Raw genomic sequence first — 44124 nt, forward strand, 5'->3', positions numbered from 1 at the left:
TGTTTATTCGTAGTGGCCAGCGCGATGAAGATTAGCATTGCGGTGCCCTCCTTCAACTACGGGCGTTATCTCAGGGATTGCCTGTCGAGCATAAGGTCGCAAAGCTATCCGGATTTTGAAGTTTTGATTGCGGATGGCGGATCGAGCGATGAGTCCATGGCTATCATCCGGGAATATTGTGACTTGGACCAACGATTTCGGCTTGTCAGCAGCGAAGACGCAGGGCAAGCAGATGCTGTCGACAAGGCTTTCTGTGAAGCCCAAGGCGACATTCTCTGTTTTTTGAATGCGGATGATGTGTTTTTGTGCGATGACGTGTTTGAGACCATGGTGAAGACATTCACGTCTTACGCCAATGTCTCCATCGTCAGCGCCGAAGGCTACTATCTAGATGCCAAAGGCAAATACATCAAACCGGTGAATTTGCGCTATCACCCGATGGATAACATGGGCTGGATGAAATACCGCACAGCCGTTTTACAGCCGGCCACTTTCTGGCGACGTGAGGTGTATAAACAGATCCCTTTTAACAAAGAATTCCATTACGTTTTTGATGCCCACTTCTTTTACGAGGCCTATCTGAATTTCTCTTGGCTTTCGATTCCAAAGGCTGTGGCGGGTTACCGGTTGCATGAAGAAAACAAATCCGTCACGGTCAGACCGAAAAGGATTTTTGAATTGGCAAAACTGGAGCAGCATAAATTTGGCCGCTTCTCCTTGCGGGCGGGATACCTGTTTTTCATTTACGTCTTGGTCTGGTTAATGTCCAAGATACCCTTGGTCGGCCGGCCTTTTACTCGGGTGATTTATCTGCTGGTCAATTCGCTATCCTTTGTTTGCGCCTACAGATTGCCCGGCATTTAGTCCGATTGATGGCTTATGTCGATCATTGAAACTCCAATCCCTGCTGATCTTGTCGAGAAGAGGAACGCTGCTATCGAGGGCGGCTTGCGCACTAAAAATCAGCTGAGACAACGCACCAAGGGTAAGCCCCTAATCGCGGTGATTACCGTGGCATTCAACGGCGCGGCAACGCTGGAATGCGCCATCCTCAGTGTGCTGCAACAGACCTATGACAATGTCGAGCACATCATCATCGATGGTGGCTCTACCGACGGAACAACGGACATCCTGCGCAAATATGATGACCGCCTGGATTACTGGGTAAGCGAGAAGGATGCCGGCATCTACGATGCGATGAACAAAGGATTGGCGCTGGCCTCAGGGGATGTTGTTGGATTTCTGAATGCGGATGATTTTTATGCCGATGCCTCGGTGCTGGAGCAGGTCGCATCGGCGTTCGGCGACGGCGCAACGGAAGCTTGTTATGCCGACCTGGTTTACGTGCATCCGGTCTCGCTCGGGACGGTCAGATACTGGCGCTCCGAGCCTTTCCGCAGCGGGATGTTTGCTGCCGGCTGGTGTCCGCCTCATCCGACTTTTTATGTGCGCAAAGCGGTCGTGGATCGCTGCGGCGGTTTTGATTTGTCTTTCCGGCTGGCTGCCGATGCGGAATTCATGCTGCGCTATCTTGAGGGTAACCACGTCCGGACGCGGTATGTCCCCGGAGTCTGGGTAAAGATGCGTTTGGGAGGACAAACCAACCAAAGCTGGGCCAATATCGTGCGACAAAACCGGGAAATCATCCGGGCACTGAGAATGCACGGTATCCCAGTCTCATATGTTCGCTTTATCGCGAGCAAACTGCTGAACCGGATCATCCAGTTCGTGAGGGCTAAAACAGGCCCATGAGTATTCCCGCCAAAAGGATTCTGGTCACCGGGGCAAGCGGATTCATTGGCCGGGTCGTGTGTGCGGAGCTGTCCCGCCGTGGATTCGCGGTAACGGGTGCTTCCCGTGATATCGGCAAGCTGGATAGCCGGATTTGCACTGCCGTCCGGATCGGCGCTATCGATGCGGATACTGACTGGTCAGGTGTCCTCGACGGAATGGACTGTGTCGTCCATTTGGCGGCAAGGGCGCATATCCTGCATGAAGATGACACCGATTTTCTTAATGCCTACCGTCATACCAATGTGTGGGGGACGGAGCGGCTAGCCCGTTCGGCGGCGGCGGCGGGTGTAAAGCGCTTGGTCTATGTCAGCTCCATCGGCGTGAATGGTCTTGTCACCCGCGCCGACTTAAGATTTGCGGAAACAGACCCACCCGCACCGCACAACGATTATTCGCTTTCAAAATGGGAGGCCGAGCAGGCGCTGCACCGCATCGCAGCAGAAACTGGACTTGAGGTTGTTATCGTGCGCTCGCCGCTGGTCTATGGTCCGGATGCTCCTGGCAACTTCGAACAGATGATGCGTGTGCTCGCAAAAGGCATCCCGCTACCGCTGGCCTCAGTGAACAATCAGCGCAGCATGATCTATCTGGAGAATCTGGCCGATGCCTTGATCGCCTGTGTCACCCATCCCGCTGCTGCCGGCAAGACCTATCTGGTGCGCGACGGCGAAGATATCTCGACGCCGGAGCTGATCAGGCGACTGGCGCAGGGCATGGGAAGGCCGGCCAGATTGTTGCCGATGCCGGTCGGGTTATTGCGTGGCCTTGGCGCACTGTTCGGGAAAAGCGATGCAGTGACGCGCCTGACCAGTTCGCTACAGATCAATGATGGATTGATCCGCATGGAATTGGGTTGGCAACCGAAGTTCACCCTGCGGCAGGGGATGCAAGCGACATCGGACTGGTACAGAAAGCACCATTGCACCTCGGGTATTGCCTATCTGGAGCAACATCCGGCAGATGATAGTCATGGTGTTTCCGTTGTGATCGTGAATTACAACGCCGGAGAGCTATTGCTGGAATCGGCGGCGCAGGCTTGCCGGCAGGCCGAGCAGGTCATCGTCGTAGACAATGCCTCCGGCGACGGTAGCATTGCGGCATTGCGCAGTGCCCTGCCCATGGTGCGGATCATCGTCAATGATGCAAATCTCGGGTTTGCCGCCGCCTGCAATATCGGCGCAAGGGCGGCAGTCGGGCATCATTTGCTTTTCCTCAACCCCGATTGCGTCCTGGAGCCGGGTGCGTTGGCTGTTCTTGTCAGGGCAGTACAAAGTGCCGAAGACATCGGCATGGTCGGCGGCATGCTTACCAATCAGGATGGTACCGAGCAGGCTGGCGGGCGTCGTGCCGTGCCGACGCCGTGGCGTTCCTTCGTCAGGGCGTTCGGCTTGCGTTCGCTGGCGCAGCGTTATCCCCGGTTGTTCGACGATTTTACCTTGCACAAGCAGCCGCTGCCGGACAGGCCGGTCGAGGTCGAGGCGATTTCCGGCGCCTGCATGCTGGTGCGCCGCGATGCTCTGGAAGAGATCGGGTTGCTGGACGAAGGTTATTTCATGCACTGCGAGGATCTGGACTGGTGCATGAGGTTTCGCCGCAAAGGCTGGAAGATCCTGTTTGTGCCGGATGCGCGCATGGTTCATCACAAGGGGCATTGCAGCAAAGTCAGCCCGGTGTTCGTCGAGTGGAACAAGCACAAGGGCATGCTGCGCTTCTACAACAAGTTTTTCAGGCACCAGTATCCCGGATTGTTGATGATGCTGGTGATGGCTGGCGTGTGGATGCGTTTCCTGGCTGTCACGACCTATCTCATGCTGGATCGAGGATTGCGCGCATTGGGGTTGCGGCGTGACTGATACGGTGGGGGTGCTGGGCGCGACCAGCATGGTCGGCCAAAGTCTGCTGCCGTCGTTGGCCGCCATGGGTTGGAGGGTGCGCGCCTTTTCACGGCGGGCGTGGGAGTCGGGGCGGTTTCCGGTAATGGTGATGAAATTGTTTTCCATACCCTTGCAACAGGCGTTCCGGATATTGCCGGAGAGCATATTCCTTACTGGATATGTCTTGCGCCCATATGGGTGTTGCCGGAGTATTTCGCCCTGCTGGAGACTTGTCAGGCAAAACGGGTCGTTGCCCTGGGTTCCACCAGTGTTTTTACCAAACAGGATTCTCCGGATATCGCCGAACAAGATGTTGCGGACAGGCTGCGCAATGGCGAACAGCGATTGATTGCATGGGCGGAGGCGCGTCAAATCGAATGGGTGATCCTGCGTCCAACGCTGATCTATGGTCTGGGGCGCGATCACAACCTGTGCGAGATTGCGCGGATCATCTCGCGGTTTGGTTTCTTTCCTTTGCTGGGTAAGGCGCAAGGCTTGCGCCAACAGGTTCACGTCGAGGATGTGGCCCATGCCTGCGCGTCAGCACTATCAAGTCCGCAGGCGATCAATCATGCCTACAATCTTTCCGGTGCCGAACAGGTGACTTACCGGGAAATGGTTTCGCAGTATTCGATGCGCTTTGGCAAGTAAGCGCGGTTTGTCGGTGTCCCGATTGCCGCCTTCCGCATGGCGATCGCTTGTATGCGGATGTTGCCGAGGTTCCGCAAATGGTCTGTGGGTATGGCCGAACGGATGAGTAACGATCTGGCCTTCGATCATGCCGAGGCGGCACGCGATCTTGGATTTTCACCGCGCCCATTTCAGCTTGCCAGAACCGACCTGCCTGATTCGCTAACAGTCGGTCCGCACTAAGTCAATATGTCGTTCGGCATATATGAACGGATGCGCGCAGCGAATATAATCCCGTCCCTCGAATATGGGAGAGACGGTCAAAAGCATGATTCTGGTTACAGGTGGAGCAGGTTTCATCGGCTCGAATTTTAGTTCCGGCATAACGCGCATTCGCGCATTAGCCTGCACTGAAATTCGAGCGAAGGGTTTTGTCATACGGGAAGCGGTCTTATGATCCTGGTTACAGGTGGAGCAGGTTTTATCGGCTCCGAAAATTTTGTGCTGGACTGGTTCTCGCAGAACGACGAAGGGCATCGTCAATCCTGATTACAGGTGGAGCAGGTTTTACGCCTGGGACTTCGCGCAGAACGACGAGGGCAGTCTCTGGATAAGCTGACTTACGCCGGGAATCTGGAGCCCCCCAACCGGACGATGCGCGTCATGTCTTTGTGCAGGGCGATATCGGTGACGCAGGACTGATCGGAGGACTGTTGTCCCAATATCGACCTCGCGCCATTATCAACTTTGCTGCGGAAAGCCATGTGGATCGCTCCATCCTCGGCCCGGAAGATTTCATACAAACCAACGTCGTCGGCACCTTCCATCTGCTCGAGGCAGTTCGCGCCTACTGGCAAGGCCTCCCCTCGCCCGCAGGCGGGAGAGGGGTTGGGGGAGAGGGTGTCACGCAAGAGACCTTCCGATTCCTGCATGTGTCCACCGATGAAGTGTATGGTTCGCTAACCAAGGACGAGCCGGCTTTCAGCGAGACGCGCCGCTACGAACCGAACAGCCCTTATTCCGCCAGCAAGGCGGCCAGCGACCATCTGGTGCGCGCCTACCACCATACCTATGGCCTGCCGGTACTGACCACCAACTGTTCCAACAACTACGGGCCGTACCATTTCCCGGAGAAACTCATTCCGCTGATGATCGTCAATGCACTCGCGGGCAAACCCTTGCCGATATATGGCGACGGTCAGCAGATTCGCGACTGGCTGTATGTAAAGGATCATTGCAGCGCGATCCGCCGCGTGCTGGAAGCGGGCAAGGTCGGGGAGGTTTACAACGTCGGTGGCTGGAACGAGAAAGCCAACCTTGAGATCGTCCATACCATATGCGACATTCTGGACGAGTTGCGACCTTTGAGGCTGGAAAGTGGGGAGTTGGAAGTGGGAAGTGGGAAAGACGCTGCTCCTAGCCCCTCGCTGCGCGCTCCCCACTCCCCACTCCCCACTCCCCACTCCCCATCTGCCACTTACCGTTCTTTAATCGCCTTCGTTGCCGACCGCCCCGGTCATGACCGCCGCTACGCGATCGATGCGCACAAGATCGAGCGCGAACTCGGCTGGAAGCCGGCCGAGACTTTCAGGACCGGCATCCGGAAAACAGTGCAGTGGTATCTGGACAATCAGGCATGGGTAGACAACGTGCAGTCAGGGGCTTATCGGCAGTGGGTCGAAAAAAACTACGCAGAGAGAACTTGATGGAAGTCAGTAGATATTCCTGCAACGTCATTCCCGCGCAGGCGGGAATCCAGCGGTTTTATAAAATAGGCTTTGACGTTTTGTACCCGGGTTGCGTATGCCTTCTTTGTGACTGGATTCCCGCCTGCGCGGGAATGACAAATTCCTTAAAGGCTTGCTGATGAAAATCCTCTTGCTCGGCAAGAACGGCCAGGTTGGATGGGAGCTGCAACGCAGCCTTGCGCCGCTGGGCGAGCTGGTCGCGCTGGATCGCAACAGCAGGGAGCACTGCGGCGATCTGGCAGACCTTGGGGGACTTGCAGATACGGTACGCGCCGTTGCACCGGACGTGATCGTCAATGCCGCTGCCTATACCGCGGTGGATAAGGCCGAGAGCGAAGCGGATCTGGCGCGCACGATCAATGCGCGCGCCCCCGGTGTGCTGGCGGAGGAAGCCGGGCGCAGCGATGCATGGCTGGTTCATTATTCAACCGACTATGTGTTCGATGGCGGCGGGGACAAGCCCTGGACAGAAAGCGATGCCGCCGGCCCGCTCAATGTATATGGTGCGACCAAGCTGGAAGGCGAGCAGATGATCCGGCAATCCGGCTGCAAACATCTCATCTTCCGCACCAGTTGGGTGTATGGCGCGCGCGGTGGCAATTTCGCGAAGACCATGCTGAAACTGGCACAGGAACGCGACAGCCTCAGTGTCATCGACGACCAGTTCGGCGCGCCTACCGGCGCGGACCTGCTGGCGGATGTCACCGCGCACGCGATCCGCATCGCGCAACAGGAAGCCGGGGTGGCGGGCATGTATCATCTGGCCGCTTCAGGCGAGACTTCGTGGCACGGCTACGCAAGCTTCGTTCTAGATTTTGCCCGCCAAGCGGGAATTGCGCTCAAGGTGGCTCCGGAAGCGGTCAAGGCGGTTCCGACCAGCGCGTTCCCGACGCCCGCAACGCGTCCGCATAACTCGCGGCTGGATTGTGATAAGTTGCGCAAGACATTCGATCTGAGCCTGCCGTGCTGGCAGGCCGGAGTCGAGCGCATGCTCACTGAAATTCTGGATAGTGGGAAGTAGGGGGAGTGGGGAGTGGGGAGTGGGGAGTGGGGAGTGGGGAGTGGGGAGTGGGGAGTGGGGGTGGGGGGGGGAGTGGGGGGGGGGGAGGGGGGAGTGGGGAGTGGGGAGTGGGGAGTGGGGAGGGGGGAGTGGGGAGTGGGGAGTAAATGGGAAAACCGCACGAACAATTAGATGCATGGAAGTTTGCGATGCAGTTGGTTAAAGCGGTGTATCAACTCACGGCAGATTTTCCGGTAGAGGAACGTTATGGACTCGCACAACAAATGAGACGCGCAGCAGTATCAATACCCAGCAATATCGCCGAAGGAGCCGGACGAAACGGCGCAAAAGAATATTTGCACTTCATCGGTATTTCACGCGGCTCACTAGCCGAGCTGGAAACGCAACTTCAATTGGCAGTAATGCTTGATTTTGTTGCGTCCGAACACACCGCATTTGACCTGGCCGATCGTACCGGGAAATTATTGACTGGCCTGCACAAAAAATGGAGCACCCAATGACCCACTCCCCACTCCCCACTCCCCACTCCCCACTTCCCACTTCCCACTCCCCACTTACCAGAAAAGGCATCATTCTGGCCGGGGGGTCGGGGACGCGCCTGCACCCGGTCACGCTGGCAGTCTCCAAACAGCTTTTGCCGATCTATGACAAGCCGATGATCTACTATCCGCTGTCCACCCTGATGCTGGCCGGGATACGCGACATCCTGATTATCTCGACGCCGCAGGATACGCCGCGCTTCGAACAACTGCTGGGTGACGGCAGTGCGTGGGGGTTGAACCTGCAATATGCCGTGCAGCCATCCCCGGACGGACTGGCGCAGGCCTTCATCATCGGACGCGATTTCATCGGTGGCGACCCCTCCGCGCTGGTGCTCGGGGACAACATCTTTTACGGCCATTCTTTCTATCGGCAGTTGAACAAGGCAGCACAGCGTGAAGCTGGCGCAACGGTATTCGCCTATCATGTGCGCAATCCGGAGCATTATGGAGTGGTGGAGTTCGATGCGAACGGTCAGGCCGTTTCGCTGGAAGAGAAACCGGCGCAACCCAAATCCAGTTACGCCGTCACCGGGCTGTATTTCTACGATAACTCGGTGCTGGATATCGCCGCGAACCTCAGACCTTCCAAGCGCGGCGAACTGGAGATCACCGATATCAATCGCACCTACCTCGAACATGGCAAGCTGTCGGTCGAGATCATGGGGCGCGGCTACGCCTGGTTGGATACCGGCACACATGAATCCATGCTGGACGCCAGCCAGTTCGTGCAGACCATCGAGCAGCGCCAGGGGCAGAAGATCGCCTGTCCGGAGGAGATCGCCTTTCGCCAGGGATTCATCGATGCCGCACAACTGGAAAAACTGGCAACGCCCCTGCTGAAGAGCGGCTACGGTGATTATCTGATGCAGGTAATCAAGGAAAAGGGACATCCGCATTGAAAGCGATTCCGACCTCTCTTCCCGATGTGCTGGTCATCGAACCGAAAGTATTCGGCGATGATCGCGGGTTTTTCTTCGAGAGTTTCAACAGGCGCAAATTCACCGAGTTGATCGGGCGCGAGGTGGACTTCGTGCAGGACAATCATTCGCGTTCGGTCAGGAACGTTCTGCGCGGGTTGCATTACCAGATACAACACCCGCAGGCGAAACTGGTGCGTGCAGTGCAGGGCGCCGTACTGGATGTGGTGGTGGACATCCGCAAGAGTTCGCCGACCTTCGGGCGGCATGTTGCGGTAGAGCTTTCTGCCGGGAACAAACGCATGCTCTGGGTCCCCGAGGGTTTTGCGCACGGCTTTCTCGTATTGTCGGATGCGGCAGAGTTCTTGTACAAGACCACGGATTACTGGTTTCCGGAACATGAGCGCTGTATCCGCTGGGATGATCCGATGTTGTCGATAAGTTGGGGGTTGCAAACTGTGCCAACACTGTCTGCAAAGGATGCCACTGGGGCACTGTTTATCGAAGCGGAGCTATTTGATTGATGGATATTAGGCAAGTTGCCGATCTGGTTTTCTACAAAGCTTATGCTGACCTGAGGGCCGAGGCTGCACGCTCCTATCTCGGATTGCTGTGGTGGGTCATTGAGCCGATTTTATATTTGAGTGCATTTTATGTGCTCTTTGTTATGGTATTTCAGCGTGGGGGGCCGGATTTCGTACCGGCACTTCTCTGCGGTACCGTCGTGTGGAAGTGGTTCGCAAGTGGATTGAATGGGGGTGGCAACTCGATCAGTTCCCATGGCGGCTTGCTGCAGCAAGTCTATGTGCCGAAATATGTCTTCCCAGTGATCGCGATGCTGGGAAGCACGGCGCGCTTCATCCCGGTATTCTCGCTCTATGCGATCTTCCTGATTTTATATGGCTTTCCGGTGCAATATACATGGCTGGGCGTCTTGCCGGTGATGCTGGTTCAGTTTTGTTTGGTTTTGTCGTTGTCCATGCTGGTTGGGGCGATCACTCCATTCTTGCCGGATATTAGGATCGCAATCGACAATGGCCTGATGTTGTTGTTCTTCATCTCCGGTGTGTTTTTCAACATCAACGAAGTCCATGAGCCGCTGAGAAGTTATCTCCTGCTCAACCCGATGGCCGGGCTGATCGACGAATATCGCAATGTCATGATGCGCGGCATCTGGCCGGACACCGGGCGTCTTGCCGTCATATTGGCCTCTTCCATCGCGCTGGGCACACTGGCGCTGGCGTTGCTCAAGCAAATGGATCACAAGTACGGAAAGGTGCGATTCTGATGTCCGCGCATGAAATACTGATCGGCCTGCAGAACGTCAGTGTCTCCTATCCGGTAAGGGCAGGTTTCCTCAAGTGGTCGAAATATACGCCGCTCAGCGACATTTCGTTTGACCTGCACCGCGGCGAAACCATCGGTATCATCGGCCGCAACGGTGCAGGGAAAAGCACATTGCTGCGCATGATTGCCGGCATCATCGAACCGGACGGCGGGCGTATCGTCAATCATGGTGCGCGCGTGTCCCTGCTTGCCTTGGGTGTGGGGTTCGTCCCGCACTTGAGCGGCAGGGAGAATGCCATGCTGAGCGGCATGCTGCTCGGACTGCACAAAAGGGCAATTGCCGAGAGGATGGATGCCATTATCGAGTTTTCCGGGTTGGAGCGCTTCATTGATCAGCCGCTGCAAACTTATTCATCAGGCATGAAGGCCAGACTTGGTTTCTCGGTCTCTATCCAGATAGATCCGGATGTACTGCTCATCGATGAGGTGCTTGGTGTGGGAGACGAGGAGTTTCGCGCCAAATCGACCGCAGAAATGAAACGGCGAATCAAGTCGGATAAAACTGTGGTACTGGTGTCACACAATTTACCTACCATGAGGGAGATGTGTGATCGTATTGTATGGATAGAGAACGGAATGGTTCAGTTTGTGGGCGATACGACACAAGCGCTATCGATTTATATCTCCGCAGCGCAGAAATGAAGATGTGCTATCTCAAATCTAGATGCAATCTGCAAGAAGCCCTGGAGAGCAATGATGAGCTAAGAGATGAGTTGCGGCGTATCAGGTTGGCGCTGGGTGAGGAGGAGCACGATCGGCATGTGCTTGCTTACTATGCTTCGTGGGGGGGGTGTTTGAAGTTGAAGCGGGATGCGGGCCAGAATGGATGCGAGGATGGCCATCAAAGTAATTACGCGGGAGGATGGTGGCCAATCGGAAGGGGGGGCGGGATACAGCAGGCGAAAAGAATCAAGAAGATACATCCGGAGCCGGGAGCGAGAGATGTAATTTCCAGTTTGAGGAAATCTTGGGCAGGCCAGATGTATATGAATCGCCTGAAAAGATATGCCGTCGTGCGTCGCTTGGCTAGCTTGGGATGGCGTCATTTCTATCCTTCCTATGCAAAGTTTGCTGCAATTCTTTGCAATAAAAAAGCGAGAAGATGGGTCAATGTCATCAAGCTGGCGGATTTTGCAAAGAGGAAAAGTTCGTCTAGCTGGCATCTGCTCGACGCCGAGCAGGTCGAAATATCTGAACCCCCGGTTTATCCTTCAGCCTGTCGCGATATTTTGGGGTCGTTTGTAGACCAATATACATTCCCGCGACTTTTTATTGCGGGCATGGATAATGTGGGAATTTCCGGCGGCACAAACCTGGTTCTGTTGGACGGGGCGGTGTTATGCCACGACCTGTACGATTTTACGCATGACTATACCTCGGAGGAACTTCACGGACGCGCAGCGCATGATCCGGGCAACAGACGCGTCCGCTGGTTATTGCATGATGCGGCTCCGAAGAAGGTGCCTGCATGTGCGACATTCGTAGATGCATGCGCGGTCAACTATGCACATTGGCTGACGGAAGTATTGCCGCGCATAGCGCTGTTTTGCATGGACGAGCGCTTTAAAGATATCCCCATCGTGGTGAATGATGGCTTGCATGAGAACATCATGGAGTCCCTGTTTGTCGTCAAGGCCGACGATCGCGAAGTCATCACGCTTCCAATCGGACGGGTGCTGGAAGTGGATGAGCTTTATGTCACCTCGGCCACCGGGTACGTGCCATTCGAGCCACGGAAGGGAGGGGGGGCTCGAATGCGACGTGGAGAGTTCAGCCCGTATGCTTTGAGTGCGCTTCGCAAGCGTATCCACTCCCTGTTATTGGAAGAAAGCGAGGGGATTTGGCCCGAGAAAATATATCTGCGCCGTAACGCTCAGGCGAGAAGGGTGACCAACGCCGCAGATCTGGAAAACCTGGTGGTTTCGCGCGACTTTGTGATAATTGAGCCGGAAAAGCTGACCTTCCGAATGCAGGCCCAGCTTTTCATGCATGCCAAGGTGGTGGTGGGGGCGACAGGAGCTGCATTTGTGAATACGCTTTTCTGTCAGCCGGGGGCCAAAGTTGCCATTCTCGTGGCCCAGCACAAAGAACTGGCATATGAGTATTGGGTAAACATGCTGATGCCGATAGGCGTCGACGTGAGCTATATCTTGGGCAAGAGCCATGAAAACGAGATTCATAGTGATTTCGAAATCGATTTGGCGCATTTGACCGAGTTCCTCGATGATCTGGACGAGGGAAAAAGGGAAGAAGTGAGTAAGAGGGCTTGAGTGGATTTTTCGAGTTATAAGGCACAAGAAGCGCTCTTTGTGGCGCGTCCGTCGAGGTTGTCGTTACAGCTACTGGGCGAGCTTGGGGGCGAGATGCGCATGATCGCTATCAATGTCTGGCGCAATCATGCGTTCGAGCCCGTTGTTGCATTGGCCCGTGCCTATCAGGCTTATGGTCGCTATTCGGTGGATTATCGTATCGGCGAATACGACGATACCTTGATGTTCGGTAGCCACCAGCCCGCGGACATGGAGTTGTTGTGGATCGATAGCAGTCGTTACCTGGAGAACATCTCGTTTGAAGACTGGCTGGCTTGGTTAAGTCTGCGGGTACGGTCGCTGCGGAATATCAGCAATTCACCGGTCATTGTCGCGACCTGGCTTGGGCATGCTTCGCAGTCCGAACAGTTGCGGGCGATGCTGGAGCAAGTTCCGGCGGTTTTCTTTGCCGATATGCAGGAGGTTTGCAACGAAGCTGGGGTGAATTTGCTCGACCTTCGTACGGCGGCGATGGCGGGCACGCCGATCAGCAATCCCGCGCAGCCACTGCTTGCGCGCAAACTTGCGTGCCACTGGGTGCCGGCAGCAACTTTCCCGCCAATCAAAGTGGTTGCGCTTGATCTTGATAATACCCTGCATGCCGGAATACTCGGCGAGGACGGGATCCCCGGGGTGCAGCTGACCCCGGCACACCAAACCTTGCAGCTGTTCATAAAGAGTTTGCAGCAACGCGGAATCTTCATCGCACTGGTGTCGCGTAATGAGCGAGAGGATGTCGAAGCACTATTCTCGGAACGCGACGATTATCCTTTGCGATGGAACGATTTCTCGGCTGTCGAAGTGTCGTGGGGCGACAAGGCCACGGCGCTGGCCAACATCGCAAAGGCATTGCGCATAGCTCCGGATGCGATCCTGTTCGTCGATGACAATCCCGGGGAATTGGCCAGTGTGGTCGCCCAGCTTCCCGGAATACATACGGTCTATGCGACTCCCGATGCCATGCAGACGCAACGGGTGGTCGAACATTATCCCGGGTTGTGGCGCTGGAAGGTCGAGGCCGACGATGCCAGGCGCGTAAAGGATATGAAGGCGAATGCGGAAAGGGACGAGCTCCTGAAGGAAGCGATGGATCCGACGGACTACTTCCGCAGCCTGCAGACGGAGTTGGTCTTCCGGTATGATCCGATCGATCAACTGGGCCGTTTGGCTGATTTGTGCAACAAGACCAACCAGTTCAACCTGGCGATGCGGCGCTTTAATCAGGCAGAACTCGCCGACCGGATGGCCCGCCACGATGCCTGTGTCGTCAGTGTCCGGATGAGCGACCGTCTTTCTGACAGCGGAGTGATTGCAGTGATCGTCGCCGAGCGTCAGGACGGGCGGTTGATGATCGAGGAGTTATGCATCAGTTGCAGGGCGATGGGCAGGCAACTCGAAGATACGCTGATCCTGGAGGCGCTTCGTGGCATGCCTGTTTTGAGCGGCTGCACTGATATCGTCTTCTGCGCCCGGGTTGGCCCAAGGAACCAACCGGCCTTCGCATGGCTGTCGAGAATGCTTGATAATGACAAGATTATCGAAGACGGGTTTTATCCAGTTCCTGTCGTGCGACTGAGCAATTTCGCCTCGCCGGAGGGGATTTCACTGATCTAAGGAATAAATCAAGATATGGATCGCATGCAAATTGAACAAACCGTACTGTCGGTGCTGAGGGTTGTGCTGAAGCAGCCGTTCGACAATGGCGCCGATATTACCCGTCAGAATACACCCGGCTGGGATTCGCTCAAGCATATTGAGATCATGTTTGCTTTGGAAGACGAGCTGGATGTCGCATTCTCCGAGGAGGAGCTGGCCAAGCTTGATGGCGTGCAGAAGATCATCGAGGCGGTGCGGCTGAAAAATGCGGCATGACATAAGCATAGAAGGCAGCATCTTCCGTTTGCGCCCTATCGCTGACGCAGATGCCTCCTTGGTCGTCGAGCTGAGAAACAATTCCGAACTGAACCGTTTCCTGCATGCCAGCTCCGACAAGGTCGAAGACCAGCTTGCCTGGTTGGCGAAGTATTATCAGCGCGAAGGCGATTATTATTTTGTGATCGAGCGCTGCTCGGATGGCGCCCGGGAAGGCGTCATCGCCTTGTATGACATCGATCCGAACAAAAGCGCCGGGGAGTGGGGGCGGTGGATTCTCAAGCCGGGATCGCTGGCGGCCGTAGAAAGCGCATTCCTGATCTACAGGGTCGCGTTCGATCTGCTGGGCCTGGAAGGCGCCTATTGCCGGACGGTTGCGGATAATTCCAAGGTCGTATCGTTCCATGACTCCTGCGGAATATCCGATCGCAAATTGCTTCCGGGTCATTTTGAACTGGAGAGTGGCAGCCATGATGCGATCGAGCATCGTGTTGACCGTTCAAGCTGGGACGGCCTCAGGCCCAGGCTCGAGAATCTGGTCCGATTGACTGCGAAGAGGATGAGCCGTGCTTGACCAGGTGCAGTTGCCGGAAGGCTACGAGTTCCATCATATCGGGTATGCGACTGCATCCATTGCGCGTGAGCAGAGCATGTTCATGTTCCTTGGATACCGGATCGAGGGAGAGGTGTTTGCGGATGAGCGGCAGGGCGTGGCAGGGTGTTTCATGGTCGGGCCCGGGCCTCGCATCGAGTTGCTGGAGAACCTGCCGGGTGCCAATACGCTCACGCCTTGGCTCAATGGCGGGGCCAGAATGTACCATCTGGCCTATTGGGTCGATCGCCTCGATGAGGCCCTCGAATGGGCCGGAAGCCAGAGGGCGCGGGTCGTGGTTCAGCCGGTGCCGGCCCCCGCTTTCGGCGGGCGGCGCATTGCCTTTGTGATGTTCCGTAACGGACTGATGCTGGAGTTCATCCAGAGAGAATTGGAATAGCGTGGCGACACGATATTCATTGGGCAGTAGCGCTATAAGCGAAGGGGAGTTAAATGAGTCACGATGAGAAGAACCATTTGGAGCGCATATCCAATATGTCGCTGTATGCCGCAGGCGCCAATTCCGCGACAATCAAGTATTCGTTCAAGATTGCGGAACGCTATTTGGTCGGAGACAGCCTGCTGGAGATGGGGCCCGCGGAAGGCGTGATGACAGAGTTGCTGGCTACAACCGGCAAGAAGATGACCGTGGTGGAGGGTTCCGGCTTGTTCTGCGAGGATCTGCGCAAGCGCTTTCCGCAGGCTGACGTGGTGCATGCGTTGTTCGAGGAATTCCAGCCTTCGGAGCATTTCGACAATATCATACTCGGCCACGTGCTCGAGCATGTGCAGGATCCGGTTGACATCTTGGCGCGCGCGAAGCAATGGCTGAAGCCCGGCACGGGCAGGCTGTTTGCGGCGGTTCCCAACGCACGCTCCTTGCATCGTCAGGCTGCCGTCCTCATGGGGATGCTGCCGCAGGAGGATGCGCTCAACGAGATGGACATCCATCATGGGCATCGCCGTGTGTTCAATCCCGAATCCTTCCGCAATGCCTTCTATCAGGCCGGCCTGCAGGTGGAGATCTTCGGCGGCTACTGGATGAAGCCGGTGTCGAACAAACAGATCGAGGACAACTGGTCCGCAGAGATGCTGGAGGCATTCATGCAGCTGGGTGAGAGATATCCGGATATCGCGGGCGAAATATACGTTGTCGCCAGAAACGGCGGTTCCGTCTGAACCTGAGGGAGCCATTCCCGGCGATCCAGGTCGACACCGGGTGGTCCGGAACCATTGGATTGCGCTGCAAGCAGCGACGAACACTGAAGATGGAAAGACTGTATGCCAATTAGTGACTGCAAACTTGTCGACTTGCCGAAGATAACTGACCCGCGCGGCAACCTTTCCTTCATAGAAGGCGGAAAACACGTGCCCTTCGATATCCGGCGTGTATATTATCTCTATGACGTGCCGGGGGGCGCGGATCGGGGGTCGCATGCGCACAAGAAGCTGCACCAGTTCATCGTGGCGATGTCGGGAAGCTTCGATGTGGTGCTGGACGACGGGAAAGAGCAAAGACGCTTCCATCTGAACCGGTCTCACTATGGCCTGTTGGTCTGCCCGATGATGTGGCGTTACCTGGACAACTTCTCGTCCGGTGCGGTCTGCATGGTCCTGGCGTCCGACTACTACGATGAGAACGATTACCACCGCAACTATGACGATTTCATCGCCGATGTTAATGGGGTCAGGTAAATGAGAAGCGTCCCCTTTCTTGACCTGGCACACTTGCATCGATCGATCCGCGAGTCGCTGGATGCCGCATACCGTCGGGTGGCCGATTCCGGCTGGTTCATCATGGGGCCAGAGCTGGAGACGTTCGAGTCCGAATTCGCGCAGTATTGCGGGGTGCAGCACTGTGTCGGCGTCGGCAACGGGCTCGAAGCATTGCATTTGCTGTTGCGCGCCTACGGCATCGGGCCGGGAGACGAGGTCATCGTGCCCTCGAACACCTTCATCGCGACATGGCTGGCAGTCACGGAGTGCGGAGCAACCCCTGTCCCTGTCGAACCGGACGTTGTGACCCACAATATCGATCCAGCGCGGATTGCCGGGGCCATCACCTCAAGGACCCGGGCGATTATGCCTGTCCATCTGTACGGACAGGTCGCCGACATGGATCCGATCAACGCCCTCGCGGCGAAACATGGCCTGGTGGTTATCGAGGATGCCGCCCAGGCCCAGGGTGCGCGTTACAAGGGCCGGAGGGCGGGCTCTCTGGGGCATGCCGCGGCAACCAGCTTCTACCCCGGCAAGAATCTCGGGGCGCTCGGCGACGGCGGGGCGGTGCTTACCAACGACGATGCGATCGCCGCCAAGGTCCGGCAGTTGCGGAACTACGGCTCGACCGTGAAATATCAGCATGACATCCTTGGCAATAACAGCCGCCTCGACGAAATGCAGGCCGCTTTCCTGCGCGCCAAGCTTGCCGTGCTGGATCAATGGAACGAGCGCCGAAGGGAAGTGGCCTCGCAATATACGAACCTGCTGGCACAGGCCGGCGTCGTCTTGCCCCATCTGCCCGATCATGCTGAGCCGGTCTGGCATCTCTATGTCATACGCAGTGAACGAAGGGATGAGTTGAAGGCGCATCTGGAGCGCAATGGGATATCGACCGTCATCCACTATCCCATTCCCCCGCATCGGCAAGAGTGCTATCGGCAATACCGCGACAGCGACCTGCCGATTGCGGAACGGCTGGCAGGCGAGGTGCTGAGCCTGCCCATGTCGCCCGCACTGGAAAATGCGGATGTCGAGCATGTCGCCGCCATGATCGGGCGCTTCTGATGACTGCCGGGCGCGGGGTTGCTTGAGTGCTCGGACTCTTGATGCTCCGAGACAAGGATGCCGGTTCGTATTTCGGCATATTTAGAAGCCATGCCAAAGGTAATGATCAGGGCGAATGACTGGTTCTCGCGAAGACATCGTTATTCAGATGGATAAGTGGTAACAACATTTGCTTGGGTGGATTATGTCTATAAAGGAAATGATCCAGGGCGGATGCATTTGCCCGACTAGAAGGAGAAGGTTTTGGAAAAGTTTTTCGTAATAACCCGCGGCAGAACCGGATCGACAGCGATAATCGATCAACTAATGAAATCCAGAGGGGTTGGGGCGACTCAGGAGGTTTTTGCGAAAATGGAGGTAACCGAAAAGAATGCGCGCCATATCAAGAGGGGAAAAAGTCAATTGTGGGGGGGGTATCTTCCTTTTGATTATTGGCGAGCAGAACCTTGTAATCAGGAGTTGTTCCCTTGTGGTGTACCAGAAAGGGAATGGGTAAGCAGATATCTGCTGGAAGCAGAGCAATTGGCAGAGCAATCCGGCATGCAAGGGTTCGGCTTTAAGCTGTTGAGCCATCATCTTGACGAGAGAGGTTCACTTCTTGAGGTGTTGAGGGAGAGGACATACCGTGCAATCTACCTAACACGGAATGTGCCGAGACAGGTTATTTCCGGCATGATTGCAGGGAAGAGGGGGAAGTACAACTCAACTCAGTTGGAGCCGGAGGATCGTAGTCGTCATCCAATAGATTTGGAAAAATTCAAGACTCTGGTCCGGTGGGAGTTGGCGTGCGTTGACAGTGATATTCAACGCATGAAAGACAATGGATTTGAGACCTGCGTCGTTACCTACGAGGATTTCTGCGCAGACAGACAAGCTTTCTTTCGGCAGTTCTTCGAATTCCTGGGTTTGTCGCCTGAAAATCTGGACGAAAGCGATTTCAAGGTCATGATCAAGGATGTCGCCCATACGGTCGAGAATTACGACGAAGTCGTCGAATGCGTCAGATCAATGGGGTTGGAGCTGAAGGCCTAGGGGCCCGTGAGGCAATTTAGCTCGGGGCTGACGGGGGTGCGGCAAGAGGCTGGATGGCCGGTGCCATCATTTGCCATGTTTTGATACCTTCATGAAAGGTTAGTGTTGAAAAGCCATAATCGATCCGAAGGTCGTCCTGAAGACATCAGCATCGTGATGCCGGTGTATAACCATGAAGCGACCCTTGCCGAGGCGATCGAGAGCGCCTTGATGCAGGAGATGCCGTACGCGAGCGTCATCTATTGCTTCAATGATCTCTCCTCGGATGGAAGTGCCGCAATCCTAGCCGACTATGCCGAGAGGTATCCGGACAAGATCAGGGTCTATACGAATCCCCGGAATCTGGGCTCGGGCAAGGCGTCCTATCTTCATCATCGTCCGCCGATACGGGGCAGATATTGGTGTTTGCTGGCGGGTGATGATTACTGGACTACCCGCGAGAAGCTGGCCAAACAGATCGGATTCCTGGATTCACATCCGGACTATGTTGGGTGCAGTTGCGATTCCATCTTGATGAACGAAATGACTGGAGAGCGGGGGGTCATCAAGCCAAGCAGGGATGAATGGAATCTGCTCGATTTGCTTTTGTTGAAGCACAAATATGCATTTTATGTGCATACGACCAGTCTGGTCTGGAGAAATATTTATCTCGACCAAGGCTTCTTCCTGCCGCCGGCATTCCAGAAGAAGGAGGCGCTGGGCGATGTGGTGCTCATGCATGCAATGCTGAGCCGGGGAGGGAAAGTCCGCAACATACCCGAACTCATGAGTTGCTACCGGATGACCGGACGGGGGATCTGGACACGCCGATCCGCGCAGGAACAGGCGGATATGAATGCCCGACTGCCGGAAATCATCAATCGGTTTATTCCTCTAAAATACAAGCTGCTTTTCTATTTGCAGAAGTGTTGCAACAAATCGCGAATATTGCGCCAGTGTATTCCCGGACCAATCAATGAATAAGCAATCATTTGATGTGGATTTTTCTTCAAGACCAAACGCGACGAAGATAATTCGCAACGCCAAGGATCTTGCGATAAACGGAGTACAGCCCGCATTTGAGCAGGTCTTGCATGTTGGTGGCCCCAATATGGGAAGCCGGGATGCATTTATAAAATATGTAGATGGGATTTTTGATAGTCAGCGGCTAAGCAATAACGGTCCCTTGGTGCATGAATTAGAGCGGCGCGTTGCCGATTATCACAACGTGAAGCATTGCGTGGCCATGTGTAACGGAACGGTCGCGCTGGAAATCGCTATTCGCGCGCTGGGATTGGAGGGGGAGGTGATCGTCCCGTCCTACACATTCGTCGCAACCGCCCATGCATTGAGTTGGCAAGGAATCACCCCAGTGTTCGCGGATATCGACCCTGTTACGCACAACCTTGATCCCGATGCAGTCCGCCGCATGATCACGCCGCGCACATCGGGAATTATCGGCGTTCACCTGTGGGGCAGGGCGGCGCCTGTGGCTGCATTGCAGCAGATAGCCGATGAGCACGGCCTCAAACTGATGTTCGATGCCGCACATGCTTTCGGTTGTTCGCACGGTGGCGAGATGGTAGGCAATTTCGGCGCATGTGAGGTGCTCAGCTTCCATGCCACGAAATTCTTCAATACCTTTGAGGGCGGCGCGGTTGTCACCAATGATGACGAGCTGGCCGACACCATGCGCCTGATGCGCAATTTCGGCTTCTCCGGTTTGGACAACGTGATCCATATGGGCACCAACGGAAAGATGATCGAGGTGGCTGCCGCAATGGGGCTGGTCAACTTCGATGCCATCGATGGCGTCATCGAAACGAACCGGCGCAACCATCACGCCTATCGACTGGCATTGGCTGCGGTGTCCGGTATCGGTTTACTGATATTCGACGAAACCGAGCACAACAACTACCAGTATGTGGTGATGGAAGTCGGCAGCGATTGTCCGGTGAGTCGAGACCGGATCATTCAGGCGTTGCACGCCGAGAATGTGCGCGCCCGCAAATACTTCTGGCCGGGTTGTCACAATATGAAACCGTATCGGGAGCTGTATCCCGATGCCGGACTGGCGCTTCCGGCCACCCGGGAGGTGGCCGAGCGTGTTGTCGTGTTGCCGACCGGTACGGCGATGAACGAAGAGATGGTCAGAACAGTGGCGTCCGTTATCCGCGTGCTGGTGGATGAGGCTGCATGAAACTCGCCATCATGCAGCCCTACCTGTTCCCGTACCTTGGCTATTTCCAGTTGATCAGGGCAGTCGATGCATTCGTGGTTTATGACGATGTGAATTACATCAAGGGTGGCTGGATCAATCGCAATTTCATTCTGGCACAAAGCGGAAAGCAGTTGATCACTTTGCCGCTGCAAGGGGCGAGTCCAAATCAATTGATCAATCAGGTTGGCGTGGGCAGCAGGCCAGAAAAGTTGCTGGAGACAATCAGGCATTGCTATGCCAAGGCCCCTCAGTTTCCCGCAGTATTTCCGTTGCTTGAGGAAATACTCATGCAGCAGGAAAGAAATCTCGCATATTTTCTGGATTTCAGTTTGCGCCGGATATGCAAACATCTTGGCTTGAATCCAGACTGGCATATTTCATCCAGACTGGAAAAGGATAATCTCTTGCGTGGACAAGATAAGGTTCTCGCTATCTGCAAAGAACTGGCTGCGACGCACTATATCAATGTGCCCGGCGGTAAGGAGCTATACAGCCGGGAAACTTTCTTGCGAAGCGGTTTGCAACTTTCCTTCATTCAGCCGCGCCCGGTCGAATACCGCCAGTTCGGCAAGCCTTACGTGCCAAGCCTCTCCATTATTGATGTCATGATGTTCAATGATCGCGAGCAGTGCGCCAGACTCGTGGAGGAGTACGACCTTGCCTGAGTCGAGCGGTAAAGCTATCGGGGGGTATTTCGAGCTTGAGTTGCCGAAGGCAGGCAAGCTTCCTTACCCGGATGCTCTCAAATACCAATCGGCCAGGGTGGCATTCCTGGCGCTGCTGCGTACGCACATGCCTAAGCGTGTTTGGCTCCCGAAGTACATTTGTGATGCAATGTTGACGCCGTTGAAAACGGCCGGCATCGAACATGTTTGGTATGAACTGGACAGTAATCTGGATGTGAGCGGCGAGGTGCAGCTTTGCGCGGACGACTGGCTGGTTTACGTGAATTATTTCGGACTTCACAAAAAGAACGTCGACACTTTGCTGGAGCGGTTCCCGCCACAGCAAATTGTTCTGGACTACTCGCAAGCTTTCTTTGAGCCGCCGGCCGAAGCCGCTATGGCGACCATCTACTCGCCGAGAAAGTTCTTTGGTATTCCGGATGGCGGGTTGCTGGTCGGAAAAGTAGGCGCGATCTCTGTCCCAGAGCGGGATGTAGGATCGCTTGATCGTTCGTCGCATTTGTTGAAGCGGCTAGCAGGATATCCGGAGGAAGGTTATGCCGACTATCGGCATGCCGAGGAAACTTTGTCGGGTTGTGAACCGAAGCGGATGTCGGAATTGACCGAACGTATCCTCGGCGCGGTCGATTTCGACGGAGCCAGAAGTGTACGACATGAGAACTTCATGTTCCTGCATCGCGAGTTGAGCGGTATCAACCCATTCGAGATTGACGTAGCGGAAGCCGCCGCGCCGTTATGTTATCCATTCATTACCAACGACCGAGATCTCAGGCAGCGCATGATTGCAAACCGGATATTTGTCCCGACCTACTGGCCAGAAGCGCTCGGCAGAGTCGGAGATGCGTGGGCGGAGAAAATGATCAGAAACCTGCTGCCCTTGCCGGTTGATCAGCGATATGGCCGTGATGACATGCAAAGGATCGTATCGATCATCCGGAAGGGAGATATATGATTCCAAGTCAAGGCGCGGACGACGGAAGAACCTCCGGCTTCTCGCGCAATATGGAGCTGGAGCTTTTGCTGAAGGACATCAATTCATCGTTGTGGGTGGCTGAACAGAGAGTCCTGGGAGATCATTCGGAAGCGAAGTACCCGGTGGTTCTGGTGATGGGGCCGCACAGGAGCGGTACCACCCTGTTTATGCAATGGCTCGCCAACACAGGCCTCGTGGCCTATCCGACCAACCTGCTGTCGCGCTTCTATCAGGCGCCAGTAATCGGAGCCAAGATACAGTTGTTGCTGACTGACCCGCGATACAATTTCCGCAACGAACTGGGCGAATTCGTGCAGCGGGTGGAATACCGCTCCCAGAATGGCAAGACCACAGGTGTGTTGGCGCCGAACGAATTCTGGTATTTCTGGCGACGTTTTCTGGCTGAGCCGGGGCGCGATGTGTGGACAGATGCACAGCTGAGACAGAGCATGGATACGGACACCATGCTTGCCGAGCTGGCGGGCATGATGGATGTGTTCCAGAAACCGTTTGCGTCCAAGGGCATGTTGTTCAATTACAACATTCCATTCCTCGACTCGATCATCGGCAATGCATTATTCATCCAGATCAAACGCGATCCGGTCGCGAATGTCGCCTCGGTGCTGGAGGCGAGGAAACGCCAGCTCGGAAGCGAGGATGCCTGGTACTCGTTCAAGATTCCCGAATATGAGCAATTGAAGAATCTTGAATCCGTCACCCAGGCGGCAGGTCAGGTGCATTACATCAACAAGGCAGTTACCTTGGGGATGTCGGCCGTGGACGATTCCAGAAAGCTGGTGGTTGGGTATGAGGAGTTCTGCCGCGCGCCGGGTGCGTGCTATGACGCCTTGGTGGAAAGACTGAATGCGAACGGCTGCGGCATTGTCGCGCCTTATCAATCGCAAGGCGCTTTCGAAGTGTCCCGGATTCTGCCATTGGATATCGGGATCGCTGGTGCGCTGGCCGGATTTCAAGGAAAGTAACCATGTCAATGACATTTCTGATGTGTTCTGAAAGGTCGGGCAGCAATCTGATTGTGAAATTGCTGAACGGTCATTCGGCGATTTGCGGGCCTTCGACAAAACACATCATCAATCCCGTGGCGAGGAATCTGTTCAGGTATGAGGACATCTGGCGCGAAGAGAACTGGATGAGTTTGTTGCAAGACATCCACAACCTGATGAGTGTCGAGTTCTCAGTGTGGAAAAGGTCTTTCTCGCTGGATGATCTGCGGAAACTGGCACCGTGCGGCGATATTGCGGAGCTGATCAGGAATATATTCATCGAGGAGGCGCGCGCGAATGGAAAAAAGCATGTATTCATCAAGGAAAACCAGGTTTACGAATTCCAGCCTTTCCTGCTGATCAACTTTCCCGATGCAAAGTATATCTATCAGGTGCGGGATCCCAGGGATATGGCACTCTCATGGAAGAAAAATCCGGAACATGAGGGAGGTGTGGTGAATGCCGCAAGGCAATGGAAGAAGGATCAGCAGAATTCGCTGAAGAACTATAACGAACTGAGAAAGGCCGGTAAGGCGATATTCGTCAAGTATGAGGATTTGATCGGGGATACCGAGGGTGTCGTTTCAAGGATCTGCGATTTCCTTGGGCTGGAGTATGAGGAGGGTATCCTCGAATATTACAAGGATGAGACAACGCGCAAGAATGCCTCCATGCAGAAGGCATGGAGCAATCTGGATAAGGGCGTTCTGAAAGAAAACAAACGGAAATTCGTGTCGGAACTGTCCCGTGAAGAAATCATGGCTGTCGAAAAGATATGCTATTCCGAGATGCTGCATCTTGGCTATGCTCCGGAATTCTCATTGCCTGAACTGGATGCGTTTAGCGATGATCGTCTCGGGGTATTGGGCCAGCAAGAAGCGCGGGATTTTCCAGTAAGGCGGAGCGTCGGTGTAAGCAGGAATATGGCGGCCAAAAAAAGGTTTTATCAGAGGGTGCCGCTCGCTGGGATGAAAACATAGAAAAATGGACAAGACATTCCTTCTGGGTGTGGGCAGTCAGAAAGCCGGCACAACTTGGTTGTACAAGTTCTTGAATGGACATCCTTGCACGGATATGGGATTCGCGAAGGAATACCATGTCTTTGATGCATTGTATGTGCCCGCATGCAGCTACATTATCGAGAATCGCATGAGAGAGGCGAATGAGCTGTATTGCAAGGGTGTGTTCCCGTTCGATAGCAGATCGCCTGTATTCCGTTTGCTGGACTTCTGCGGCAATCCTGACAACTATTTCAATTATTTCAGAGACTTGGTCAATCGCGACACGAACGTATTGCTGACTGGAGATATAACTCCGTCCTACTCGGGGTTGCCAGTCGAGGCGCTGCAGCTGATAAAAGCGGGACTCGAAGGGCGGGGATTCCGCGTCCGGGTCATCCTTATAATGAGGGATCCGATCGACCGTTGTATTTCAGCGGCGCGACTGCATTTCAAAATGCGAGGTTTATTGCCCTCGGCGGATGAAGAAAACGCGCTGCTTCGAGACGTATATGACTCAGAGGGGTTCCGGATTCGTACACGTTATGACATGACCATACGCAATCTGGAGAGCGTCTTTTCAGGTGATCAGATTGCATATTCATTTTATGAATCGCTTTTTAATGCATCGTCAATCCGGCGCTTGGCGGAATTCCTCTCGATCCCATTGGAGATGCCGGATTTCACGTACAACCCCAACCCGTCCAGAGCGGTGAACCAGATAGATGAATCATTGAAGCGGGCGATATTCGAAACATATCGCCCGGTGTATGACTTTGTTCGGGATCGTTTCGGCACTGAGGCGGTCCGGTGCTGGCACCAATACTGACCGCTGATGCATCGTGGCAATGTCTTTGCGGGGGCGAGAGAGATGTCCTTTTGGGCGATGAACGTGAAGATAGGTGCCGGCGACAGGCAGGGTTGGAATGCAGATTGGTGGTGCAGGAAGCATGGTGGTGGGCTATGAGGGTTGCTGCAGAATCTGGCGGCGGAAGAAGAGGTCTGTCAGAAGGGGGGAGTGTGAAATTCTTTATGTTGACTCGCGGCAGGACCGGATCCACGGCCATTATGGATCATCTCCTGAAGTCGCCGAGTATTAGCGCGACACAGGAGCTGTTCGCAAACTATAAGGCGCGGGATAGAGAGGAAATCAAGAGAAAAACAATTTGGGGGACACACCTCCCGTTCGACTTCTGGATAAAAGATGCATGGCATCGGAAGGCACTATCCCGTCTCGGAATGGAGCGCTGCTTGGCCAGCAAATATCTGGCTGATTCAGAGCGCCAGGCAGTCCGTATCGGGGCAAAAGGTTTCTGTTTCAAGTTGCTTAGCCATCATTTTGAAGAGAGACCATATCTGACCGACTTATTGAAAAAAGGGGGGTATAAGGCAATCTATCTGACCCGGAATGCGCCGCGCCAGGTTCTGTCCGGCATGGTGGCCAAGATGAGGGGGCGGTTCAATAGCATTAAAGACTACGAGGACGAGACTCGTTATTTTATCAATCTTGAGGAGTTCCAGATGCTGGTCAGGTGGGAGCTGGCTTGCGTTGAAGGGGACATACAACGATTGAAAGATGATGGCTTTGAGATATGTGTCGTCACATATGAGGACTTCCTCGAAGATAAGTCGGCCTTCTTCGCAAGAATATTCGACTTTCTTGGACTGCCGAGGGATCATTTGGGGGATACGGACTATAAGGTCATGATCAAGGACATCGCCCATACCATTGAGAATTATAACGAAGTCGCCGAATGCGTCGAGTCGATGGGACTCACACTAAAGGCGTAGCGCGATGGTAATGGGATCTTCGATGCATTCGGTTCTGTCGCTGTCGGAGCATGTCTCCGGTATGCTCGCCCGGCGCGAACTGGATGGCGGCCTGAGGGTGATCAGCGACTTCGTGGAGCGCATCTTCACTGAGCCTTTGTGCACGGCACAGGTCTTCGGCTCCAGGACGCTCGATGAATTGTGCCAGCGCATCGGTGCACTCAATCTCGAAGAGATCGGAAGTGACGTGGCCGGGCCACCGACTGCCGGAAACGAGCCGGGCGTCATCGTCTACATCGTCACTCGCATCCAACGGTCCGGCGGTCATACGCGTGTGATCGAGGATTTCATTCGTGCCCGGCCAACGGCAAGGCATATCATTTTGTCGACCGATCTGTGCGGCAGATCCGATGCCGATCATATGAGTTCCGGCATGGCAGGACAAGCCAATCTGACCATAGAGCAAGCGCCCAAAGGGAGCTATTTGCAACGCTTGTCATGGCTGCAGACCCGCCTGTTGAAGATGCGGCCAGGCAAGGTCTATCTGTTGAATCATCATCAGGATAGTGTCGCTGTTGCGGCGATTCAGCCGGAAATGGGGTTGGATGCCAGTTTTTGCCATCATGGCGACCATCATCTGTGCCTGGGAATGTATGTGCCGCATCTCAGGCATATCGATTTCCATCCGATGGGTTTCCATAATTGTCGCAATGTTTTGGGTATAGCTAATGTCTATATTCCCCTGACGGCCGAAGACAAGGGGGTTAGGGCATATCCATTTATGCCGGATGGCAGGCTGACCACCTGTACGGCAGGTCGATCGAACAAGATCGAAATCCCATATTTTTTAAGCTATACAGAGCTTCTGCCCAGGCTATTAAGTATCACGGGTGGCAGGCATATCCATATCGGCAGGTTGACACCTTGGGCGTTATTCAAAATTCGAAAGGGATTGAAGCTACTGGGGGTCGGCATGGATCGGTTCGTTTACATTCCCTGGGTGCCCAGTGTCTGGAAGGCGTTGCATGACCACAAGGTCGATCTGTACATCGCATCTTTCCCATATGGGGGAGCACTTACGTCGGTAGAAGTGATGGGGGCGGGTATCCCGATCGCGCTGCACCGACATGCCTTTTCGCGCATGATGGGCGGGACGGACATGGTCTATGACGGGGCGTTCAGTTGGCGCTATCCGGACGAGTTGCTGGACTATTGTACTTCGCTGACGGTCGATGCTCTGGAGGAGGCAGGCAGGCTGGGACGCGAGCGCTATGAGGCGTTCCATCATCCAGCCATTCTTCGTGGCATCATTGAGAATGATGCACCGCTCCCGGAAGCCTGCGGGATGCAAGGCGATTTCGCCATTGAATATGACGAGTGGGCAGCCTGGATGGCGAATCAGGTTAGTGCCCGGCGGGTGTTGGCAAGAGCCGTTTACAGGATTTTCAGGCGTGTCAGGACATGGCGCATTTTTGATTAAGCAGGCGAACTGGGCAAGGGAGTAGGGAAGCCATGATGATCCAAGACGTAATCAGTATCGCGCGGAATGCGGGGCAGGAGATATTGGCCGTGTATCACAGCGGCGATGCAGGCGCGATCAGCAAGGCGGACGAATCGCCGCTGACGCTGGCGGATCTGGCTGCGCATCACGTCATCGTCGAGGGTCTGTCGAAGCTTGCACTCGACATCCCCATCCTTTCCGAAGAGGCGGCCGAAATCCCTTATTCGGTGCGCCGCCACTGGGGGCGATTCTGGCTGGTCGATCCGCTGGACGGCACCAGGGAATTCATCAAGCGCAACGGCGAGTTCACCGTGAACATCGCGCTGATCGAGGACGGCGCACCGGTGATGGGTGTGGTGCATGCACCGGCACTCGGGCTGAGTTATTTCGCCGAGCGGGGCGGCGGCGCGTTCAGGCAGCGCGGCGACGAGGCGCCGGTCGCCATCCGGGTCGCGGTGCATGACGGGCACGGGCAACTCAAAATGGTGGGCAGCCGTTCGCACAGCGATCCGCGCCAGGATGATCTGGTGGCGCATCTGGGCGGCGGCGAGTTCGTCAGCATGGGCAGTTCGCTGAAGCTCTGCCTGGTGGCCGAGGGTAGCGCGCATCTCTACCCGCGGCTCGGTCCGACGATGGAATGGGACACTGCCGCCGCGCACGGCATCGTGCTGGAAGCGGGCGGCATCGTGTGCGACAGCCACGGCGAATCGTTGCGTTACAACAAGGCTGACCTGCATAATCCGCCTTTCGCGGTGTTGGCGGCAGCCGACAAGGTACTATTGGAAAAAATCAGAGGGTGGAAATGGTAGATGAAAAGGCAGCGCCGGTTTCGGACAATGTAGTGTGGCATCACGCCACGGTGACGCGCGCGCGCCGCGAGGCGCAGAACGGTCATCGCGGGGCGATCCTGTGGTTCACCGGCCTGTCCGGTTCGGGCAAGTCCACGCTGGCGCACGAGGTGGAAGAGACCCTGCACCGGATGGGATGCAGGACTTTCGTGCTGGACGGCGACAACGTGCGCCACGGCTTGTGCGGCGACCTGGGGTTCTCTGCGGAGGACAGGGTGGAGAACATCCGCCGCATCGGCGAGATGTCCAAGCTGTTCATGGAGGCGGGCGTGATCGTGCTGACCGCGTTCATCTCGCCGTTCCAGGCCGAGCGCGACAAGGTGCGCAGGATGGTCCCGCCGGGCGAGTTCTTTGAGATATTCTGCCAGTGCCCGCTCGAGGTGTGCGAACAGCGCGATGTGAAAGGCATGTACAAGAAGGCGCGCGCCGGCGAGATCAGCAATTTCACCGGAATCTCCTCGCCCTATGAGGCCCCGGACCATCCGGAACTGGCGGTGAACACGGCGGAACATGACTTGCAGGATTGCGTGCAACAGGTGATGCGGCTGCTTGCGCAGGGTGAGCGCCCGGTTCTGATGCAACACGAACAGGCGATCAGGGAGCTGTCAGCAGTGAAGTGACGATGCGTAGCGATTCGTCTGTCGCGCCGCGATTCCGTTCCACAAAGACGATACCCTGTTTGCGCATCTCCGCCAGTGCATCCGGGTCGTTGAGCAGGCGCCGGGCTTCCGCGACCAATGTTTCACCATCAGGTACCTGGATGGCGGCGCCCGCAGCAACGGCCAGCCGCGTCGCCTCCGCGAAGTTGAAAGTGTGCGGCCCGACCAGTACCGGCGTGCCTGCTGCGCAGGCTTCGATCAGGTTCTGCGCACCATAGGGCAGCAGGCTGCCACCGATGAAGGCGACGTCGGCGGCAGCGTAGTACGCGAACATCTCTCCCATGCTGTCGCCCAACACCACTTGAGTGTCTGCCGGAACCGGGCGGTTATCGCTCCTGCGCCGGAACGTGATGCTGCGTTGTGCGAACAGGTCGGCGACGGTATCGAAACGTTGCGGATGGCGCGGCACGATGACCAGCAGCAGGCCGGGGATGTGAACGTCTTTCAATGCATCGAGCAATAATGCCTCTTCCCCTTCGCGGGTGCTGGCGGCAAGGAATACCTTGCGCGCCATACCGAACTGCTCGCGCAATTGCCGGCCACGTTCGAGCATTGCGGGCGGCGGTTCGATGTCGAACTTGAGGTTGCCCGTCACAGTGATGTCATGGGCGCCCAGTCCGGCAAGACGATGCGCGTCGTCCTCCGTTTGCGCGCCCACTGCGGCGAGCGCACCAAGCGCGCTGCGGCTCAGCCGCGCGAAGCGCGCATAACCCCGAGCGGATTTTTCCGACATGCGCGCGTTCAGCAGCAGCAGGGGAATGTCGTTGCGCCGGCAGGCATGGATCAGATTGAACCAGATCTCCGTTTCCATCAGGATGCACAGTTGCGGCCGGAAGTGCCGCAGGAAACCGTTCACCGCGAACGGGTAGTCGTAGGGCAGGTAGGCGCGCAGCACGTCGTCGCCATACATCTGTTCACCGGTGGCACGTCCGGTGGGCGTGGTATGGGTGATCAGGATGCGGTGCGCGGGATAGTTCTCGCGCAGCCGGGCGACGAGGTTTTGCGTGGCGCGGGTCTCGCCCACCGACACGGCATGCAGCCAGATGACCGGCTGGTCGCAGCGCACGGCATAACGGCCGAAGCGCTCGCCGATGTGATGCAGGTATTCGGGCTGTTTGCGCGCGCGCCACAGCAGGCGCAGCAGGATCAGCGGCAGCGCCAGCAGCAGTACAACGGTGTAAAGGGGTCTCATCCGGCGACGATGGCTTGGTTGCTACGATGACGCGCATGGTAGTGTCGTTGGGCGGGTGACTCAAGAAAAACATTTGTTGCGTCCGCGCGCGCCCACTAGAATGCAGCCATATCCATGGATATGCCCTCTGGCGGCTGCTGAAAATGGATGTGTTATGGACGCAAATAGTCCATTCGGTCGTTAGGTGTTGTGTAGGAGCGCAATTTATTGCGCGATGCGTTCAAATCGCGCAATAAATTGCGCTCCTACATAGACGTTCTTCACCCAATGCATTGTTTGGGATGAATTACGGAAAGATCAATAACAATGAAAATACTAGTCGTAAGACTGTCTTCGCTAGGTGACATCCTGCACCTGTTCCCGGCCATCAGCGATCTGCATCGCCGGTTCCCGGAGGCGCAGATTCACTGGCTGGTGGAGCCCGCCTTCGCCGAGATGGCGGGCTGGCATGCGGCGGTGGACAAGGTGATCGCCGTGCCGTTGCGCGCCCACAAAAAGACCTGGTGGAAATTACCGGCCCTGCTGGAGGTCTGCGCCGGCAACTGCAGGCGGAGCAGTACGACATCGTGCTGGATGCGCAGGGATTGCTCAAGAGCGCAATGCTGGCACGGCTGGCCGGCGTTGCGGTATCCGGCTTCGATGCGCACAGCGCGCGCGAATCCCAGGCGGCCCGGTTCTACAGACAGACGGTCCGGGTGCCGGACGGGCTGCATGTGGTCGAGAAGAACCGGCAACTGGTGGCGCGCCTGTTCGATGCCGATGTGACGCAGCCGGCCGACTACGGCCTCGACGATTTCCGCCGGCGGCAGATGCAGGTCGCGTTCGGCGACGAACTCGGGGAGATCGCCGCGCAACCGTATCTGGTATTGCTGCACGGCACGACCTGGAACAGCAAATACTGGCCGGAATCCTCATGGCTGGAGTTGATCCGTCTTCTGACGCAATCGGGCTGGAACTGCCTGTTGCCCTGGGGCAACGAAGAGGAGCACCAGCGCGCGCAGCGTCTGCAGGCAGCGGGCGGCGAACATGCGCAAGTATTGCCCAGACTGTCGTTGAGCGGATTGATGAGCGTCCTGCTGCATGCGCGCGCCTTCGTCAGCGTGGAGACCGGCATCGGCCATCTCGCGGCGGTACTCGACATTCCCGGCGTCATGCTGCACGGCCCGACCGATCCGGATTACAGCGGTATCCCCGGCAAGTCGTGCCGGCATCTCACCAGCGGCATGGATTGCGCGCCGTGCTTCAAGCGCGATTGTCCGAAGCTTGAAACAGCGGATGGCATTCCGCCCTGCCAACTGGCGATCACCGCACAGCAGGTTCACCGGGAATGCATCGCGTTGCCGGGCATAAACCGGGCGGAGCATCGCGCATAAACTGTTAAAATGCGTGCCGTTCAATCTACGGTAAAACCGCATGACGTATTACTCCCCGCTGATCTCGGCTTTCGTCACGATGGTGACGGCCCTGATCCTGAGCCGGAACAAGGGCGACACGCTGCAGGACATTCCCAACGAACGTTCGCTGCACACCGAGCCGATCCCGCGTACCGGCGGCATCGCACTGGTGGCCGGCGTCCTGTCCGGCTGGGGGCTGCTGTTCCAGTTCTGGGCATGGTGGATCGTGTTGCCTGCGCTGGGCCTGTTCGCATTGTCGCTGGTGGATGACATACGCAACCTGTCGCCGCGCACGCGGCTGGTCGGGCACTTTATCGCTGCGCTGGTCGCCGTGTCGGGGGCGGGCGTTCCCTTGTTGTGGGCCGTCCCGGTGGTGCTGTTCATCGTGTGGATGACCAATCTGTATAACTTCATGGACGGCTCGGACGGGCTGGCGGGCGGCATGGCGCTGTTCGGCTTCAGCTTCTACGGGATCGCCGGGCTGATGAACGGCAACGAGGCTTTCGCCATACTGAATCTCACGGTTGGCGCTGCGGCGCTGGGTTTCCTCTACCATAATTTCCACCCGGCCAGGATGTTCATGGGAGACGCGGGCTCCATCACGCTCGGTTTCCTTGCCGCAACTTTCGGCGTGTGGGGTTGGCAACAAGGCTATTGGCCGTTCTGGTTCCCGATACTGGTCTTTTCGCCGTTCGTCGCCGATGCGACCCTGACGCTGTTCATCCGCCTGCGACGCGGCGAGAAACTTGCGCAGGCGCACCGCAGCCATTATTACCAGCGTCTGGTGCAGATGGGCTGGGGACATCGCAACACCGCGCTGGCCGAATACCTGTTGATGTTGCTGGCAGGGATCTCCGCATTATGGGGTGTCGGCCTGGATGCAATGGGTCAGGGCGGCCTGCTGGCGTGGTGGGGAACGATCTATCTGGGGCTGTCGATGTGGGTCGATCGCCGCTGGTTGCGGCATCAGGCCGGGCAAGGAGGCAACGATGGCGCGTAGCTGGAGTGGCAAGGCCGCACTGGCGATGCTGCACGATATCGTGGCAGCGATCCTGGCCTGGGCCTGCGCGTATCTGTTGCGCTTCAATTTCGAGTTGCCGCCGAATTTCGCGGTGGAGTTGCAGCAGACCCTGATCTGGGTGGTTCCGCTGCAGGTCGCGGTGTTCTGGCGCTTCGGCCTGTATCGCGGCATCTGGCGCTATGCCAGCCTCAACGACCTGCGCAACATCGCGCTGGCGGTGTTGCTGGCGGCGGTGGCCATCCCGTTCGTGCTGTGGATGCTGCGCGCCGACCTGGTCGTGCCGCGTTCGGTGCTGGTCATCAATCCGCTGCTGCTGTTGTTGATGATGGGCGGCAGCCGTTTCGCCTACCGCGTTTGGAAGGAGCAGGGCTGGTACGGTGAAGTGAAACTGCACGGCGAACCGGTATTGATACTGGGCGCGGGTGACGCGGCGGTGAGTCTCGCCAGGGAACTTTCAAGAAGCCGGGAATTGCGGCTGGTGGGCTACCTGGATGACGACACCGACAAGCACGGGCGCACGCTCAACGGGGTGCGGGTGCTGGGCGGTCTGGATAAGTTGCCGGAATGGGTGGCGCGGCTGGGCGTGCGCCAGGTGATCATCGCCATGCCGTCCGGCTCGCACCAGCAGCGCAAGCGCGCGGTCGAGCTCTGTACCTGCGCCAGTGTGAAGGCGCTGACCGTTCCCTCGTTCGACGACCTGATGAGCGGCAAGGTGTCGGTGTCGCAGCTGCGTGCCATCGAATTGGACGATCTGCTGGGTCGCGACCCGGTAGTACTGGACGAGGCCGGCCTGCATGGCCTGCTGACCGGCAGGACCGTGCTGGTGACCGGTGCAGGCGGCTCGATCGGTTCCGAATTGTGCCGCCAGATCGCGCGTTTCTCGCCGGCCACGCTGGTATTGCTCGAACAGGGCGAATTCGCGTTGTACACCATCGAACAGGAGTTGCGGCAGACCTTTCCCGGCCTGCATTGCATCTATCTGGCCGGCGATGTGCGCGATGCCGCACGGGTGGACGAGGTCATGCAACAGTACCGGCCGGATGTGCTGTTCCACGCGGCGGCCTACAAGCATGTGCCGCTGATGGAGCGGCACAACGCCTGGCAGGCGATCCGCAACAACGTGCTGGGCACCTGGACGGTGGCGCGCGCGGCACAGCGGCACGGTGTCGCCAGATTCGTGATGATCTCCACCGACAAGGCGGTGAATCCGACCAATGTGATGGGCGCGAGCAAGCGGCTGGCCGAGATGGTCTGCCAGGCATTGCAGCCTTCCTCCCGGAAAGAAGCCCCTCACCCCAACCCTCTGGGTGAAACAACTAGCCATTCGACTAGGCTGCAAACAACCGCAGCCAAGTCGCTGGTTATCCCGCTTGCGGGCGAGGGGGCAAACGTGAAAAGCGATCTTCAACCCTTGACGCGTTTCGTGATGGTGCGTTTTGGTAATGTGCTGGGCAGCACCGGCAGTGTGATCCCGAAATTCCGTGAACAGATCGCGCAGGGCGGACCGGTCACCGTGACCCATCCCGAGATCACGCGCTACTTCATGTCCATTCCCGAGGCGGCGCAACTGGTGTTGCAGGCGGGGTTGATGGGGCAGGGCGGAGAGATCTTCGTGCTGGACATGGGCGAGCCGGTGAGGATCGCCGACCTGGCCAGGGACCTGATACGGTTGTCCGGGTTCACTGAAGACGAGATCCGGATCGAGTTCTCCGGTCTGCGTCCCGGCGAGAAACTCTACGAGGAGCTGCTGGCCGACAACGAACACACCCTGCCGACGCCGCATCCCAAGTTGCGCATCGCGCAGGCGCGGCAGGTCGACGCGGACTGGCTGGCGCGATTGCTGGAATGGATCGGCGCGGCGACCATGGCCGACGAAAAGGCGAAAAGCGAACTGAAGTCCTGGGTGCCCGAATACCAGCCGAATCCGACGCCATCGACATCGCGGCAGGAAAAGCAGCCGTGAGATCGGGCACCGTTCCGACCCTGGCGCAGCGTTTTGTCATGCCGCCATTGCGCGTGAGCACGGTGTTGATCGGTCTTGCCGTACCCGTTTCCGTGGCGCTGGACAATCTGCTGCTGGCGATCGTTCTGCTCGGCGCGCTGTTCAACGCACGCTCCATCTGGCAGACGGCTGTGCAACATCCCGTCGCGCGCGCCGCGTGGTTGCTGTTCCTGGGATTGTTTGCCGCCATGTTCTACGGCGAGACGCCGTTGCGCGAGGCTGCCGGCATCCTGGGTAAATACGCCGACCTGGCCTTCATCCCGATGTTCATGCTGATACTGTCCGGCGAGATCGCCCGGCGCCGGGCGCAATACGCCTTCCTCGCGGCGATGGGGGCGACCCTGCTGCTGTCGTACCTGGTGGGCCTGGGCTGGCTGCCGGTGCAGTCATGGATGCCTGTGTGGGCAGCCATGGATAACCCGGTGATCTTCCACAGCCACATCACGCAGAACAACATGATGGCGATGGGCGCCTTTCTTGCGTTGCTCAATCTGCGCGAAGCGGCATCGTCCGGCGCGCGGCTGGCCTGGGGGACGTACGCCGGACTGGCCGGGATCAACGTGCTGTTCATGGTGCAGGGACGCACCGGTTACGTGATCCTGTTGCTGCTGCTGGGCTGGTTCGCATGGACGACGCTGGCGCGGCACAGACATAAGCGCGGCAAAGCGTGGGACTGGCGGCATGCTACCGCAGCGCTGCTGTTGCTGGCCGGCATGGCGAGCGCAGCCTTTCTTGCTTCGCCGCGCCTGCACGACCGGGTGTCCATGGTGGCGGACGAGTTCCAGGCATGGCAGCCGAACCACGGCTGGGAGAGCTCGACTGGCCAGCGGCGCGATTATTACTACAATACCCTGCAGATCGTGCAGCAGCACCCGCTGTTCGGTGTGGGCACCGGCGGTTTTCAGGCGGCTTTTGCGCGGCAGGTCGAGGGCAGCGAGGTCTTGCGGACGCACAACCCGCACAACGAATACCTGATGGTGACCGTGCAATGCGGCCTGGCTGGACTGGCGCTGCTGCTGTACCTGTTTTATGCGCAGTGGCGTTACGCGCCGCTGCTGGAAACCCCGTTCGAACAGGATGCGGCGCGCGGACTGGTGCTGGCGTATATGGCGAATTGCCTGGTCAACTCGGCGCTGCTGGATCATTCCGACGGGCTGTTCTTCGCGTTCATGACGGCGGTATTGTTTGCGAATCTCAAGGTGGCGAGACATGGCTGATGAAATCACAGGCGCGGCAAGCACCACCCCGGTTGGCCGCGGGCTTTCCGTCATCGTCATCACCCGGAACGAGGCGGCGAACATTCGCGCCTGTCTCGAATCGGTGGCATGGGCGGGCGAGATCGTGGTGGTCGATTCCGGCAGCAGCGACGGTACGGCAGAGATCTGCCGCGAGATGGGCGCGCGCGTGTTCGTCTGCGACTGGCCGGGTTTCGGTATACAGAAGAACCGGGCGCTGGATCATTCGACAAGAGAGTGGGTGTTCTCGATCGATGCCGACGAGCGCGTGACACCGGAGCTGCGCGCTGCCATCGAGGCCGTGCTGGCGGATACGGACAATGCGCATGCCGCTTACGAGATCTCGCGCCTGTCCAGCTACTGCGGCCGCTTCATGCGTCATTCAGGCTGGTACCCGGATCGCATCGTGCGTCTGTTCCGGCGCGATGCGGCAAGGTTCTCCGATGACCTGGTGCACGAGCGGCTGCGGGTGGAAGGCAGGACCGGCCTGCTGGATGGCGAGTTGCTGCATTACGCTTTCGACGACCTGGAAGAGGTGCTGCGCAAGGTCAACCAGTATTCATCGGCGGGGGCGGCGATGATGCAGCGGCGCGGCAGGCAGGCCTCGCTGTCCGGCGCGGTGCTGCGCGGGCTGTGGAGCTTCTTCCGCACCTATGTGCTGCGCGGCGGATTCCTCGACGGGCGCGAAGGCTTCATGCTGGCGGTTTCCAATGCCGAGGGCACGTACTACCGCTACCTGAAACTGATGCTGCTGAACAGAAAATCGTGATGCGTATTGCGCTGATCATCACCACCTACAACCGCCCCGACGCCTTGGCCGCGGTACTGGAGGGCTGTCTGGCGCAGACCGACGCGGATTTCGAGGTGATCATCGCGGACGATGGTTCCACGCAGGATACGGCGGATCTGGTTGCGGCTTACGGCGCACGCGCGCCGTTCCCCGTTACGCATGTCTGGCAGGCGGACGAAGGGTTCCGCGCTGCCGCGATCCGCAACCGTGCGCTGGCGGCCACCACTGCGGACTACATCGTGTTCATCGATGGCGATTGTGTGCTGCCGCCGGATTTCGTCGCCAGCCACCGCCGTCTGGCGGAGCGCGGCTGGTTCCTGTCCGGCAACCGCCTGATGCTGACGCAGGCGTTCACCGAACAGGTGTTGCGCGACAGATTGCCGATCCACCTGTGGGGAAGGCGCGACTGGCTGCGCGCGCGCCAGCGCGGAACAGATCGAACGCCTGTTGCCGTTGCTGCGGGTTCCCGGCATGGGCTGGCTGCGCAGGCGGTTGCCGACGCGCTGGCAGGGCGCGAAGACCTGCAACCTGTCGGCGTGGCGCGACGACCTGCTGCGCGTGAACGGCCTGGACGAGGCGCTATACCGGCTGGGGGCTGGAGGATTCCGACCTGGTGATACGGCTGCTGCGCGCCGGGGTGCACAACAAGTCGGCGCGTTTCGCAGTGCCGGTGTTCCACCTGTGGCATCGCGAGAACGACCGCGCCAACCTTGCGGAGAACCGACAGCGCCTGCACGAGGCGCTACAGGCGACGCACATCCGTGCGCAGCTGGGCGTGGACCAATACCTATGAAGATATTGCACGTGGTGCGGCGCTACGGGCCGGTGGGCGGCATGGAGCGCTATGTCTGGGAACTGACGCGCGAATTGCGCGAACTGGGGCACGAGGTCGAGGTGTTGTGCGAGGTCTGTCTTGCCAAAAAGCCGCATGGCATCGCCGTGCACGAGCTGGGCGCCATCGCGCCGCGCCCGCGCTGGTTGTCGCTGCTGCGCTTCGGCAAACGCGTCGCGCGCTGGCTGGCCGATAACCCGCATCCCGGCTGGCTGATCCACAGCCATGAGCGCCTGGCTTCGCATCATCTGACCACGTTCCATGGCCCGCCGTTCGCGTCGGTGCGCGACATGCCGTGGTGGCGCAAGGTTTCGTTGCGCGTCGCGATGCAGTTGTTCCTGGAGCGGCGCGAATTGAGCGCCGCACGATGCATCGTGCCGAATTCGCAGTTCATCAGGCAGCGGCTGGCGCATTACTATCCGGAGCTGGCGCACAAGCTGACCGGGCCCGTCGTGCCGGGCGTGGCGGCCGGCGCGGTACGCGAACCGCGCGAGGTCCCGGCCGATGGCGGCGTGGTCGGTTTCGTTGGCAAGGAATGGCAGCGCAAGGGCTTGCCGCTGGCCGTCGAAGTCGTTGCGGCATTGCGCCGCAAGCGTCCCGCCCTGCGATTCCGCGTGGTGGGGCGGCCGCCGGCAGGTGAGACATCTGTTTGCCGGCTGGCAGGGCGGCTATGAGCTGGCGGGCTGGAGCGACCAGTCGCATCACGCCGGGTTCGACGTGCTGCTGCACCCCGCCAGAGCGGAGCCTTACGGCATGGTGATCAGCGAGGCGATGGCGGCCAGGGGTGCCGGTCGTGGTTTCGGAGGTATGCGGCGCGGCGGCGCATGTCACCCCGGACTCCGGCGCTGTGCTAGCGCTTTCCCGCGCCGGTCGGGATGTGGGCAGACGCTGTCGAACGGGAATTGGGGCGCCGCGAAACCGTGCCGCGATTCGAACGCAGTTGGCGCGTGGTGGCGCAGGAATATGAGACAATTTACCGCGAACTCCTTGAGGCAGAATCGAAATGAGCAATCCTGAAACACGTTATCTGGACACCTGCCCGGTGGGCTGCGCCGCACCGCTGGAAACCACGCAGTATGTCCTGCCCGAAGGCGCGCTGCTGCGCTGCAGCGCATGCGGACAACTGGTCAGCCAGTGCAGCGAAGAACATTATTGGCAATCGATGCAGGAATTCGACGACCCGCAGGGCACGCTGCCGGTCGCCGGGTCGGAGCAGCGCCGTGTCCGGCGCAGCAGGAAATTCCTCGACCGGATCGCGAAACTGCTCGACCGTGCGCCCGGCGAGATCCGCCTGCTGGATGTCGGGTGTTCCAGCGGGGCGTTCCTGCATACCGCCGTCGCGCTCGGGTTCCAGGCGGAAGGCGTGGAGCCTGCGCCCAAAGCCGCCACCACGGCGCAGGCCGCCGGGCTGAAGGTGCATCAGGGGCTGTTGCAGGACGCGGGTTATGCCGATGGGCAGTTCGATGCCGTCACGCTGTTCGAGGTGATCGAACATCTCAAACACCCGCAGGAACTGCTGCGGGAATGCCGGCGCATCCTGCGGCCGGGCGGCATCCTGCTGGTCGGTACCGGCAATGCGGCAAGCTGGAGCATGGGGGCGATGGGCGCGGACTGGGAATACCTGAGCATCGCGAAACATGGCGGGCATGTCAGTTTCTATACGCCGGATTCGCTGGGCAGGCTGGCGCAACAAACGGGTTTTTCCGTTGCCGCCATCCATACCCGCGGGGTGCGCTTCCGCGAGAAAGGCACCTGTGCCGCGCCGCTCTACCGCATCGCGAAGGTTGCCGGCGAGATGATGAACGTGCTGGGCGCCTGGCTGGACAAGGGACACGACATGGCCGTGTATCTGAGACGCGAGTGACCTGAACGAATGAACCGTCCTGCCCCGCATATCTCTGTCGTCATCCCGGTATACAAGGCCGAGCAGTGTCTCGACGAGCTGTACCGGCGCCTCAGGGACGCCCTTCAAAGCATCTCGCCCGATTTCGAGATCGTGCTGGTCGAGGATTGCGGCGGCGACAATTCCTGGCAGGTGATCGAGCGGCTGGCGGCTGCCGATCCGCGCGTGAAGGGCATCCAGTTCAGCCGCAACTTGGCCAGCACTACGGCATCACCGCCGGTCTGGACCATTGTCACGGCGACTGGGCGGTGGTGATGGATTGCGATCTTCAGGACAGGCCGGAGGAGATCCCCGCCTGTATGCCAAGGCACTGGAAGGTTACGACATCGTGCTGGCGCGGCGCGGCAAGCGGCAGGATCCGCCATTCAAGCGCGCCACTTCATGGCTGTTCTACAGCTGTTCAGTTATCTCGCCGACATAGACTATGACGCGCAGACCGGAAACTTCCGCATCATGTCGCGCAAGGTCGTGGTGAATTTTCTCGGCATGCGCGAACAGCTGCGTTTCTTCGGCGGCCTGGTGCAATGGATGGGCTTTCCCACCGCCAGCATCGAGGTGGCGCACGCCGGACGCCACGAAGGGGAATCCACCTATACCTTCGCCAAGCTGTGGAAGCTGGCCGCCGAGACCATCATCGCCTATTCGGACAAGCCGTTGCGCCCGTCGGTACGTTTCCGGGTTCGCGATGGCGTTCCTTGCGTTCTGCTACGGCATCTCATCATCGGGCACGCGCTGTATTACGGTTCGCCGGTTCCGGGCTGGAACAGCCTGATCGTTTCGCTGTATTTCATCGGCGGCATCATCATTGCCACGCTCGGCATCATCGGCATCTACCTCGGCAAGACCTTGACGAGAGCAAAAAGCGGCCGCTGTATATCGTCCGGCGCGCGACCTTCGATGAATAAGCTGATCAGGCAGGTCGCATGGGATACGGTTGCGCTCGGCATGCCGGCGTGGGAGTTGCTCGAACATTCCGCAGTAGCGCTGCAGCAGGCAGTCATGACCGCCGGTCACCACACGATCAAGGTCGACCCGCTGGCGGACAAACGGCTGTTGCACGAACACGGTTTCTATTACTGCGACACCCTGATCGAACCGCATTGCAATGCCGCACGGTTGCGTCCCGTCCGGCATCCCGATGCGACCATCTCGAAGGAGGTCGATGCGCAACAGGTGTTGGCGATAGGCCATGGGCGCGTTCGTGCACGGTCGCTTCCATCGCGATTTCAACCTGGGCAGGAATGTCGCCGACCTGCGCTTATGACAACTGGCTGCGGCAATTACTCGATGAAGAACAGGTTTACGGGCTGTATTGGCAGGGCGCCCTGTCGGGATTCATCGGCCACAGCGGCAACAGTCTGGTGCTGCATGCGCTGGCGGAACAGCAACGCGGCAAAGGCCGTGCGAAATTCTGGTGGAGCGCGGCATGCAGCGAACTACGGCCGCCGGCCATGAAGAGATCAGGAGTTCGATCTCCGCTTCCAACCTCGGTGCGCTCAATTTGTATGCCTCGTTGGGGTTCTCGTTCAAGCATCCGCAGGATGTCTATCATCGGCTGACGGTCACGGCACAGGCCGCTCAAGATAATGAATCGTCTGCACCGTGACCGTTTCCTCTCCCCTGTTCCCCTCTCCCGCAAGCGGGCGAGGGGTGCCGCAGGGATTCGCTACACGAAATCTGGAATAACGACATGAGCTACTTCTACATCTTCATGACCATCGCGCTGACCGTGTACGGCCAGATCGCGATCAAATGGCAAGCCTTGAAAGCCGGAGCGCTGCCGGAAGCGTTGCCGGACAAGATCGCCTTCCTGTTGCATCTGTTGCTGAACCCGTGGGTCATCAGCGCGCTTGCCGCGGCTTTCCTGGCGTCGGTGTTCTGGATGGCGGCGATGACCAAGTCGCAGATCAGCCATGCCTATCCCTTCATGGGGATGACGTTCATCATCGTGTTGCTGGCCAGCGGGTTCTTCTTCCAGGAGCCGGTCACGCAGCTCAAGATGGCCGGCACCGCATTGATCTTCCTGGGGATCGTGGTTGCCAGTCAGGGATAGCCGCTGTCTGTAACGCTGTAACGCCGCCGGGTCAGGCGAAGAATTCGCGGATCGCGTCGCAGGTGCGCGAGATCTCTTCCGACCTCATTTCATAAACAGCGGCAGGCGCAGCAGGCGCTCGCTCAGGTCGTCGGTCACCTTCATGCTGCTGCCTTCGCGTCCGTATCGCCGACCGGCCGGCGAGGAATGCAGCGGCACGTAATGGAACACCGGATGGATGTCCCGCGCCTTGAGGTGCGCGGATCAGTCTGCTGCGCACGGCCAGATTCTCGAGCAGCACATAGAACAGGTGGCCGTTGCTGTCATCATCGAATTCCGCGATGCGCAGATGACCCGCCTGCTGCAACGGAGCCAGTTGCGCGGGCGTACGCGGCGCAGATGCTGCGCCGTTTGGCGATGATCTCGTCGGCGTGTTCCAGTTGCGCGTAGAGGAAGGCGCTGACCAGTTCGCTGGGCAGATAGGATGAGCCGATGTCCACCCAGGTGTATTTGTCCACTTCGCCGCGGAAGAACCGGCTCCGGTTGGTGCCCTTCTCGCGGATGATCTCGGCACGTTCGGTGAAGCGCGCATCGTTCACCAGTAACGCCCTGCCCTCGCCGCTGATGATGTTCTTGGTCTCGTGGAAACTCAGGCAGCCGAGATGCCCGATGCTGCCCAATGCCCGGCCCCCGGTATGTCGAGAGCAGAGCCTGCGCGGCGTCTTCCACCACCAGCAGTTTGTGGCGCTGAGCGATGTCCATGATGGCATCCATCGTCGCACGGCACACCCGCGTAATGCACCGCCGGACGATCACCCTGGTTCTCTGCGCGTGATGGCGGCCTCGATCAGATTCTCGTCGATGTTCAGTGTGTCCGGACGGATGTCCACGAACACCGGCACGGCACCGCGCAGCCAAGAAGGCATTGGCGGTGGACACGAACTGGATAGGCGGAGGGCAGGATGACTCGTCTGCCGGGCTGGATGTCGCACAGGATCGCGGCCATTTCCAGCGCGCCGGTGCAGGAGTGGTGGCAACGCTTTGCGGCAGCCGAGCTTCTCCCTCGAACCAGCGATGGCATTGATTTTGTATATGTGCCATGTCCCTGGAGACGGGCCCAGGGCCACCGCATCCGCGATCAGGGAAAGCTCGCGACCGATGATGAACGGTTTGTTGAACGGGATGCGTTTCATTGCGGCAATCTTAAAAACGGAGCCGTCATTCTATCGGTAATCCCCTTTACGCAGGCAGTGCCACGGCATAGCTGATACAGCTTGGCGCCGCCGAGCCGGTATGACCTGACGGTTTCCCCTGTTTATCGCGGAGTCATCGAGAGATGAAACCGGATTCCAGATCCTGCGGCGGGTATTGCAACGTGCGCTGCAGGTAACGCTTTGCTGGTTGATATAGGCGGTAACGTTCAGGCCGTTGGTCGTCGAGTCCGTTATATACAAGGGTTGCCTGGGTGCGCGCCAGGATGTCGCTGGCGGCCAGCGCGTAATTCTCGCCGAGAGCGCGATGCTGGTAGTAGGAAAGACAACTAGGCCCAGCATCAGGTTGAGTGCGATCGCGGCAACCAGCCAGCGGGCGTGACATCGATCGAGGCGGCGCCCGCACGCCAGATCAGCCGCGGAGCAATCAGCGCGAACAGCGGATAAATCGGCATCAGGTAGCGCACGCCGCTGTGCGGTACTGACCGTGGGGGCAGGAAGTTCAACGCTGCAATCAGCAATGCATCGCGGAAGTGTTCCGGTCGGGTCTTTCTTGCGTGATAAACCGCGCAGGGGCAAATAGATAATATACCCGCCGGCAAACTGCTAGGCCAGACCAAGTCTCCAACAGGTATTGCTGAACAGTTGGCTGCATATTCTCCGAGGTCAGGGAAAGCGAGCTTTGCGAGGATCTCGGCAAACATGCGCCACGCTCTGGCTGTGGTAGGGCGGGGATCAGCGCGAACCAAAGCCAGATACTGCCGGCGGTATGGTGGCATGCGCCGCCAGCGACACGGGGCCGAGCAGCAGTTTCCACGGTAGTCGCGTATGCGGCACGAGAGGACCAGCAGAACCCGTGCCGTAAAACACTTGGGCGGTGAACGCCTTGCTCTGAGGAAGAGCGCAAGTCAGGGAAAGGGCGGCTGGGAATTAAGGTTGCGGCGCTGCTCCCACAGGCGATCCACAACGCAGCGATAGCGGCGAAGATGAACAGCAGGTCGACATAGGCCAGCCAGCCGTGGTACATCAGTGCGTCGTCGAACGTCAGGTAGACCAGTGCGGCGAAAGCGCAAAGTTGCGTTCGGCAGGCAGGCGCCAGACCAGCCAGTACAACACCGCGGCGGTAAAGGTGGCGCCGATCGTCAATCCACGCGCCACTTCGAGCATGCGTCCAACCGAACAGGATGGCGCCCGATGATCAACCAGTTGAACAGCGGGTTCATTGCCGCACATCGCGCCATAGAGGTATTAGCAGGCCGGGTGCCGTGCTGCCCATCTCCATGGAGGTGATCAGGAAGATGGCGCCGACGTAATAATGATTGAATGCGGTGAGCAGGCTCAGGGGCTGCGACGATCAACCCAGAACACGGAAGGAATAAGGAGCGAGTCGTATTCATGTTCATAGTTC

General features: G+C 57.9%; 38 protein-coding genes and 8 pseudogenes. 43 read left to right on the forward strand and 3 right to left on the reverse strand.

The window, feature by feature from the left end; all coding sequences use genetic code 11:
- Positions 1-24: 24 nt before the first annotated feature.
- From IPM27_11595 to cysC, 32 genes and pseudogenes are all read left to right on the forward strand, one after another.
- Positions 25-864, forward strand: a complete 840-nt coding sequence (locus IPM27_11595; GenBank protein MBK9162170.1) for a glycosyltransferase — start codon at positions 25-27, stop codon at positions 862-864.
- Between the two features lie 15 nt (positions 865-879).
- Positions 880-1752, forward strand: a complete 873-nt coding sequence (locus IPM27_11600; protein ID MBK9162171.1) for a glycosyltransferase — start codon at positions 880-882, stop codon at positions 1750-1752.
- A pseudogene (locus tag IPM27_11605) lies at positions 1749-2693 on the forward strand (NAD-dependent epimerase/dehydratase family protein). The gene IPM27_11600 and the pseudogene IPM27_11605 overlap by 4 nt, the downstream one beginning before the upstream one ends.
- The gene (locus IPM27_11610; protein MBK9162172.1) at positions 2679-3647 is read left to right on the forward strand and encodes a glycosyltransferase family 2 protein; all 969 of its coding nucleotides are present in this window, start codon (positions 2679-2681) and stop codon (positions 3645-3647) included. The pseudogene IPM27_11605 and the gene IPM27_11610 overlap by 15 nt, the downstream one beginning before the upstream one ends.
- A gap of 28 nt (positions 3648-3675) precedes the next feature.
- Positions 3676-4541: pseudogene (locus IPM27_11615) on the forward strand (NAD(P)-dependent oxidoreductase).
- Positions 4542-4853: 312 nt separating this feature from the next.
- A pseudogene (gene rfbB / locus IPM27_11620) lies at positions 4854-6004 on the forward strand (dTDP-glucose 4,6-dehydratase).
- A gap of 160 nt (positions 6005-6164) precedes the next feature.
- Positions 6165-7067, forward strand: coding sequence for a dTDP-4-dehydrorhamnose reductase (gene rfbD, locus IPM27_11625; protein MBK9162173.1), 903 nt, complete (start codon positions 6165-6167; stop codon positions 7065-7067).
- A 146-nt stretch (positions 7068-7213) separates the two neighbouring features.
- Positions 7214-7567, forward strand: a complete 354-nt coding sequence (locus IPM27_11630; protein MBK9162174.1) for a four helix bundle protein — start codon at positions 7214-7216, stop codon at positions 7565-7567.
- Entirely contained in the window at positions 7564-8508 is a 945-nt protein-coding gene (rfbA, locus tag IPM27_11635; GenBank protein ID MBK9162175.1) for a glucose-1-phosphate thymidylyltransferase RfbA, read from the forward strand. Before IPM27_11630 ends, rfbA begins: the two co-directional genes overlap by 4 nt.
- On the forward strand, positions 8505-9050 hold the full coding sequence (gene rfbC / locus IPM27_11640) for a dTDP-4-dehydrorhamnose 3,5-epimerase (GenBank protein MBK9162176.1): 546 nt from the start codon (positions 8505-8507) through the stop codon (positions 9048-9050). Before rfbA ends, rfbC begins: the two co-directional genes overlap by 4 nt.
- Entirely contained in the window at positions 9050-9814 is a 765-nt protein-coding gene (locus IPM27_11645; protein ID MBK9162177.1) for an ABC transporter permease, read from the forward strand. The genes rfbC and IPM27_11645 overlap by 1 nt, the downstream gene beginning before the upstream one ends.
- Complete coding sequence (locus tag IPM27_11650) at positions 9814-10515, forward strand: ABC transporter ATP-binding protein (GenBank protein ID MBK9162178.1); 702 nt, start codon at positions 9814-9816, stop codon at positions 10513-10515. The genes IPM27_11645 and IPM27_11650 overlap by 1 nt, the downstream gene beginning before the upstream one ends.
- A gap of 344 nt (positions 10516-10859) precedes the next feature.
- Positions 10860-12143 carry a glycosyltransferase family 61 protein gene (locus IPM27_11655; GenBank protein MBK9162179.1) on the forward strand — a complete coding sequence of 428 codons (1284 nt, stop codon included), beginning with the start codon at positions 10860-10862 and terminating at the stop codon, positions 12141-12143.
- Positions 12144-12236: 93 nt separating this feature from the next.
- Positions 12237-13796: an HAD-IIIC family phosphatase gene (locus IPM27_11660; protein MBK9162180.1), complete on the forward strand. Its 1560-nt coding sequence runs from the start codon at positions 12237-12239 to the stop codon at positions 13794-13796.
- Between the two features lie 15 nt (positions 13797-13811).
- Positions 13812-14054 (forward strand): acyl carrier protein, encoded by a 243-nt coding sequence (locus tag IPM27_11665; GenBank protein ID MBK9162181.1) that lies wholly within the window; start codon positions 13812-13814, stop codon positions 14052-14054.
- Positions 14044-14628 (forward strand): GNAT family N-acetyltransferase, encoded by a 585-nt coding sequence (locus tag IPM27_11670; protein ID MBK9162182.1) that lies wholly within the window; start codon positions 14044-14046, stop codon positions 14626-14628. Before IPM27_11665 ends, IPM27_11670 begins: the two co-directional genes overlap by 11 nt.
- Before the next feature lie 10 nt (positions 14629-14638).
- A complete protein-coding gene (locus IPM27_11675) occupies positions 14639-15046 on the forward strand; it encodes a VOC family protein (GenBank protein ID MBK9162183.1) in 408 nt (135 codons plus the stop codon).
- 53 nt (positions 15047-15099) lie between these two features.
- Positions 15100-15825 carry a class I SAM-dependent methyltransferase gene (locus tag IPM27_11680; protein MBK9162184.1) on the forward strand — a complete coding sequence of 242 codons (726 nt, stop codon included), beginning with the start codon at positions 15100-15102 and terminating at the stop codon, positions 15823-15825.
- Positions 15826-15927: 102 nt separating this feature from the next.
- Positions 15928-16341 (forward strand): WxcM-like domain-containing protein, encoded by a 414-nt coding sequence (locus IPM27_11685; GenBank protein MBK9162185.1) that lies wholly within the window; start codon positions 15928-15930, stop codon positions 16339-16341.
- A complete protein-coding gene (locus IPM27_11690) occupies positions 16342-17433 on the forward strand; it encodes a DegT/DnrJ/EryC1/StrS family aminotransferase (protein MBK9162186.1) in 1092 nt (363 codons plus the stop codon).
- A gap of 243 nt (positions 17434-17676) precedes the next feature.
- Positions 17677-18465, forward strand: coding sequence for a sulfotransferase (locus IPM27_11695; protein ID MBK9162187.1), 789 nt, complete (start codon positions 17677-17679; stop codon positions 18463-18465).
- Positions 18466-18567: 102 nt separating this feature from the next.
- Positions 18568-19428, forward strand: a complete 861-nt coding sequence (locus IPM27_11700; protein ID MBK9162188.1) for a glycosyltransferase family 2 protein — start codon at positions 18568-18570, stop codon at positions 19426-19428.
- Positions 19429-19555: 127 nt separating this feature from the next.
- The gene (locus IPM27_11705) at positions 19556-20644 is read left to right on the forward strand and encodes an aminotransferase class I/II-fold pyridoxal phosphate-dependent enzyme (GenBank protein ID MBK9162189.1); all 1089 of its coding nucleotides are present in this window, start codon (positions 19556-19558) and stop codon (positions 20642-20644) included.
- Positions 20641-21330, forward strand: coding sequence for a WbqC family protein (locus tag IPM27_11710; GenBank protein ID MBK9162190.1), 690 nt, complete (start codon positions 20641-20643; stop codon positions 21328-21330). The genes IPM27_11705 and IPM27_11710 overlap by 4 nt, the downstream gene beginning before the upstream one ends.
- 16 nt (positions 21331-21346) lie before the next feature.
- Positions 21347-22303, forward strand: a complete 957-nt coding sequence (locus IPM27_11715; GenBank protein ID MBK9162191.1) for a hypothetical protein — start codon at positions 21347-21349, stop codon at positions 22301-22303.
- A complete protein-coding gene (locus IPM27_11720) occupies positions 22300-23307 on the forward strand; it encodes a sulfotransferase (GenBank protein ID MBK9162192.1) in 1008 nt (335 codons plus the stop codon). Before IPM27_11715 ends, IPM27_11720 begins: the two co-directional genes overlap by 4 nt.
- 2 nt (positions 23308-23309) lie before the next feature.
- Complete coding sequence (locus IPM27_11725; GenBank protein ID MBK9162193.1) at positions 23310-24308, forward strand: sulfotransferase; 999 nt, start codon at positions 23310-23312, stop codon at positions 24306-24308.
- 4 nt (positions 24309-24312) lie between these two features.
- Positions 24313-25155: a sulfotransferase domain-containing protein gene (locus tag IPM27_11730; GenBank protein ID MBK9162194.1), complete on the forward strand. Its 843-nt coding sequence runs from the start codon at positions 24313-24315 to the stop codon at positions 25153-25155.
- 104 nt (positions 25156-25259) lie between these two features.
- Positions 25260-26117, forward strand: a complete 858-nt coding sequence (locus tag IPM27_11735; GenBank protein MBK9162195.1) for a sulfotransferase — start codon at positions 25260-25262, stop codon at positions 26115-26117.
- 22 nt (positions 26118-26139) lie between these two features.
- Positions 26140-27576, forward strand: a complete 1437-nt coding sequence (locus IPM27_11740; GenBank protein ID MBK9162196.1) for a hypothetical protein — start codon at positions 26140-26142, stop codon at positions 27574-27576.
- Between the two features lie 32 nt (positions 27577-27608).
- The gene (gene cysQ / locus IPM27_11745; GenBank protein MBK9162197.1) at positions 27609-28406 is read left to right on the forward strand and encodes a 3'(2'),5'-bisphosphate nucleotidase CysQ; all 798 of its coding nucleotides are present in this window, start codon (positions 27609-27611) and stop codon (positions 28404-28406) included.
- Positions 28400-29065: an adenylyl-sulfate kinase gene (cysC, locus tag IPM27_11750; GenBank protein ID MBK9162198.1), complete on the forward strand. Its 666-nt coding sequence runs from the start codon at positions 28400-28402 to the stop codon at positions 29063-29065. Before cysQ ends, cysC begins: the two co-directional genes overlap by 7 nt.
- On the opposite strand, the gene waaA is transcribed toward cysC, so the two are convergent.
- The gene (gene waaA, locus IPM27_11755; protein ID MBK9162199.1) at positions 29040-30296 is read right to left on the reverse strand and encodes a lipid IV(A) 3-deoxy-D-manno-octulosonic acid transferase; all 1257 of its coding nucleotides are present in this window, start codon (positions 30294-30296) and stop codon (positions 29040-29042) included. The two genes, cysC and waaA, sit on opposite strands and share 26 nt — an antisense overlap.
- Before the next feature lie 503 nt (positions 30297-30799).
- Between waaA and waaC the strand changes: the two genes are divergently transcribed.
- From waaC to IPM27_11810, 11 genes and pseudogenes are all read left to right on the forward strand, one after another.
- Complete coding sequence (waaC, locus tag IPM27_11760; protein ID MBK9162200.1) at positions 30800-31669, forward strand: lipopolysaccharide heptosyltransferase I; 870 nt, start codon at positions 30800-30802, stop codon at positions 31667-31669.
- A gap of 40 nt (positions 31670-31709) precedes the next feature.
- On the forward strand, positions 31710-32690 hold the full coding sequence (locus IPM27_11765; GenBank protein MBK9162201.1) for a glycosyltransferase family 4 protein: 981 nt from the start codon (positions 31710-31712) through the stop codon (positions 32688-32690).
- Positions 32680-34674, forward strand: a complete 1995-nt coding sequence (locus tag IPM27_11770; protein MBK9162202.1) for a polysaccharide biosynthesis protein — start codon at positions 32680-32682, stop codon at positions 34672-34674. Before IPM27_11765 ends, IPM27_11770 begins: the two co-directional genes overlap by 11 nt.
- Positions 34671-35930: an O-antigen ligase family protein gene (locus IPM27_11775; protein MBK9162203.1), complete on the forward strand. Its 1260-nt coding sequence runs from the start codon at positions 34671-34673 to the stop codon at positions 35928-35930. The genes IPM27_11770 and IPM27_11775 overlap by 4 nt, the downstream gene beginning before the upstream one ends.
- A complete protein-coding gene (locus tag IPM27_11780) occupies positions 35923-36717 on the forward strand; it encodes a glycosyltransferase family 2 protein (GenBank protein ID MBK9162204.1) in 795 nt (264 codons plus the stop codon). Before IPM27_11775 ends, IPM27_11780 begins: the two co-directional genes overlap by 8 nt.
- Positions 36711-37531 (forward strand): annotated as a pseudogene (locus IPM27_11785) (glycosyltransferase family 2 protein). Before IPM27_11780 ends, IPM27_11785 begins: the two are co-directional and overlap by 7 nt.
- Positions 37528-38577, forward strand: a pseudogene (locus IPM27_11790) (glycosyltransferase family 4 protein). Before IPM27_11785 ends, IPM27_11790 begins: the two co-directional pseudogenes overlap by 4 nt.
- A complete protein-coding gene (locus IPM27_11795) occupies positions 38574-39434 on the forward strand; it encodes a class I SAM-dependent methyltransferase (GenBank protein MBK9162205.1) in 861 nt (286 codons plus the stop codon). The pseudogene IPM27_11790 and the gene IPM27_11795 overlap by 4 nt, the downstream one beginning before the upstream one ends.
- A 9-nt stretch (positions 39435-39443) precedes the next feature.
- Positions 39444-39894 (forward strand): annotated as a pseudogene (locus IPM27_11800) (glycosyltransferase family 2 protein).
- Positions 39895-40370: 476 nt separating this feature from the next.
- Positions 40371-41079 (forward strand): annotated as a pseudogene (locus tag IPM27_11805) (GNAT family N-acetyltransferase).
- 84 nt (positions 41080-41163) lie between these two features.
- Positions 41164-41526, forward strand: a complete 363-nt coding sequence (locus tag IPM27_11810; protein MBK9162206.1) for an EamA family transporter — start codon at positions 41164-41166, stop codon at positions 41524-41526.
- Between the two features lie 31 nt (positions 41527-41557).
- Here the strand turns inward: IPM27_11810 and rffA are convergent.
- Both rffA and IPM27_11820 read right to left on the reverse strand, forming a co-directional pair.
- Positions 41558-42698 (reverse strand): annotated as a pseudogene (rffA, locus tag IPM27_11815) (dTDP-4-amino-4,6-dideoxygalactose transaminase).
- 359 nt (positions 42699-43057) lie between these two features.
- Positions 43058-43420: a hypothetical protein gene (locus tag IPM27_11820; GenBank protein ID MBK9162207.1), complete on the reverse strand. Its 363-nt coding sequence runs from the start codon at positions 43418-43420 to the stop codon at positions 43058-43060.
- Positions 43421-44124: the final 704 nt, after the last annotated feature.

It is taken from the genome of Nitrosomonadales bacterium (genome assembly GCA_016716325.1).
In the GTDB taxonomy this organism is placed as follows: Bacteria; Pseudomonadota; Gammaproteobacteria; order Burkholderiales; family Gallionellaceae; genus Gallionella.

Coding starts and splice junctions, on each gene's coding strand:
- IPM27_11595 (MBK9162170.1), top strand. CDS start 25: ATGAAGATTAGCATTGCGGTGCCCTCCTTCAACTACGGGCGTTATCTC.
- IPM27_11600 (MBK9162171.1), top strand. CDS start 880: ATGTCGATCATTGAAACTCCAATCCCTGCTGATCTTGTCGAGAAGAGG.
- IPM27_11610 (MBK9162172.1), top strand. CDS start 2,679: ATGCAAGCGACATCGGACTGGTACAGAAAGCACCATTGCACCTCGGGT.
- rfbD (MBK9162173.1), top strand. CDS start 6,165: ATGAAAATCCTCTTGCTCGGCAAGAACGGCCAGGTTGGATGGGAGCTG.
- IPM27_11630 (MBK9162174.1), top strand. CDS start 7,214: ATGGGAAAACCGCACGAACAATTAGATGCATGGAAGTTTGCGATGCAG.
- rfbA (MBK9162175.1), top strand. CDS start 7,564: ATGACCCACTCCCCACTCCCCACTCCCCACTCCCCACTTCCCACTTCC.
- IPM27_11645 (MBK9162177.1), top strand. CDS start 9,050: ATGGATATTAGGCAAGTTGCCGATCTGGTTTTCTACAAAGCTTATGCT.
- IPM27_11650 (MBK9162178.1), top strand. CDS start 9,814: ATGTCCGCGCATGAAATACTGATCGGCCTGCAGAACGTCAGTGTCTCC.
- IPM27_11655 (MBK9162179.1), top strand. CDS start 10,860: ATGAATCGCCTGAAAAGATATGCCGTCGTGCGTCGCTTGGCTAGCTTG.
- IPM27_11660 (MBK9162180.1), top strand. CDS start 12,237: ATGCGCATGATCGCTATCAATGTCTGGCGCAATCATGCGTTCGAGCCC.
- IPM27_11665 (MBK9162181.1), top strand. CDS start 13,812: ATGGATCGCATGCAAATTGAACAAACCGTACTGTCGGTGCTGAGGGTT.
- IPM27_11670 (MBK9162182.1), top strand. CDS start 14,044: ATGCGGCATGACATAAGCATAGAAGGCAGCATCTTCCGTTTGCGCCCT.
- IPM27_11680 (MBK9162184.1), top strand. CDS start 15,100: ATGAGTCACGATGAGAAGAACCATTTGGAGCGCATATCCAATATGTCG.
- IPM27_11685 (MBK9162185.1), top strand. CDS start 15,928: ATGCCAATTAGTGACTGCAAACTTGTCGACTTGCCGAAGATAACTGAC.
- IPM27_11690 (MBK9162186.1), top strand. CDS start 16,342: ATGAGAAGCGTCCCCTTTCTTGACCTGGCACACTTGCATCGATCGATC.
- IPM27_11705 (MBK9162189.1), top strand. CDS start 19,556: ATGGGAAGCCGGGATGCATTTATAAAATATGTAGATGGGATTTTTGAT.
- IPM27_11710 (MBK9162190.1), top strand. CDS start 20,641: ATGAAACTCGCCATCATGCAGCCCTACCTGTTCCCGTACCTTGGCTAT.
- IPM27_11720 (MBK9162192.1), top strand. CDS start 22,300: ATGATTCCAAGTCAAGGCGCGGACGACGGAAGAACCTCCGGCTTCTCG.
- IPM27_11725 (MBK9162193.1), top strand. CDS start 23,310: ATGTCAATGACATTTCTGATGTGTTCTGAAAGGTCGGGCAGCAATCTG.
- IPM27_11730 (MBK9162194.1), top strand. CDS start 24,313: ATGGACAAGACATTCCTTCTGGGTGTGGGCAGTCAGAAAGCCGGCACA.
- IPM27_11740 (MBK9162196.1), top strand. CDS start 26,140: ATGCATTCGGTTCTGTCGCTGTCGGAGCATGTCTCCGGTATGCTCGCC.
- cysQ (MBK9162197.1), top strand. CDS start 27,609: ATGATGATCCAAGACGTAATCAGTATCGCGCGGAATGCGGGGCAGGAG.
- cysC (MBK9162198.1), top strand. CDS start 28,400: ATGGTAGATGAAAAGGCAGCGCCGGTTTCGGACAATGTAGTGTGGCAT.
- waaA (MBK9162199.1), bottom strand. CDS start 30,296: ATGAGACCCCTTTACACCGTTGTACTGCTGCTGGCGCTGCCGCTGATC.
- IPM27_11765 (MBK9162201.1), top strand. CDS start 31,710: ATGACGTATTACTCCCCGCTGATCTCGGCTTTCGTCACGATGGTGACG.
- IPM27_11770 (MBK9162202.1), top strand. CDS start 32,680: ATGGCGCGTAGCTGGAGTGGCAAGGCCGCACTGGCGATGCTGCACGAT.
- IPM27_11780 (MBK9162204.1), top strand. CDS start 35,923: ATGGCTGATGAAATCACAGGCGCGGCAAGCACCACCCCGGTTGGCCGC.
- IPM27_11795 (MBK9162205.1), top strand. CDS start 38,574: ATGAGCAATCCTGAAACACGTTATCTGGACACCTGCCCGGTGGGCTGC.
- IPM27_11810 (MBK9162206.1), top strand. CDS start 41,164: ATGAGCTACTTCTACATCTTCATGACCATCGCGCTGACCGTGTACGGC.
- IPM27_11820 (MBK9162207.1), bottom strand. CDS start 43,420: ATGTTTGCCGAGATCCTCGCAAAGCTCGCTTTCCCTGACCTCGGAGAA.